Genomic DNA, 57,671 nt, shown 5'->3' with positions numbered 1-57,671 from the left:
GGTTGTGCCCTACAAGGCTGTCATCGGATTATTCGGTTATGTATATGGAAGTTTTGCAGGTGCGCTTATCTGCTGGTTAGCGACGAACCTGGCCGCAGCCCTGATGTTTATTGGTGTAAAGTACTGGTTCCAGGGCAGGGCCAGAGCCTATCTGGCCTCTATTCCCTCACTTGAAAAGTTCACAACTACTGTGGAACGTCGTCCCTTCGCCTCTGTCGTATTGGCCCGGCTGCTACCAATCATCCCGCAGACTGCGGTTAATGCTTACGCCGGAGCGGCAGGCCTGCCCTTCTGGAGCTTTCTGCTGGCATCGGCCTTAGGCAAAATCCCTGGTATCGCCCTGTTTGCGTATCTTGGCGGGACTGGGCTGAGCAATCCGGGCAACGCCATTGTCGCTATCCTGCTGTATGTAGTTGTGATTGGCCTAGCAGGACTGTCATTACGCAAGCGTCCAAATGGGATTTGATGGAGGCAACTGCTGGCAGGCGGCCCATATTTGTTTTATAATTAAATTGTGATCTATTTAATTGCATTATCTGAATGGAGGGATATTAATGAGTGAAGTTCACAACAATCATATAGAATCCAAGACGGAACAAGCCACTTTCGCAGGTGGATGCTTCTGGTGCATGGTATCCCCTTTTGAGGAGCTGCCGGGCATTATCAAAGTAGTCTCCGGCTACACCGGCGGCCATACAGAAAATCCTACGTATGAGCAAGTATGCTCCGAAACCACGGGTCATGTGGAAGCGGTGCAGATTACGTTCAATCCTGATATTTTCCCGTATCGCAAGCTTCTGGAGCTGTTCTGGCAGCAAATCGACCCTACCGATGAAGGTGGGCAATTCTACGACCGGGGAACTTCCTACGGCACAGCGATCTTCACCCATTCCGAGGAGCAGCGGGCCGAAGCCGAAGCTTCCAAAACCGAGCTTCAGGAAAGCGGTCGCTTCTCCAAGCCGATCGTTACGCCGATCCTCCCAGCGTCCAAGTTCTACCCGGCCGAAGAATACCATCAAGGCTATCACCACAAGAATCCGGGGCATTACATACGCTATCGTAAGGGCTCTGGCCGGGATGCTTTTATCGAACAACATTGGTCTCATAAAGAGGACGAGGAAAGCCTGAGAGCACGTTTGACTCCGCTTCAATATGAAGTGACACAAAATAATGCTACAGAGTCTCCTTTCCGCAACGAGTTTTGGGATCACCACGGGGATGGCATTTACGTAGACATCGTGTCCGGCGAGCCGTTGTTCAGTTCTGAGGACAAATACGACTCCGGCTGCGGCTGGCCGAGCTTCACCCGTCCGATCCGTGATTATTCTGTCAAGGAAAAGACCGACCTCAGCCATCTGATGGTCCGTACGGAAGTCCGCAGTAAAGAAGCCGATTCTCACCTCGGCCATGTATTCAACGACGGCCCAGGCCCTAACGGCCTGCGCTACTGCATCAACTCCGCAGCACTGCGCTTCGTGCCCAAAGAAGATCTTGAGGAAGAGGGCTACGGGGAATATCGCGTACTTTTTCCGCAAGCTTAACGTAGGGAGTAGGAGTAGGGCTTGAGCATGGTCAGGGCTTGAGTTTGAGTTTGGGCTTGAGCTTCAGTATGGGTCAGTGCTTCAGTATGGAGCCGAGCTTCAGTATGGTCTGAGCTTCAGTACGGTCTGAGCTTCAGTACGGTCTGAGCTTCAGTATGGGTCTGAGCTTCAGTATGGTCTGAGCTTGAGCATGGTCTGAGCTTAAGCATGGTCTGAGCTTAAGCATGGTCTGAAGCTTCAGTTTGAGTCTGTGCTTGAGCATGGGGCCGAGCTTCAGTATGGTCTGAGCTTGAGCATTATTCTAAGCATGAGCACAACTAAAATTTTCGACATATAAGTTCAGGAGCTATTAAGCTGTTCACAACCACCATCTAGTACGATTAGCTGATCGACCTTTATGTCTTAACAGTAGTACCAAAACAAAGCCGCCAAGCCTCACGAAACACGTGAGACTTGGCGGCTTTTTAGTCTAAATGCGCGAACCTAGGAAATCTGTGACTTTATATATGCGTATATGGATGTATAGTAATATAGATTTTCGTATTTTATTGTAGGATTGGTTAAGTGTTTGGCGAATTCATTGAGCAGGCATGAAAATGGTGAAGTGATACAGATTCAAGCTCGGGTTCGGGATACGAAATTTAGGATTCTGTATTCCGAAAACAACCTCTACTGAAGATCAGCCCCGTGCTGATGAGCTAACTGGAAATTTTCAGACTGTTGAGAAAGTTGTTGTTTTAAGAAAATCCATAATTAAACCCTTGATTAATGAACCTATCTCGAAATCAGGACTGGTTCTTGTTCCAGCTGGTAACGGACCTCAGATCCGTTATTTCCTAACAACTGACCGTCCCAGAAAATAACGGACTCCAGAGACGCTATGAGCAGAAATCGGGTGTAAAATCCACGTTTTGGGAGGAAATAGCGGCACCTGAGTCCGTTACATGTTCCAGAAGCTGCTTGATGTGTAAATAACGGCGCTGGGGTCCGTTAGCCCCCATGCATACGTCTCCAACCTTCTGAAGCAGTGGTTTTGACATGCATTGATGATGAAGCTGAGCCTGATTTATAAGGCTATTTCGCATCAACAATCGTAGAGAATGGTGTTTCTCGACAGTCTGAGTTTTTCCAGTTATTTTTCAAGTGAGCATGGTCTGATCTTTGTCGGCTAATTCTTCGTTACTGTTTTATCCCTCAGCCTGCTCTCCGTTCGGCACAACACTCAACAATGTAGCGTCTTATATTCCAACTTAGCTTCCGCAACATAAATAGCAGGTCCACGTCCCAGGTACAAATTTCTCACCCTCATACTTTACTTTTTATCCTGGTTGTCATTATCACGACTGTCAGTAGGATCAGCACCGCCCTGTGTCGATTGCGGATCTTCCGATTGCGCATGCTCTACCTTTGGCTGCGCTTGCTCCGCTGTTGATGAGGTCTGCTGAGCCTTGGGTAGTGCTTGCTCCACCTTAGGCTGTGTCTGATCCACCTTCGCTTGAGCCTGTGGAATCTCCGGTGACGGTTGCCGGATTTCCGGCGCATTCGGTTGCTTTCCTCCCAGCTGCCGATTGGCGTCTCGAATCAACTGGGATTGCTCGTCGTGGCCACGCTGTCTTCTTTTACGGAAGGCGAAGACGATTATCAGAATAATGGCTGCAGCTATCAATATGGGCAGGGCACCAGCTAGGATCACCACAATCCACTGAAAGGTGACGGACAATGCATTCAGACTGCCACTCAGCGCCTGTGATGCGCGTGTGCCAAGTGGATCCTGACCCTTTTTCTTCATCACATCTAAACTTGCGTCCGTTTGGTACAAGCGCAGCTCTACAGTTGAAAACGAAACATTCTGATCAATATAACGCATTCTCCCTTTTATCCGTTCAATCTCCTCCTGGATGGAACCCAGTTCGTTGGCAAACGCGACAAGGTCGGCGGGCTTGGTCGCTTTTTTCATAAATTCGGTGTATTGAGCTTCCATCATCTGCTTAGCCTTCAGTCGGGATTCAAGATCTACGTATTCTTCAGACACGTCCTGCCCCTGGATACTACGCTGGAGTTTCACATGCTTCACTTTCTCAAGATTACTCAGAAAAGACGAGAAGCCGGATGCCGGTACTTTCATAATGAAATTCCCACCTTGCTCGTATTCAGACATATTCTCATCAAATCCAATGATATAGCCTTGAGCAAGAGTAACCATATTTCGTACTTCTGTCTGAGCCTTGGCGTAGTTGTCCACTTCCATGTTCAGGTTGGCTTTATAGATCAGCTTCTTGTTCAATCCAGCTACAACATCGCTGCCAGTAAACCCGGCACCCGTTTTCCCGGTATCCACTGCCGAAGAATCTTCTGCGGAATCCGTACTACCAGCTCCTGATTCTCCCCCGGCTTTGACAGCCGAATCAGCATCGACACTCGATTTCTCTGCTACCGGAGATGTATCACTAAGTGTCTGACTTTCAAACTTACTCACTGAGTTAGCCGTACCCGAATCCGCAGCCACATTGTTACTCTTGTGATCAGCCGAGCCGCAGCCCGTGACGACAATAACCAGAATCAATAACCATACTCCATACAACCCCCATTTTCGCATCATCAAACCCCCATAATTTAGTAGAATACTTCTATGTATCCCTGACGATTCCAGAAGATGGAATGTTGCATGACTATTAAATGTTTTGCATATATTGATCCAGAGTACCGGGTAAAAACAAAAAAAGCAGTACCCGGATCTGGATACTGCTGTTTGCGAACAATCAGTTTGTTTGGTACAATTACGGTGTCTTAACAGACAAATAACACCAAAAACCCTCACATCCATTCAGATGAGGGCATGGTTCTGTTCGGACAAGCTCCACCTTGCCGAGCAGGGCATTCCATTTAGCGATGAAGTCATTTTACTAAAGGGGAGGTGAACCCTTATGGCAAAAGACGTAATCTGTGAAGTCAACTCCTGCACGCACTGGGCAGCGGAGAACAAATGTCAGGCCGATTCCATCTTCGTTGCTTTCCACAGCTCCAAGGAACCAACACGTGCGGAAGAAACTGATTGTAAAACATTCGAGAGCAAGTAAGCTATTCAGAAGGAACCCTCCACGGTTCCTTCTTTTCTCATTTATTCTATCAAGAATGAGAATTATTATCAAGTGTATCATTAAAAAAAGAATCCCTAATAATGAAGGTGTCCCAAACGCCAGGAGGTGTATGGTACCCCTTTTACAATCTATACAACCTTGCTTACTACTGTAGGCTCTTGCTTGTCTGCTAACTCTTGCCCACCTGATGCATTCTCTCGCTCCCCTGTTGTATGTACTCGATTGTATCTGTTCCTCGCCCACTCCATGCTCTGACTCTTCTGCTGTGCCCATACTCGCCTTCCCCTACGCCCTTACTCACCTGCTGGATGCTCTTACTCCCCTTTTTCACTCCCTGCTCACCTACTGGTGTTCTGCGAAAATAAAGTCGTAGACTGCCTCTTTTGTTGTTCAATTATCGTTTCCCGTTAGCTTAATTGGAAAAAAATAAAATTATAACGCTAAGCATGCGCTAGTACAGGTACACAGAACTTTGAATTTTTATCTATGGCAAAGTTAGCCTTAATAAATAGCATATCGTCATTATTATCCATCGGCTCATACTGAGCTTTCTCAGTGAATTGATCTGGTGTGAAATGAAATTGAATACTCTCTGTCTGTTCATTAGCAATTCGGTTAAGTAAACTATTTATATGAACATCATCTTGACTAACTATATCGTATAGATGAAGCGTATGACCTTCTTGCTGATAGACGATAATAGCTTCGTCCTCTTGCGAGTAATAAATTGATTCGGGAAACACATTTAAAGCGTAAAACATAAAAAGTCCTTGGTTATTGCTAACACCAAATTGTCCTGAAATAGGTTTGCGGGACAAAACCATTCGTTTGATAAATTCCAAGTCTTCTTCATTGGAACAATTCAGCTTGCATATGGTGGAATCCTCATTTGGAACGGGATTAAATTTCAATTTGAATTGCGATTCACCAAAGGATTCAAATCCGAATTTCGGATAAAAGTTAATCGCAGTACTATTAGCGAATAAGAAGAAGATATCACATTCTTGCTCGTAAATATTAAGAACATGATTCATCAATGCTCTAGAAAGCCCTTTTCCCCTGAAATCAGGGTGAGTAATAACTGTTCCAATTTGAATCGCTTTCTTGTTTAACCCATTAATCACTACGTCCATTTTGCTGACAGAAACATTAGCGATGACTTTACTATCTCTAAGAAATGAATAGCAGATATAACGATCATCCCAGAAACCTTTCTGATACCAAACTTCAAAGTTAATATCAAAAGCTAAAGTCGTTAGTTGATTAAAACTATCTCTGTAAGCCTTATTATCTTTGTAAGCGGAAACTAGGTCTATTCCAACTTCTATATTTTCATTTAAAAACACAAATATACCCCCTATCGTATTTATGATAAGTAGCTTCAATTTTACCACATCAAAGCACTATCGGTTACAGTAAATAACAATTATAACCAAACTCCCTATTGGCTTAATGAAGCATCGTCAGTATAATACTTTATTTCCTCCTTACAACCGGATGCTCATACTTATCCACCCAACGCCCTTACTCTCCTGCTATATGCTCTTGCTCACTTCCCGTTTGGCTAGACTCAACCAGCTAAAATGGTCTAAGCGAACCGAGCCAGTTCTAGTTCCCCAATAAAAGAAACCAGCAGGCCTCCCCACGAAGAGAGAGCTGCTGGTTTCTTTTATAGTTCTATATTGTAGCCTACAGCGCTACATTTAAGCTTTGCTTACGCTAGTCTTTGTTCTTGCGATCGAAGCAGCCTCAACCATGTTGCGCAGGGCGCTTTCGGTTTCTGCCCAGCCGCGAGTCTTGAGTCCGCAGTCCGGATTGATCCAGAACAGTTCTGGGTCCAGTACACGCAGAGCGCGGTCGATGTTGACAGTCATTTCTTCTACAGCCGGTACGCGCGGGCTGTGGATGTCGTATACGCCAAGGCCGATGCCTTTGTCGTAGTCTTGCTCCTCGAAGCTTACGATCAGTTCGCCGTGGCTACGGGAAGTTTCGATGGAGATAACGTCCGCATCCATATCGGAAATGGAATCGATCATGTTGTTGAATTCGCTATAGCACATATGCGTATGGATTTGCGTCGTATCTTTGACATCGTAAGTGGAGATACGGAACGCTTTAACCGACCAATCCAGGTAATGCTGACGGTCTTCTGGCTTCAGCGGCAGACCTTCACGAATCGCAGGCTCATCCACTTGAATCATTTCAACACCAGCGTCTTCCAGTGCCTTCACTTCATGACGCAATGCAATCGCGATTTGGTTCGCCACTTCTTCACGGCTCAGGTCATCGCGGACGAACGACCAGTTCAGGATCGTTACCGGTCCAGTCAACATGCCTTTTACCGGAAGCTTGGTGCGGGATTGTGCATAAACGCTCTCTTTAACTGTCATTGGCTCGATGAAAGCAACGTCAGCATAGATTACCGGTGGCTTCACGCAGCGGGAGCCATAGGATTGCACCCAGCCATTGCGAGTGAACAGATATCCAGCCAGCTTCTCACCGAAGAATTCAACCATGTCTGTACGTTCAAATTCGCCGTGTACGAGTACATCAAGTCCCAGCTTCTCTTGGAATGTGATGACTTCGTCGATTTGATCGCGGATATATTGATCATAACGCTCTTGGTTCCATACACCTTTACGCCATTTGAGACGTGCTTGACGAACTTCCGGTGTTTGCGGGAAGCTTCCAATCGTTGTTGTTGGCAGCAGTGGCAGGTTCCATTTCTCTTGTTGTACTTTCACGCGCTCTGCGAATGGCAGGTTACGGTTTGCAGGAAGTACAGCCAGCTTACGCACCTCTGCAGCGATATCTTCACGGCCACGCTCAGGCAGCGCACGGAAGGTAGCAAGCGCATCGCGGCTAGCTTGCAGCTCAGCAGCAACTGCATCACGGTTTTCCAGTGCAGAGCTAATCAGCTTCAGTTCAACCAGCTTCTCGTTTGCGAATGCCAGTGCGTTCTTGATTACCGATTTTACTTTATCTTCGCCTTCTACGGTTACCGGTACATGCAGCAAGCTGGAGGACGGTTGCAGGAATACACGATCCAGGCTAACATGAGTCGCCAGTTTGTCGAGCAATGCCAGCTTGGCATCCAGGTCGGAGCGCCAAATGTTACGGCCGTCGATGATACCAACGCCAAGAATCTTGTCTTCCGGCCAGCCAAGACGCTCGATCGACTCGAGGTTTGTACCGCCATCGTGCACGAAGTCCAGACCCAGACCTTGTACAGGCAGCTTGAGCAACGCTTCAAGCGGTTCAGCAGCTTCGAAGTAGGTTTGCAGGATGATGTTCAATCCAGGCACAGCTGCAGCGATTTCTGCATAAATCGACTCAAGCAAGCTGATGTCTTCATTGGTAAGCCCAGTTACAACCGCAGGCTCGTCCACTTGAACCCACTTCACGCCTTCTTGCTGAAGCTCTTGAAGCAGTTGTACATATACAGGCAGGAAACGCTTAGCGATTTCAGCTGTTTCAGAAGACTGGAAGCCTTTGGAGAGCTTCAGGAAAGTGTACAGACCGATGACAACCGGCTTTCCTTCGATTCCTGCTTTCTCTTTGGCAAAACGATATGCTGCAAGTGGCTTGTTTTCGGTCAAACGCGGCGTTTGATTGCCGATCTCCGGAACGATATAGTGATAGTTCGTGTTGAACCATTTTGTCATTTCGCAAGCAGTGGCTGTAGCATTACCACGAGCCATTGCGAAGTAAAGATCCAAGCCGATATCTCCGCCGTCGTAATCATAACGTGGAGGCACAACGCCGAACATTACGGCTGCATCCAGGACGTGGTCGTAGAATGTGAAATCATTGACCGGAATCAGATCAATGCCAGCTTCCTTTTGAGTTTGCAAATGCTCAAGCTGGATTCTCTCCATTTCGGAGCGGAATTCCGCTTCATCTTTTTGACCAGACCAGAAGGTCTCCAGGTTCTTTTTCCATTCGCGGTTCTTCCCGATTCTCGGGTACCCGAGGTTGCTCACTTTTACTGTTTGCGTCATTCCTAGGTTCCTCCCCTATCTCACTAATAATCTATATACGTCATGTTTTATACCCAAAAAAGGCGTCTCTCCCTGTAAGAAGTCAGAGGGAAAGACGCCCTAGTATTATACATACTTGTAGCTGGTCTAACACCATCCTATCTTCCGTAGGTAAAGCTGTGCTGTCGAAACAGGCAGGTCTCCTGGCTGCGGCGTCTACATCTTCAGCCGTCTTCCCGAACAGCATATGCTGCCAGTGACGAGGGTTGCTGAAGACTCTTCCGTTACAGTGGCGGGACCGCGTCGGTCTTGCACCGAACTTCCCTATTAAGCCATCCGGTATGTCTATCATCCGGCAGGCACCTGTATCCGTTATTCAGTTTCGGGAATGAATATAACGTCATGATACTGGAATACCAAGTAAACCGCAATAGATTATGAGTGTAACAGTTATACGGAATCCTTATAGCCAGTTAGAAGAAAATAATATACACCACTGCTGCTAGCACAATTCGGTAGATAGCGAAGGGCAGCAACTTAACCCGATTGATCAGTTTCAGGAAGAAACGCATCGACAATAGGGCGAAGACAAAGGCGCTGATGAAGCCAGCGATGAAGAACGGCAGCGACTCCATCGTGAAGTATTGCCAGTTCTTCATTAAAGAAATCAGTGTAGCTCCGGCCATGACCGGCACGGCCATAATGAACGTGAAGTCGGCTGCTGCCCGGTAGCTCATCCCGAGCAGTACGCCCCCGGAGATGGTTGAACCGGAGCGGGAAAAGCCCGGCCACAAGGCGAAGCACTGCATCAGTCCAACGCCTAGCGCTTGTTTGTAAGTCACTTGATCGACCGTTTCAGTCTGCACCTTCTTCGGCGCAAAACGGTCGGCACAAATCATGAATACAGCACCTATGACGAGTCCAATCAATACAGTTGCCGTCGAGAACAGATGGTCATCAATATAATTCTCTGTAAGTAAACCTAGGACCGCGGCAGGAATCAGGCCGATCAGCACCATACGAAGCTTCAGATGCCCTCCTTCACCGGAAGACTGCTGTGGCTGTCCATCCTGTATAGGCTGCATTTCTTTGCGGCTGAACCGCTTCAGACCCAGCAGATCAATGAATCTTTTCCAGAAAATAACGACAACCGCCAGGATAGAACCCAATTGAATAACTACTTTAAACGTATTCGCCGTATGTTGGCCCAGAAACGCCTGTGACTGCAGCCACATATCATCCACAATAATCATATGACCTGTAGAGGATACGGGAGCAAACTCGGTTATACCTTCGACGATGCCTAGAATAATTGCTTTAATAATCATGAGCAGGTCCATGTTACATCCTCCTTAAATTTTTATGCAGATTGCGCAGATAGCGACTTCGGATGAAGAAGAAGTAGAGTACCTGTGCGACAAAATAAACCGCCAACACCGCTCCTGTCTCCGTCACAATCGACAGGTAGAACAAACGCTGCAGCGCAATAAAAGCAAACAGACTATGCAGTATAGCCAGTCCAATTGGCACAAAGAACATCAGGGACATCTGAAATGTCACAATTCGGTCCAGTTCCCGGTCCGTTAATCCCATCTTAGCCAAGGTGGAATATTGCAGACGATCATAATCCAGATCCATGTACAGACGGAAATAAAGAAAACTGCCAGCTGCAATGAAGAATACTGTGCCCACAAGCAAAGAAGCGAACAGCATTGTACTGTACAGTGTCTTGTGGATCTCAAACAATGTGCCGCTGACCGCAATCGCATAAGGGTAATCGGCCTCGTACGCCTTCTTGCCCTTGACGGAAAGATCAGTCGCGATTCCAACTGTCTGCAGCAAATCTGCGACATAGAATCCTGTGTACTTATCTGTCTGCACGGGGTGGATAGTGTCATATAGCTCATCACTAACCACAATGCCGCTAAAGTCACCCCCGTCAACGCCGTTCAGCATCGGGAGCAGATGGTTCGCAATCGGTAATTCCTCCGTGTAGCCGATCTCCCGAATTATGCTCCCCTGCCGCAGTGTATACGTAGCCTTGACTCGTTCACTCGTCAGACTACGATCCCGCTGGGAACCGATCATAACCAGTCCGTCATGCCCTTCAAGCGGACCTTCGAACGAACGGAAGCCAGCCTTCAGCAGCGCCTGCTTATAAAGGCTGTAAGAGATCAGCGGTAGCAGCCGGGTCCGATCCGGGCCAGTCTGCGATATCACTTCTGCATATTTAATCGGAATGCTAAGTGTATCAAAGGGCAGACCACGGCCTTGGAGCTCTCTGCGAATGCTATCCAGGTGCTGTTCTGTTTCTGCCGCGCTTTCCGTACTTTTAGCCACATAGCCCACAGCCGCCGGATAATTAAGCTTCAGTTCCCGGGTCAATGTCTGAATCGAAGCAAATACACCTACAGAAGTGAAGGACACAGCCGAAATAATCGTGATGATAAAGAACATGCGTCCGTTCTCTCTCCAGCGGGATGACAGACCTGAGAGTGCGATCAGATTAATCCGATGCCAATAGAACCGCCGAGTTCTCTTCAGCAGCTTCACAATGTAAAGACTCAGTTGGGTATAGAACAGATAAGTTCCAACTACCGTAATAGCCACAACAGGCAACATAATGACATCCACCAAAGCCGCGCGCACTGTAGCAGCCATTACATACCCAACGATTAGGCAAACTGCTGACAAAAGCGCAAGCACTATAGAAGCCTTAGGTTCTTCTTCATTCTTGCCTTCACCCTGGAACAGCGGCATCGGGTCTTCAGGACCCGTTAGAGCAAACGTACACAGCGAGATCAGTCCAAACAACAGCACAAAGCTGCAAATGGTCAGCACTGGGGCCTGCCAGGGCAGATGAAAGGGAAGCGGTTGAATGCCAAGGAAGCCGGAGCCGATCATCAAAAACAGCTTGCCAAGCAGCAGGCCCAGTCCGGTACCGGTGACAATTGCCGTGCTGCCGATCATCATATTTTCCAAAAAAACCATCAGGTGCAGCTGCCGCTTCGTCATCCCGTGCATCAGCAGAATACCAAATTCCTTCTTGCGGGACTGCAGAAAAGAGCCCACCGATACAAGTACAAACACAGAACAAAATACAAAAATGGACCCTTCGGCTACCATCATTGTCCGCGTGGCGGTACTGAAAATCAGATCCTTAGACAAATCCGGGTGATAAATAAACAGAGCGCACAGAAAGAAGATCATCACCGAGAACGAGCTGCTGACAAAATAGGCGGCGTACTTCCGCTTGTTACGAATTACATTTCTATAAGCGAATTGCCGAAAGGTCATGGCCCGCGCCTCCCAGCAGCGACAGCATATCAATGATATTCTGAAAGAAGGCGGCCCGGCTGCTGCCCCGGTACATCTCGCTGTGGAATCGCCCGTCTTTGATAAAAATCACCCTGTGACAGAAGCTCGCGGCCACGGCATCATGTGTAGCCATCAGCACCGTCGCCCCCTCCGAAGCATTGATCTGCTCCAGCATACCCATCACTTCAGTCGATGTTTTGGAGTCCAGATTGCCTGTAGGCTCGTCGGCCAAAATCAGCGCAGGTCGGTGGATCATCGCGCGGGCGATGGCCGTCCGCTGCATTTGCCCGCCGGAAATCTCGTACGTCCGCTTCTTAAGCAGATGCCCGATGCCAAGTGTTTCCGATACCTGTAGCAGCCGGCTTTCCATCTCCTGGATAGAGGCTCCAGCCAGTGTCAACGGCAAGATGATGTTCTCTTCCACGGTGAGCGTGTCGAGCAGATTGAACTGTTGAAATACAAAACCCAGCTCATGACGGCGGAACAAGGCCTTCTCTTGTCTGCTGAGCAGATTAGGGTCTCGTCCACCAATCGAAATCTCACCGGAGGTAGGCTGATCGATGGTGGCGATAACGTTCAGCAAAGTCGTTTTCCCGCTTCCTGAGGGTCCCATAATACCGACAAATTCGCCCTTTTCCACAGCAAACCGGATATGATTCAGCGCATGCGTGGACACTTGGCCCTCATAAATTTTGGATAAATTATTGACTTCAAGTATGGGCAAGTGTCGTCGCTCCTTCCGTGGCCTGGAATGGTTTTATTATACAAACACGTCACAGGCGCTAGCTATTTCTGAAACTTACAGTTACCTTACACAATTGTAAGGTGGTTAGAATACAATCCGTACTGTGGTGCCTTTTCCTACTTCTGAAATGATGCTTACCTCATAACCGAGCTTGGTACAGATCTGCTTGACCAGGTACAACCCCATTCCGGTGGATTCCTGAAAATTCCGGCCATTTACGCCAGTAAAATAAGGGTCAAACACCCGCGGCAGATCGCTCGGCGGAATGCCTACCCCCTCATCACGTATATCCAGCACTACCCTGTTATTCTGCAGGTAGCCTGCAAAATGAATGACTGCTCCCTCTTTTACCGTGTATCGGACCGCATTTGTAATGATTTGGGTCAGCACAAAAGATAGCCATTTCTCGTCCGAGGTCACAGCAATATTGTCTTCTACTGTAATAGACGGATATACACGACTACGGATGAACAGTCGCTTCTGCTCTGAGGTGATTCGCCGCAGGACGGTCTGCAGCTCCATCCGCTCCACGTAGAAATCATGCTCGAACGTATCCAGTCGTGCTGTATACAGCACGGTCTCCAGTCCTTTCTTCAGACGGTCCAGCTCGTCTCCGATCGCCGTGAAGGGCGGGCCATCTTTATCTTGAATAATTAGATGAATGACAGACAACGGGGTCTTCATGCCATGAACCCATTGATTGATGAAATGAATATGCTCCTCTAACTTGTGGCGGTAGCTGTGCAGATCATTTTTATAGAGGCGAAATTGATGAGTTAGCAGCCCGCGCAGACTCTCAGCCAGCGGCGTATCCTGCGATGGCCCGCCCGTTTCATCCAGCGTGGAAGGCCGAGCAGTCATTCGTTCGTAAAAGGTCCGGTTGGAGATGTAACGGAAACCGAGGTAGACAAGCAGCAGACAAGTGCTAAGAATATCGGCATACAGACTGACACTGACGTCACTGCCACCATCCAGTCTGTACACCAGTGTAATGACTGCTAGCTGGGACAGATATACAAGGATTAACGTCTTTTGCTCCCGTAAAAATAGCTTCACTCCCCATTCCCCCAGTTCGGTGTCAGCCGGTAACCTTGGCCGCGCACGGTCTGCAAGCCGTCATGGATCTCCAGCACCGCTAGTTTTTTGCGGACACGGGTCACGTATACATTAAGCGTGTTGTCATCGACAAACACCTGATCATCCCATATCTTCTCCAGCAGGCGGTCACGGGTGACGATGGCTCCGGCTTTTTGCATCAGCTCGTCCAGAATCTTGACCTCTGTATGGCTGAGATCTATCCGGTCATCGCCCCGGGATAACACCAGCCGTTCCACATCCAGCGTCATTCCGGAGACTGTAAGACTCCGTTCATTAAGGTTTCCCGCGTAAGTGCCATAGGCGCGCCGGAGCTGACTTTTGATTTTGGCCATAGCGAGCTCGTAATCGAAGGGTTTCGTGATATAGTCGTCCGCACCGTTCTCCAGTGCCATCACCTGATCCATCTTGCCCGCTCTTGCCGAAATGAATAATATCGGACAGGTAGATACACCTCGAATCTGGCGGCACCAGTAATACCCGTCGAATTTAGGCAGATTGACATCCAGCAGCACCAGATGCGGAGCAAACGCCTCGAACTGCTCACGCACCGTCTCAAAATTGTCCACCGCCTGTGTCTCATAACCGAATTTATGTAAGTAGTCCTGGAGCAAAGATACCAGCCCCTGATCATCCTCAATAATGAATATTTTAAACATACTAATTTGCGCCTCCAATTGACCCAGACCTCTTTAGCCGGGGGTTTGCCAACTAATATATACAGCACCGGTGATGTACGTCAAATTACGCGCTATGAAATACGCAGCAATTACTTTCTATGGTATCCTATAATCACAAGTAAAATAATGGAATATCGTTGCAATTATAAATTGGATAGGAGCTTTAGAGATATGAACGCTATGAAACCAATTAAACTACTGTTCTTGGTATCACTGGTCATGTTGTTTGCAGGCTGTGAATTCAAATCGGTCCCCCAATCCGTTGATACACCCATGTACAGTGGCAAAGGCTTACGCCTGGCAGTTATAGGCGAACCGCCGATCGTGAGAGAAAGACATGTGACCTTCACTGAAATTACTTTTGATGATTTGAAAAGAGGGGCTGAGCTTGCGTCCCATTACGACGCTGTCTTTATTATGAAAGAGCATCTTCGCGAAGCCGCTGAAGGACAATATGCGAAAAAGTACGGGGAGACGAGGCTGCCCATCTTCTTCGTAGAATCCAAGCAGCCCGCCGCCTTTTTTACTGTCGAGGATCTGGAATACGGCACTTTTGACATAGATCCCGGTATGTATATTTCCGGGTTTCTTCTGCACCCTGAGGATCAACCCGGTGGAGATCCGCCAGTAATGGCGCGTCAGGATTGGGGGTTTGGACTTTACAATAACATTGTGAATGATACCAACATCAAAGATGTGTACTCGCGGGTATTCGAGACGATTGCATCCATTAAAAATCAGCAAGAGACCGGCCAGAAATTCTGACCGGTCTCTCTAATATGTCCATATCCATAGCTGACTGATGATGCAGCCCTGGTTCACATTTATCGCACATTCTGGGGATTACCCAGTGGTGTTGGCAATTTCGGCTTTGGCGCTTTCGCCAGCTTTCCTTTGCCCAGAGAGGTTGTAAAGGTAATTACATAACCTGCCACAACGACAGCCATAACCGTGTATAGCGTCTCTTTTAATGGCATGTAGAAGAGGGACAATGCTAGCACGATAACATCCAACAGGATGAAGACCGTACCGACCTTAATTCCTTTCCATTCACTGATCAGCAGCGACAAAATATCATCACCACCGCTCGCCCCGCCTGCGCGAAGCACCATTCCAGCTCCCAGACCTGTCAGTACCCCTGATAACAGAGCCGCAACCGGCAAATTATCATGCAGATTGATGACCCACCCGGAGTAATGTTCCATCAGTCCGTAGAAGAGCGTAAACGCTCCTACAGAAACACATGTATTCAAGACAAACGCTTTTCCTTTGAAGAACCAGGCAATCAGAAGTACTGGTATGTCTAGGATCAAAATAGAAAGTGAAGGCGAAATGCCCAATACATATTTACCAAGCAGCGATAATCCTACGAACCCGCCCTCGGTCAAATGGTTCTGATAATTAATGTGATAATACGTAAATGCAAGCAACAATGTTCCTAACAAAATGACTGTCAACCGCAGCAGAAGCTCTGCTCCGTGATTGTGTTTCCTCATACTGGTCTCCCCTTATCGTAAATGGCGGCTAGACGTCCCACCAACCTCTACGACGGGTTGAACCGGAGGTGTTCCTTCGCATAATGCACTCCCTTCCCTCGTACGTAGAGCGGCTTCGTCAATTAACGGTACGCGCATCTTCGACAGGGAAGCTAAGTATAAGACAGATCATAACGTTTCCAAATCGTCCTTTGGGGATTCGTCCTTCGGGGACACATGGTATCCTGATCCTTTCTTTAATTTGATAAGTTCTGTTGACATTATACCACGCGAAGAAGATACTCTAAACACCTTTGTGTAAAAATGATGATTTCGCCCTTTCTGTTTTTCTCCCATTATATTTAAAAAAACATTAAAAAATACATCGAAATGCGGTAACAATGGCTATATTTCGAGAAATACGCTACGGTTTGTTAAGCCAATGTAAAAAAGAGGGAATGCAGACATCTGCACTCCCTCTTCACCTTTTATGACTGTAGTCGGGTCAAAATAGCTACGCCAGCACGTGGCACCGACAACTCCAGCAGTCCTTCCCGCAGTTCCAGCGTCAGCTGTTTCGTGACTTGCCCACGGCAGTCCTTAATCACTGCCACATAAGCGGCAGGTTCAGACGTCCATTTGACGATCACATTGTCGGTATAGGTTCCGTTGACAATCGCCAGACGCTCAGGCGTTCCCTGTGGCGTGATGACCATTTCGGCATAGCAAGCGATTACCTGAACGTTGTCTTTGCTAGCCGTCACCAGCGGATACAGCAGTTCCGGGTGCTCCGGTAACAAGGTTCCGCTCAGGAGCACATCACTGTATTCCCGGCTGAAGCCGGTCCAGAACCGCAGCATCTCAGTCTTCTCTTCACCGATCTCTGCAAGCCTTACTGATATCTGCAGCACAGAGAACAGGCTGTTGATGAACTGCAAAGCCGAGCTGGCAGTTTCCTCATGTGGGTTGAACATGATCATATCGGAGTGCACGGCCGTATTGCCGGACAGCAGCCGAAGATCGAGTGTACGGACACGGTTCTGAATGGAATCATTCGGACAATCGCCTGCTCTGAAAATGTTACCGTACTTGCGCATTAACGGTCCGATATAGCTCTGACGGAACTCAATCAGAATATCCGGCTTGATGGCCTTAAGCGATTGCATGATGTCAGTGAACAACCGGTCTACAGCCTCCGGGATGGAACGGTAATCGCGGCCGCCCCCTTCCTGAGGAAGTTCACCTTCTCTTGGCTGAAAGCTGTCTACAAAATCCAGCTTTAGTCCATCGATGCCCCACTCTGTCACCGCCTGCTTATAGATGTGCAAGAGATACTCCCGCACCTCAGGAAAGCGCGGATCAAGCACGCCGGCATCGAGTCCCTCTTCTACCTTGATCACTTTGTCCTTGAAGGTGTTCCAGACCCTGCTCTTTCGGCCGACGAACGGTACCGAATACCAGAGCATATACTTCATGCCCAGGTCATGAACTCGATCCACATGTGCTTTCATATCCGGGATCTTGGTCTCACAAACCTCCCAGTCCCCGGTAAAAGCATAGCCGCGGTTATTATCATCCGTCTGCCAGCCATCGTCGACGATAATCGTGTCGCAGCCGATTTCACGGGCCAGACGACATTCGTCTTCAAGTGCGGAATCCGTCAGCTCCTGATGGTAAGAATACCAAGTGGAGTACATCGGACGCAGAGCAGCATCAGGAACGCTAGCGGGCTCAAGACCCGGCTGCTGCTCCCACCAACGGCTGACATCTGCTAATGCCTCATGATACGGGATATCTCGGGTATCAATCCGCAGTACCGCCTCATATACATCCAGGCTAGGCACAGGTTCTTCAAAGAGCTTCAGCGAGCACAGGAAAGAGGAATCCTCCTCATGAATCCCCGCCTTCACTTCAATCTTGTTCAAGACATCTGTAAAAGCAAATGTCATCCGGTTTTTCCCAGCAAGATTTAACAAGGCCGTCACAGGCGCCTGGGAAGAGATCCGGCTGTTAAAGCCGGAGCCCCAATCGATCTGGAATGCCCGATTCCGCTCGACGCCAGGGTGCCACATCGAATGAATATCTTGTGCGGGAATCGACCAGCTAATCGTACATACTGGCGGGGTACCGTTTCGTTTCGCCTTCAAGGTAATGCCAATGAACAACAGATGTTCCTCGGCCCGTTCAAAGGTCTTGGATATTTCAAAGAAATCTTCTTCGCTTACCACTCTCACGGTAGGGAGAAGAGCGTCAATCAAATTCGTCATAGTTCCTCCTGTTGGGTTCTCCTCTAGTGATAGCTGTATCAGCCCTTAACCGAACCAATCGTCAAGCCGCCGATAAAGTACTTCTGCAAGAACGGATAGATCAGCAAGATTGGAGCCGTTACTACAATGGTTGTAGCCGCACGTAGCGTTAGTGGCGACAAGCTGTTGAACTTCTGGTGCAGAAGCTGCTGGTCCATGATTTGCTGTGAAGCTTCTACTTCCAGTAGCAATCGGCGCAGATAAACCTGAAGCGTGTCATAATTTCCGCTGGAATTATACAGCACTACATCAAACCACGAATTCCAGTGTGCTACCGCGGAATAGATAAAGATCGCTGCGAACACCGGAAGCGACATTGGCAACACCAGGCGGATATAAATCTTAAGCTCGGTGGCACCGTCAATTCTCGCAGATTCAAACAGGGCTTCAGGAAGCTCCGAAATATAGGAAGACATCAGAAGCATATAGTACGCGCTGATCAAAGACGGAATCCAATACACATGGAAGGAGTCCGTTAAGCCCAGCTTCACCATGAGCAGGTACGTCGGAATCAATCCGCCGTTGAAGTACATCGTAACTAGAAACAACACACGGAGGAACTTACGCCCCGAGAAATGCCGGACGCTGACGATATAAGCCAGCAGACCTGTGACGAACAAACTGGTGCTCGTGCCAACCGCTACTCGAAGAGCGGACCAGCCAAAGCCCTCCAGTAGCTTGCTGTTCTCGAACAACAGCTTGTAAGCATCGAACGACAGCACCCGTGGGAAGATGTAGATACCACCACGCGCCGCGTCTGCACCGTCATTCAGCGACAGCGCCAGCAGATTGAAGAATGGATAGGCTACAGCAATACCGAATAATAACAGAACGAAGACATTTACAATATCAAATAAGCGTTGTGACCAAGGAACCGATCGTGAAGTCATCGAAGCATTCTCCTTTCTAGAAAATAGACGTTTGCATAAGTTTTCGGGACACGCGGTTGGCTGTTATAACCAAAGTTAATCCGATCAAGCTCTTCATCAAGCCGACCGCAGCACCATAGGAGTAGTTACCAAGTTGTACCCCGAACCGGTATACATACGTATCGATGACTTCATGATAATCCCTCGTGTTGGGACTTCCGAGGAGCAACTGCTGCTCAAAGCCCGCATTCAGGATACCGCCTAGCGCAAGAATGAATAATAGTACGATTGTGGCACGAATACCTGGCAGTGTAATATGCCATACCAGTCCAAAGCGCCCCAGACCGTCTACTCTGCCAGCCTCATACTGTTCCTTGTCGATCCCTGCAATAGCAGACAGGTAAATGATTGAGCTGAAACCGACGTCCTTCCACAGGTTGGCGGAAGTCAGAATCCCCCAGAAATATTTACCCTCACCGAGGAACAGAATCGGCTTGTCGATCCAGCCGAAGCGGACGAGCAAGTCATTGATAATACCGTCACTTCCCAGAAGGGTGAACAGAATGCTGGCCACCACGACCCATGAGATGAAGTAAGGTACATAAGACAGTGACTGAATGGTTTTCTTAAAAGCCTTGCTTTTCACTTCACTCAGCAGCAGTGCCAGCAGAATCGGCGCTGGAAAGCCAATTAGCAAATTCAGCATACTGATGACAAGCGTATTTCTTATAATCATCCAGAAGTCAGGTTCGTTAAAGAACCGAATGAAATTGTCAAAGCCGATCCAGTTTCCAAAAAGGGATTGCCCTGGAACATAATTTTGAAAGGCGATTACTAACCCATACATCGGATAATAGGCAAACACGAGTACCCATAGGATGATTGGCAAACTTAACAGCCACAGCTGCCGTTCGCGGGAAAATCGCTTGAGGTAATTCATAGTAGGTTTCCCTCCAAATCTCTCCTTGTTATTTCACGAGCGCGAGGTTCTTTTTATATTCCTCTGTGCGATACTGCTCGAGATCCTTCAGCCCCAGTTTGTTAGCCTTGTCACGCAGATCATCGAAGTTACGGGATGCCTCATCCTCGGACTGGGACATAATGACTTTAACAAATCCTGTTTTGATCAAATCTTCAATCTGCTGATTCTTGATCGTCAGCGGGTTGTCATTTGTGAAGCTAACACGCTGCTCTGTATTGTCATAGATCGTATCCTTGACATTATCGTTCATCAGCTTTTTCCACTTCTCATCCGCAATGAAGTTCTGATCGAACCAAGCGGTGCTCTTGTTGTCATCGCTCAACAAACCTTGCGGGTACGCGAGCCAGAAAGAGTTGCTGCCGTTAGCTGTCTCTGTTTTCTCAAAATCCAGCTTGCCGTCCAGAAGCGTTTGCTTCTGTTCCTCATTGAAGGACCATTTGCCATCACCTTCATAGTTCCAATAGGATTCCGGCAGGTTCGGAATACCCCAACCCATCAGACGAGTACCGATCGGTGAAACTGTGAAATCGAGGAACTTGATAATTTCTTCAGCATTTTTTGCTTTATCTGTGATTACCGTGTAATTCCAGCCATGTGTATTCTTGGCGGATAGATAAGCTTTCTCTGCGTCAGGAGCTTTGAATGCCATTTGTACGAAACGTTTGTCTTCTTTGTAATCCGGATCTGTTTTTTGCCAAATTTCATGGCCGGCATTCCAGGATTGCCACCATGGGCCGATATGACCGGCGATGCGCTCGTTGGAGAACTTGATTTTCCAGTCGTCGAACTTATTGATAAATGCATCTGGATCCATCAGACCATCGCGGAAGAAACGGTTGTAGTAGAGAAGACCTTCCTTGCCCTCTGTCGTGTTCAGCCAGTGAGTCAGGTTGTGATCTCCGTCCTCTTTAAAGCCATCTTTTAAGCCCCAGAAGCCGAGAGCGCTGTCAATTCTAACATCGCTATTCCAGGACAAAGCATAGTTCTTCTCACCCTTGTCATTGGTAGGATGCTTGGCTACGATCTGTTTCAGAACATTGTAATAATCATCAGGCGTTTTGATCTCTGGAGCACCAATCTCCTGATACCAGTCCCAACGGATGTGAGCGGTAAAATCAGGAATAGGCAGATATCCCCAACCACGAGGAAGTCCCCACAGCTTGCCATCTGCGTCAAGATAGGTCTCATAACGGGATCCCAGCTCTTTCTTGAGATTCGGTCCGTATTTATCTACCAGCGGGGCCAAGTCGATGATTTTGCCCTGTGCCTTCCACTGGGAAATCTGGGAATCATCCATGGCCGCAATGACCTCTGGGTAATCACCGGATACCAGCATCAGATTCAATTTTTCTTTAGGATCGACATCCAGAGATGATCGTTTGATATCTACATTGAAGTTCGTCAGCAAATAATCATGGAAAGCTGCTTGCTTCTTGTTAATCTTATCTGGATTTCCTTTCTCTGCTTGGAAAAAGTGAATCTGCGTTGTTTTCTGTGGCAGCTTCCAGCCGAACTCGTTAACCTTCTCCACCGCCGGTGTTGTGCTATCACCCTCGCTAGCAGAATTACTGCTATTGTTGCCGGATGAATTGCCACCACAAGCAGATAACAGCATTACGGATGCCAGCATGGCCGTGCCCAAGACACTACCTTTTCTGCTCATCAAAATTCCCCCTCTTAGTTGTATTTCTTGTCTACATCGTTATTGTAGAGAATTGTCTGGGGCAAAAAAATGGAGATTTCATTTCACTATGGTCTTTTCATCACTGAGTGTTAGCGGTTACATTATTGTTGCATCCGTTTTCTAAATTCTGAGGGCGAAAGGCCGATCATCCGCTTGAAACGCTTCGTGAAATGGGAATAATCGGGATAACCGCAGCGCTGTCCGACCTCATATGTTTTCAGCGAAGTGCCTGTCAGCAATGCTTTGGCATGCTCCATACGAACATGAGTCAGGTAGGCAATATAGGACATCCCTGTCTCTTCCATCAGCAAATGGTAAAAATAAGTCGTGGAAATATCCAGCGTTTCAAGCACTTTCTCCAGACTCAGCTCACTGTCGGAGAAATGCTGATTAATATAGTCCATCGCCTGCTGGGTGGCACTGCGTCTTCCCCAATTCCGCTTGTCCCGGGTCTCTGCCAGCTTCCGTTCCAGCCAGTCTCTGAATGATGACTCCAGTGTGGTGTACCCTGGTTCATCGTAGGGAATTTCCCATGGGCTAATCAAAAGCCGCTCCTCCAGCTGATTCTGGATCAATGAGGCTGCATTTTCCAAAAGCGTGCGCCGCTCCTCATAGGAAAGTTCCTGATGCCCCAGCAGCTTCAGCAGATTATCGATTTCCAGTGAAAGAACAGGTGCATTCGCTGCCCAGAGCGCCGTGGCAATTCGTTCTGCAGCTGATATAACCGGGGCTAAAAGCTGATTTTTTACCATTGCCTTCTGGCGCGTGCTGGCAAAACGCTGGAATAGTTGACCAACCAGCTCTACAACCAATTCCTCCTTCAGCGGTTTCAGCAGATAATCTACTACCCCATGGCGCAGGGCGGCCTGGGCATATTCAAACTCCCCATACCCCGACAAAATGATAATCTCACCATCATAGCCATCCTGCCGCATTCGCTGGATCAGCTCGATCCCATCCATTACAGGCATACTGATGTCTGTAATAATTAGATGAGGCTGTTGAAGCCGTATCAGCTCAAGAGCTTCAGCCCCATTAGCGGCTTCACCGGCAATTTGGTATTGAGAACTGGCCGAAGTGAGAATTTTATCCAAACTTTTTCTGCTCATGGATTCATCATCCACAAGGACGATTCTATACATCATGCATGCCTCCTTGTTGTTCCTGCTCTAATTCCGCGATGTGCGTAGGCAACAATATATCGATACAAGTCCCATCTGGACCAGAGGTCGAAATAAACAGACCATACGGCTCACCAAACAGCAGCCGCAATCTGGAATGGACATTCAGCAAGCCGATCCCTTTCTGCTTGTTCTCTGCTTCCAGTTCCAGTAATTCATCCTCGGATAGATCAAAGAGGCGATTATAGCGCTCCATAGTATCCGAAGACATGCCACCGCCCCCATCTTCAATCGATATTAAACAGCCGGCTGCGACCTGCATTTCCGAAATGCGAATGTAATTGGGGACGATTTTATATTTATCAAATCCATGCTTGAAGCAATTCTCGACGATCGGCTGCAGCATAGAGTTGATCGCTGAGGTCTGCGCTCCCGCCTTTTCAGAGATTTGAATAAAGCAGGAGAGACTTTCGTAGCGTTCGGCCTGGATCGAGAGATAGGCAGACACATGTCCAATCTCCGAGGCAAGCGTGACCCTTTCATTCGGGTTTCTTACGCTGTATCGAAACATATCCCCAAGGGAGACGATCATCCGGCTAATCTTCCGGTTGCCCTCTACAATTGCACTGGCGTTGATAAATTCCAACGTATTATAGAGAAAATGAGGGTGGATCTGAGCCTGCATGGCTAGAAGAAGTGCTTCCTTCTGCTTCACCTCCAGCTCTTTCTCCCTCAGCTTAGCCCGGTGCACCGTATCGATGAGTATCTGGATTTCATCAACCATCTTATTGAAGCCTCTGTACAAGCTACCTATTTCTGCGGTTCGGTTCTCCGGTGCCCTAACGCCCAGCTCACCTAGCTGAGTTCGCTTCATTACCCGCAATAGTGTCAGCAACGAATTACTAAGCATGTACATCACCCCGCTGACTATAATCATGATCAGCAGGAAGATCAGCAGCAAGACAATAGTAGAAATTCTGCTGATTTGCAGTAAAGGCCCATTCAATTCAGCAAGTGGTACCTCCGCGAACAGTGACAAGCCCGTGGCATTAGAATGAAAGAACATGACAAGCTTGTCTCCCGATTCACCAGGCATCGTCAGTGTTCCCTGACGCTTATCGCCCATAGCCTTGGCATAATCAGCAGACAATCCCTCATTGGGATGACTGCCAGGCCGATAAATCGCACTGCCCTTGCTATCCGCAATCCAGACGTACCCCGTTTTGCCAATCCGCACATTCCGGGCAATCTGGATAACCTCATCCAGTTTCAAATCTATAATCAACAGTCCGCTGTTGGTGCTATAATTCGTGCTGTTGAACTTCAGTGCAATCGATAGAAAAGGTGGGCTCCATTCATCCTGTTCCAAGCCCATGACTTCAAAGACACCGGTCTTCGCAATCTTAGCGTTATATTCCTTATATCTCCGCTCTGCGGAAGAGAAACTTGAAGATGATACCGCCCTCCCCTCCCCATTAACCAGAGAGATTCCCCGAATGCCTTCGCGGTTGCTTGTTAGCGGATTCAAAAGCTCTCGCTCGATTCGGTTGGAACGCAGAAAACGATCATAGGAACCGCTTACAGAATCATTTAAAAATTGCAGTGTTAGCTCATTCACCAGGATCGGATACATTTGATGCTCAATGTCCTGAAAATACGTGTCAACATATCTATTGACCTGTTCAACCAGCTGATAGCTTGATTCAATGGTATTTTGCCGAATGACCTTATGACTTTTTTCGTACCAGAATTGACCTAGCAGCGGAAGCGGGAGGTACAAAATCAGCATTAACAGTATTATTTTTTTCTGAAGAGAGAGGTTGGCTATCAATTTCATGGTGTTATTCTCCTTCTAAACTAGGTAAATTAAGGATCACAGCCCAGAGCTCACTCCATGATTACCCTTCATCTATTTTCTAAGTATAATCTTTTTTGCAGTTACGCAATGGTTTCTTCAAGATGCAGTGAATAAATCCCCATATTTGTGATGATTCTGACATATCCTTTACACTGTTCTTCTCGTCAGATTCCGCGCTATAACCATACCGCTTCAAGAGTATCTCTTGTCAAGCCTTGATAATATGTTACAATACTTTTTATAGTTAAACATTTACTTAGTAGTTAAAGTACCGTGCACGTGAAGTGTAATTCTAATGAGACAGGTGAACTAAATGAAGCCACAATCGGAATATGCAATTCTGCTTTACTATAAATTCGTAAAATTGCCGGACGCTGAACAATTTGCACAAGAACATCTGGCATACTGCAAAGAGCTGGACGTAAAAGGACGGATTCTTATCTCTGAGGAGGGCATTAACGGAACATTATCCGGTACGATTGCCCAAACCGAACAATATATGAAGGATTTGCGCGCGAACCCACTGTTCAGCGACATCGTCTTCAAGATTGATGAGGCTGATGAGCATGCCTTTAAGAAGATCTTCGTGCGTTATAAAAAAGAGCTTGTAACCTTCCGCGTCGAGGAAGAACTGGACCCTAACGTAATCACTGGCGAGCATCTGGCTCCAAAGGACTTCCACGAAATGCTACAGCGCGACGATGTTATCGTTCTGGACGGTCGTACTGGTTACGAATACGACCTCGGTCATTTCCGCGGCGCGATCCGGCCAGAGGTGGACAGCTTCAAGGAATTCCCGGATTGGATTCGCGAGAATATGAGCGATATGAAGGATAAGCACATCCTCACTTACTGTACAGGCGGGATTCGCTGCGAGAAGCTGAGCGGCTTCATGATGAAGGAAGGCTTCCAGAATGTATATCAATTGGATGGCGGGATTGTCACCTATGGTAAAGACTCTGAGGTACAAGGCCGACTGTTCGATGGAAAATGCTATGTGTTCGATGAACGGATCTCCGTTCAGATCAATCATACCGACGAGGATATCGTGGTTGGTCGTTGCCACCACTGCGGCAAGCCGGCTGACCGTTTCATCAACTGCGCCAACGATGCCTGCCATCTCCAGCATATTTGCTGTGAGGACTGTGAAGCAGAGCACAGCGGTCATTGCTCGGACGAATGCGCCGCGGTTACGAGTGCAGCGCGCTAAATAAAGGTATAGACAAGGGCGGTGAGCTAACCGTGCAACCCAAAGAGGATTTGTCCACTCGTGAGACGATATTGCATCTGCTAAAGACCAATGATGAGCTGACAGCCAAAGAGCTGACTGATCGACTTAACATCACTTCCATGGCGGTGCGTCGCCATATTGATGTCCTGGAACGCGATGGATTTATTGAAGCGCGGACCATCCGGCAGCCCATGGGCAGGCCAACAGCGACCTATCATTTGACAGAGCGCTCCAGTGTGCTTTTTCCCAATAAATATCACGCCGTAGCCCTGGATCTGCTCGATGAGTTGGTACAGGAGACCGGTGAGGATATGGTAGAACGGCTGTTTGAACGCCGGAAAGAGAAATTGTTCAAGAAATATAACGGTGCTATGCAGAATAAAAGCTTTCATGAGAAGGTAGAGCTGCTCGCCAGCCTTCAAAATGAGAATGGATACATGGTGGAATGGGATCAAACCAGTGAGGACGAGTATACGTTAATAGAATACAACTGTCCGATCTCCCAAATCGCCAACCAATACAATCACGCCTGCCGATGCGAGTTACAGCTATTCGAATCATTGCTGGAAGCAGAGGTATCCCGGCCGGATTGTCTGGCTGAAGGCGGACGCAAATGCCTCTACAAGATTCAACGACGGGTACAAGAATCATAGGTTAAATAAAAGGTGGCGCACAGGGTATTCTCTGTGCGCCACCTTTTATTATAGACGAGGCGTTCTGGGGGCTTCATCTGAATTATGATGGATACGCCGGATGCCTTCACTTGTTTAAAATTACGTCCAAATCGCCTATTTCCCTATCGCACCTCACGACATATTTTATAGTACATTAGAGAAAGCGGGTGAACGAGAATGCCCACGAATAGTAATGGAAATAGCTCCAATAATTCCGGAGGTGAAGGTGTAGAGGCTAACGAGCTAAGCGCCGAAGATTATGCCATCATCGGGGCCGGACTTACTGCCTTGGGCGACTTCTTCGCCTTTTTGTCACTTGTCAAAGCCAAGGAGATCACCAAGGAGACCGGAGGTCAGACCGGTGTTACCCCGCTTGCGATCATCAGATCTTATGAAAAAGTCCTATCCAGAAAAAAAAATCAACCTCGGAGAAGAAGATAAAACGACTCGTTCTGCTTTTATCTGGAGTAACAACAAATTAGGCTATCTCCTTGTGCAAGAGCAACACTAAATGTCCTTCTTCGGCATGTATAGTATATGACATCCACCCTCTACATGGTGAGCTCAAATTCCCCTTATAAATAAATCGTGATTCCTTTCGTCACGGCATCCCCGCGCTGCTTCAGCTCAGTATGGTCTGGCCGTTAGCACCTGTTGGGTGCAGGGCAATAGCGGTATTTAGGTAATAAAAATCAAGCCGTTATGTGTGTACAAGCAATGAGGGAATATATTTATACAAATATACATGGGGTATACTTGCTATTACTTAAATGGTGAGATCATTCGGCACTGGGTAGCCCCTCTCAAAAGAAAAAACCTTGAAAAGGCATATTGCCAATCAAGGTTTCTGCACTATATTACTTCATTCTAAAATAAGGGTCTTCGACATGTCCATCTAGTTCAGCAACAGTTTCTTGAATAACGATTCTAACTTCATTTTTCACATTATCATTATTTAATAAATTTTCCAGATGCTTATAAACTTTTACTAAACCTAGTCTACCGATAATTGATGCGATCAACTCAATTTCATTTATTGATTCTTTATTACAAATACCAATTATCCATGTTTCAATTTCACTTTTCACATCAGAGTCCAATAACTCATACGTATGCCATTGCCTGTCCGATAATTCAAACAATGACTCTAAGGCAATTTCTACATCAATAGTTCGTGAACTAATTGAAAATAAAAATTCTTCAAACAGTTCTATTAGTTGAATTGTAGAAATGTAATCAGGTAACGATTTATAATAATCCAACAACATTTTTTTACCTCCCAAAATCAACAGGAATGTGGGTAATATTGCTTGGATTTCTATAGAATTCACCGTCTTGCCCAAGCACTTTGTTTCCGATTTTTATTTGTGCAGTCCAGTCACTTACAGAATTGATAATTCCCAACCAAAAATTGTAAGTATACGAATTTATCACAGAACCTTTTATTCTACATTTTACAAACTGGTATTTATATTATCCCCCATGCGTTACCCCTACCATTTCTGTTTATAAATATAGAATCGGGTCAAGTATAGGAATAGAACGTAATCGGGGGGTGCTGCCATGCAGCAAAGCAAGTATTTTCGGACAAGCGTGGCTATTATTGCTTTTTTGCTAATCTTGTATTTGGGCTCCAAGGTCTTCTTCCTGTTCACTCCACTGTTCGCGATTCTCAAACTACTATTGGTGCCAATGATGCTGTCAGGCTTTATGTATTATTTGCTCCGGCCACTGGTGAACCTTCTGGAGCGGCGAAAATTGAACCGGATGATCTCTATCCTGCTGATTTATCTTGTTTTTATTGGCCTGTTCGTGCTCTTCTCGGTACTCGTCTGGCCTACGTTGCAGGAGCAGATTCAGACCTTCATCGACAACACACCGCAGCTTGTGAGTGGCCTGCAGGATCAATTCAACGACTTGCGGCAGAATCCAATGTGGTCCCGCTTTTTCACAGGAGAATCGGATCTGGCGGCACGTTTGTCCGCTTATCTGAACGATGCAATTAATTGGGTATCGAATTCCGTTAGTAATCTCATCGGGGTCATTTCCAATATTGTCGTTATCATTGCCACGCTGCCCATTATTCTCTACTATATGCTCAAAGACGGACACAAGCTGGCGCCGATTCTACTACGTCTAGTTCCGCGAAGATTTCGTAAGCCTGGTCAAGAAATGCTACGCGAGATCGACAGTGCCCTCAGCAGCTTCATCGTAACTCGTGTCCTGCTGAACGTCGTTTTGGGGATCATGCTGTACATAGGATTTCTGATTATCGGCCTGCCTTACTCACTGCTGCTGGCTGTTATTGCGATTCCGCTCAATTTCATCCCTTATGTCGGGTCTCTGCTCTCGGCTGTGCCGGTCATCATCGTCGGTTTTATCGAATCGCCTACGATGGCGATCTGGGCCACAGTTGTGATTGTGATTGCCCAGCAGATTCAAGATAACCTGCTCTCGCCAATTGTGTATGGGAAGTCGCTGGATGTGCATCCGCTAACCACAGTGCTGCTGGTGCTGATCGGCGGGGATTTTTACGGGATCATCGGTGTGCTGATTGCACTCCCGGTGTATATGATCCTCAAGATTATTGTACGGCGGCTATACGGGATTATTATTGCGGAGCGAACCGGCGACTCTAACTCTGCCAAGGAACCACAGATTAAAGAAGAACAGATGTAAGGTGCTGTCCATGAAAAAATCGCTCCCGGCTGGATTAAAGGACCTGTCCTCTTATCCGCCAGGAGCGATTCTATAGTTACATATTGAGCCTGAGGATAGCCTCGTCTCAGCCCCGCAAGGAGCGCACTACAAAGATGTGATTGCCCTTCATCAGACTTTGGCCATCCTCCAGCATCACAGAGCCTTTCGTATGTGACACTATGGTGGTATTGAGAGCAATCAGCTTATCGCCCTTCCAGACGGTCACCGCCGACTTGAAATAGACCGCGTTATCGAACTGTTGTCGTTCCCGCATGACATATCCGACGGCATGAAGGGCAGGGGGCAGCGCTCTCTCCTTGGGCGCCAAGGCTTTGATATATACAATATCCTGAAAAGGCACCGTAATCTCCTGATGGCCGATTACAGCAATCCGCAGGGAAAGGTCCCATTTGCGGAGAATCCCCTTCATGATCGTGTACGGCTTCTCACCGCAATACATTATGACTGGTCTGCCCACCCAATGGCGCATGGCTCCACCCCCTTCGCTGTGTCCGAATCCCTACAGATTCGGTATGGTCCAATCAATCCCCTGCAACCCGTGGGATTCCAGGTACCGGTTCGCCTGCGTGAACGGGCGGCTGCCCAGGAACCCGCGATGCGCCGAAAGCGGACTCGGATGCGGCGACTGGATCACCAAATGCCGGTTCTTATCGATAAAGGCCCCTTTCTTCTGAGCATGACTACCCCAAAGAATAAAGACCATCGGTACAGTTCTCTCATTTAGCTTTGCCATAATAGCATCTGTGAAACGCTCCCAGCCCAGACCTTTATGAGAATTGGGCTGACTCTCACGGACAGTCAATACCGCATTCAGCATCAGCACACCTTCCTCCGCCCAATGCTTCAAGTAACCGTGGTTTGGAATTTGCATCCCAAAATCCTCATTGAGCTCAGCATAGATATTTCGCAGCGAAGGCGGAATCCGTACGCCAGGCATCACCGAAAAGCTAAGTCCATGGGCTTGTCCCTCTCCATGATAAGGATCCTGTCCAAGAATAACTACACGAGTCCCTTCATAAGGTGTAAGCTTCAGTGCAGAGAACAGGTCCTCCTTGGGCGGATAGACAGTGTGAGTCTTATACTCCCGTGCCAAGGCATAACGCAGTTCATCAAAATACGGTTTTTCTACTTCCTCTTGCAATACTTTATCCCAATCGTTGCCGAACATGAGTTGTTCCTCCTGCTACCATGAATGATACTTTGCTAACTTCTTTATAATCCTATTATAAAGCCGTGGCCGAGCCGATGATAGAAGAATCATCATTTAAGGTAGACCTACTCCGCTACTTCCGACCGTAATCCGCCTTAATCTCGCCCCATTCGCGGGTCTGCCACTTCAGCAGCTTGTTATCATAGGTATTACTCTGGAGCCAGTGCACTGCCCGATCAATCAGTTGCCAGATTTCTTCCGTTGAAGCATCGCGCGGCAGAGTCGTTGCTACCTTCTTCTGCTTCACCCATTTGATGGCATTAACAGAATCACTGTAAACCGTTCGATTGCTACCTTGCTTCTTCAAGTAGGCAAGGGCATGTACAATCGCTAAAAATTCACCAAGATTATTCGTTCCCTTCCGAATCGGCCCACAGGAGAAAATAACATCGCCGGTCTGCGTATCGACACCCTTATATTCCACTGGACCGGGATTGCCTCTGGTCCCGACATCCACCGAGATACTATCGTAGTCGATCTCCTCCGAGGTCTCCACAGCGGCGCTGCGTTTGAATGGATTACTTGCTTTAGGCTTGGCTCCGCCTGCTGTAGCACCTGTACCCCAATTGCCTTTCCAGCCCGCCTTGTAGGCGGCGTCCGCAGCCGCTTTGGATTCATAAGATTTATATTTCGCTCCGGTGTAATGATCTGTCTGGGCTTGGCATTCCGCCCAGGTACCATAGACTCCAGGCTGCTTGCCTTCCCATACTACATAAAATTTCTGCTTAGCCACTTGGGTGAATCTCCTTTCAACGTTGCTCAAAGCCTTATTGTAATTCATTCGCTTCCGTTGTTGAAGCCATTAAATTGCAGGATACATTTTTTTGCCAAAGATCAGGATAATAACTCTCCTGTGCATCCATACTAATTCAAGTGACAGGCAGGCTCGCTCAATCCAAAGCAGTCAACGTAATATCCACGATTTGCTCCAGTCTAGAGAGGTCCAGCTCCGTTTTGACCATCACTCGCAGTCCTACCAGCGCATTATGCAGATAAGCTGCTAGGGCTGGGGCCTCCAGCCGCCGGGAGATTTCCCCGCTCTCCTGCCCGTTTGACACCAACTTTTCCAATAGTCGTTCAGAAGTAAGAAAGCTCTCCTGTACAAGGGAATCAACCTCGGGATCATGCAGCGACAGTTCCACCGCCGTATTAACCATCAAGCAGCCTTTGGGCTTCCCTGTGTCGTTCCGGATCACCATCTCAAACAAGCTACGAATCGCCCTCTTCGCTGTAGGCTGTGCCCCAGCCTGCTCCTTCATTCGCTCGGCAACGTTTCTTTCATACCGTTCCACGGCTTTCATATATAAGGAATGCTTGTCTCCAAAAGTATCATACATACTTCTCTTATGAATCCCCATCCCAGTCACAAGGTCCTGCATGGAGGTCTTCTCATAACCTTGCTGCCAAAAGAGGTTCATCGCTTTTTCGAGAACATCGTCAATCTCAAACTCTTTGCTCCGAGCCATAATCATGCTCCTTTCCAAGACTATTTTAGCATTTGTAGAACGAACGGTAAATATTCATCACTTTCTTAGTACTCACCGTATGTGGGTAATTTTTATAACCTGCTATCCCACAAGAATCCATATTATGGTATATTTAAGATTACAAACTATAGAATTAGGAGATACATATGCTAAATTATACAAACACAACGGCTGAGATAGCCAGCAGTGGGATTGACACCGTAATTATACCTATAGGAGCTACCGAACAGTTCGGTCCTTTTCTTCCAATGCATTTGGATACGCTTATAGCAGATTTATAAGCCGAGGCATACGGTAAAGCATTAAACGCATACGTGTTACCGACACTCCCCTTCAACACTTCCGAAGAACATGCTAACTATAAAGGTACAGTGACCGTAAGTCCAAATATCTTAACAGCAATGATAGAAGAAATAATAGTCAATTTGGCAAAACAAAATTTCAGCAAATTTGTGGTTTGTACCGGGCACGGTGGTGCCTACTGGGAAGCGGCTTTTATCAAGCATATTAATTATAAATACCCACATATTCTTGTAATTGCTCCAAATCATAATACTCATAACGCTTGGGAAGAAGCTATACATACGGCCGGATTTCAAGGCTTAAATGAGATGCATGGTGGGCTATTGTCTGTATGCACGGCGATGTGGCTCTGTCCTGATCTTGTTAAAAAAAGTTCTATGGGCTCAGACGTTCCTCAGGAGAATCGTATTTATGCTGATTACATGGGTTGGGATAAACTTACGGAAGATGGCTGTTGGGGCAAATTTGAAGAAGGAAGCTATACGGATGAGGAATTGAGCCAGCGAGGTCAGACATTCTGGGAAACGTTTATTCAGAAGAGATCCGAAGGGTTAAAACAAGTGCTTGACGAGGCTTACGATAGAAAAATGTCTTCATCATAACAAAAAGAGGGGTTCTTTGCCCCTCTTTATTCTTTCCTATATAATAGCTGCGATTTATTCCGTATTAAAAAGCAAACTGCACTCCGAATGTTCAGCTTATGCTACACCTTCTCATGCCAGCTGCCAGCTTATTTCCCAGCTTTCACAGCTAATTTGGTCAGCTTACCATCCGCTGAGGAGGCATATACAGCATTGTCCCCGTAGGTTGTCATCAACGGATTAAGGTTGTCATTGTTGAAGGAGAGAATCACATCCAGCGAAGCCGGATTCAGCAGATACGTATTGTCTTTCAAGTTCAGACTTAGCTTACCGTCACCTGTTTGAGCAATTACTGTATACTTGCTTTCTTCCTCGTCAAAAGTACGAGTGGCTGTGTTACGCTCCAAATCATACAGGGTCAATGTACCGCCGGCAAATACTACATAACCGTTGCCTGTCGATTGAGTAAGCGCACTGCCCGGGATGCTGCGCTCCCACAGCAGGCTACCCTGCGAATTGAACGCCACGAGCTTGTTCCCTGTTCCATTGACGTTAGTCCGTAGAATCACCGTACCGTCATTCAATACCATCTGTCCGGGACTGCCGTCTCCGTAAATATTGGAGCCAGCTGGCACCTGATAGCTATACAGCGACTTGAAAGACAGATCATAAACTTCCAGACGCGGGTTCAGCTTGTCCAGCCAGATGCCAGCACTGTTCTTGACAAGTGGGCTGGTGGACATAATAATCCGGTCGCCTTGGGCGGTGAGCAAATTCCCTGGCAGTTGCTGACGTTTGGCCACTTTACCACTGCCGTCAAATTGAGTGAACGTGGTCTTGATGATCCCTTTGCTGTCCACTGCACCAGGAGATGCCACCAGAATGGAGCCATCCTTCAGCAGAGAAATCGAGGATGGTCCGGTCAGAGACTGCACCCAATTCAGCTTGCCAGAGCTGTTCACCGAGTACAACCGATAGGTCTTGTCCGAGAAGGCCTGATAGACATAGGCCGTTCCGTTGCTGTTAAAGACCGAGCTGCCAGCAGTTGTATAAGGTCCTTTGGAATCATGGAATACATATTCCCAGTTTTGCTTACCGGTATCAGCGTCGAGTGCTTTCAACGTATCCACATACCAGAGCTGCTTCGTCTTGCTGGTAGTATTCGGTACATTCTGTCCCATATGTACGTACACCTGCTTCTTCGCAGGAATGGCCTTAACGTCATGAATTACGGATTCGGCATCCTTCGGAACCAGAACCGAGGACGTGAATAGAGACGCTGAAGTCCAGCTTGGCTTCAGTCCGGCTTGAAGCGGCGCGCCGAAGGCCTGCGCGGTCAGGGTCAGGCTGAGTGCGCTGGTCAACAGCACCGCGGCTAATTTACTGTATTGAGTTGTTTTCTTCACTGCAATTCCACCTTTGTTCATTTATACTAAACTACTATCTAACCATTGTATAATAGGAAGAGTGTGGAAAAGGTCACAAAAGTGTATTCTTTTTCAGCTATAAAATGTAACCCAATTGAAAGAAACCTCTCCAGAAGGGGGTTTCCCTACTGTAAAGGCTTCTTTCAGGTAACGCTATCGTAATGGCAGGTTGCTAATGGACAGCCGGATTATACTCGTCATAAGAGCGCGAGACATGCTGCCAGCACAGCGGGAGGCCTGCGATAATCGCTTTACGCTTGGCTTTCAGAATAATCTGCTCGATATCGGCAAAGCTGCAACCAGTCAACCGCTGACAAGCGAGCTCAGCCAACCCCTCCTCCTGTCCAAATTCACCGATCAGCAGCTTGATATACTGCTCTCTACTCTCGTTATCGGGGAGAGAATAAGTCATTTTGGTGTCAAAGCGCCGCCAAATAGCGCGGTCGAGCTCTTTTTCCAGATTGGTGGCTGCTACAAAGATACTGTTATCTCCAAAGTCATCCAGACATTGCAGTAGCGTATTTACTGCCCGCGCCATCTCCTTAACTTCATCCCCACTCTCCCGGGTCCGGGCAATGGCATCAAATTCATCAAGGAAGAGGACGCAGGGTGACAACTTGGCATACTCAAAAATTTTGCGGATATTGCTGCCGGTCTCACCCAAATGGCTGTGAATAAGCGCATCGAGCCGGACCAGAATGAGCGGAAGCTCTAGCATTTTCGCAAGATGAAAGGCGGTCAGCGTCTTCCCGGTACCCGGGGGACCGTACATTACTATCTTGTTCGGAATAGGAACACCGTGTTCCTCGAAAGTCTCACGCATGCCAAGGATCGTAATAAACTCCTCCACAATCTTCTGGTTCACCTCAGGCAAGACGAGGTGCCGAACTTTTCTAGCACATTCCTTGGGCATGTAGCAGGTTGCCATGTCTATTCCTTTGGCCCTCGGAAGCCGTCCGGCAGAATTGCTTTTGTTCATTATATAAGAATGCTCCTTTAACTGATAAATTCGTTAGGTCTGTTGCCACCAAGATTATTTCTCCGCGCACACCATGAAAACCGGGGTGGAACGGGTCAGGAGCTGTTCCTTCTCATCCATCACCCTGGATGACAGGTTCTCCTTACTGTACACCTTGGCGAAGCCTTCCTTCTCCAGCGTCAGCACATCCCATGCTGGTCGCCATTCCGAGGTCAGCGGCAGAAGTCTGCTGAGCCTGTCGGACTCCTCCCAGTCTATGTGACGTGATGGGCTGCCCCAGCCTTTCGCTTCATAGTCTCGATGATCCGCTTCACGCTTCTCCTTCATCTTGTCATCCACTAGATGACGATTCCAGTTAGCGTCGAAGACCAGCAGGCGCCCACCCGGCTTCAGCACTCTTTTCCACTCCTTATACGCCGCCTCAGGATCAGCCAGACTCCAGGTGACGTTCCGACATACCAGAAGATCGAAGCTGTCATCTGCAAAATCCAATACATGTGAGTCCATCTTCCGGAATGTAACCGTAACGCCTTCACGATCGGAATGGCTGCGCGCCTCCTCCAGCATATTGTCCGTACAGTCTATCCCAGTGACAAGATGACCCGCGCTCGACAGGATCACGGAGAAGAAGCCTGGACCACAGCCGATATCCAGCACCTTCAGGGTCTCTTTCCGCGGGGCATGCTCCAGAATAAGATCCAGCCAGGCCTGTCTTTGAAAACCATTCAATTCCTTACGAATGCCTTCACTATATAACTCGGCCTCGCCTTCCCAATAGGTCTTTACTTCTTGCTGTATACTCATAGACTTCTACTCCTTTGTGGCAGTTATCATGAAACGCTGTACGTTCTGAACTCCATATTTCAAATGATGCAGCGGCTGCCGCCGGGCGGGAATGAAGTTGCGGCGAATGCCGATACGCTTGAATCCAGCTAGTCGAAGAGCCGCTTCATCCGCTTCAGGCCGGAGGACATTGACGAACGGCAGTTCACGAAGCAAATCTGTGTCGTCACTACTGCGACGTCGAACTCTTTTTTCCGTGAGTAGAATCAACGTCCAGGACAAGGCATACCACAGCTTATGGAACAGAGAATGCTTCTCCTGATACAAATAATTTCCGTCAAAAACAATCAGCACTCCGCCCGGCTTCAGAATCCGATGCCATTCCGCATACGCCTGCTGCGGCTCCGGTAATGTCCACACCACATCCCGACAGACTACCGCGTCAAAACTGTTGTCGGCGATCCGCTCCAGGTTAGCTGCATCCCCGACAAAGGCTGGCACCTTGTATCCGAAGCGGTCAAAATTGGCCATAGCCCGTTCAATCATCCCTGGCGAAGCATCCACTGCGGTCGGCTGATGCCCCATCTGCGACAGCAGCAGGGAGAAGAAACCGGGGCCTGTACCCACATCAAGCACCCGCTGTTTCTGCCTGCCTTGCAACCCTTCAATCAGAAGTTCCTTCCAGATGGTCACCGCTTTGGGACTACGGAATTGGGCACGGATGACCTTGTCATACCCCTCGGAGCTGACGGTCCAGTACTTGGAAATCTCTTTAAGCATTGATTATTCACCCACGTTCAGCAGATTCCAGAAGACCGGAGTAAAGGTGGTGTAGCCCAGCTTGAAGTTCTTCACTCTGTTATTGACGACAAAAATATCATCCGGGAAGTACACCGCGGCGAACATCGCCTCCTGGTACAACTTATTGAAAATGTCATCGTAAGCGGACTGCCGCTCCGTCAAGTCTGTCGCACCTACGGCCTTGTCAATCAGCGCTTCCAGCCCGGCATCGGACCAGACAACAGCAGGAGCATCCCCTGTCTTATGGAATAGCGACAAAAGGAAGGCATGCGGATTGTACGCATCGTCATACGTACGGTAGATGATCAGGTCATAATCTTTTGTTTTCCACAGCGCATCGTAATAGGCATTCGGTTCCAGCACATGAAGCTTCACATCAATGCCGATGTCCTTAAGCTCCGACTGAATCAACTCCCCGATGGATTTCCATTCTGGGAATTCGGACTCCTGCAGCACAAAATTCAGGGTCATCGGAATTCCAGCTTTGTCTACAATTCCATCACCGTCAGTGTCGCTATACCCCGCTTTAGCTAACAGCGCCTTGGCCTGCTCCGGATCGAAGCCGTACCAGGTGCTATTATCTTCTGTCACATAAGGAACGGTCTGCGGGAACAACCCTTTGGCTTCCTTACCTATTCCACCCATAAGATCCTGAACGATACTTTTCTTGTTGATCGCCAAATTGATTGCTTGACGTACTTTCACATCCTGAAGGACAGGATTGTTGCCGTTGAAGGCGAGGAAGTGGGAGTTCGTACCCGGCGCCTCTTGTACGCTCAGCGTAGAATCGTTTTGCAGGACGGGCAGGCTCTCCACCGGGATTTTACCTAGCTGACCGCCAGCGAGATCCACGCTACCGTTCTGCAGCGCAAGCACTCTGGACTGTGGATCAGGAATCACCTTCAAAATAATCTTGGACAGCTTCGACTTCTCCCCCCAGTAGTAAGGGTTTCTGACGAGCACCGCTTCTTGATCGGTTTTATAACTCTCCGTCATCCATGCCCCGGTTCCAATTGCCTTCACAAACTTGCCACTCGGATCTCCGGCAGGCTCGACTGCGGAAGGACTGATGATTCGAACGGGTCTTGCAAAGGACAGCTCCGTCAGGAACGGATAGTAAGCTTTATTGAAAGTCATTCTGATTGTCAGGTCATCCACGGCTTCAAGTGACTTCATGGCCGTTGCGATATTCAGGGAATTCGCAGGGTCCTTGATCCAGCGCTCGAAGGAGAATTTGACCGCCGCTGCATTCAAATCCGTACCATCCGAGAACTTGACGCCCTTACGCAAATGGAAGGTGTAGACCTTCCCATCCTCCGAAATCTCCCATGATTCCGCTAGTGCCGGCAAAATCTCACCTTTCTCTCCGTATTCCACCAGCCCATCATAAATCATGGCATGTACATTCATTGAACCTTTATAGGCACCGGCGTCCAGCTGATCCATACCAGCATCCGCGGCTATTGCCACAGTAATCGATTTGTTGTCATCACCGGTGTGATTGACAGGTTGTGTTGCTTCATTCGCCGCTGTTCCATTAGCAGCATTGCTGCTATTATCCTTGTTGGCAATGCTGTTGTTGCTGTTACAGCCGGCTATAACCAGAACTGCCGTCGTCACCGCGGCCAGAAATACTTTGCTCCATCGTGCATCTTTTCTCTTTGCCATCTTGCTCATATCATTTGTTCCTCTTCTCTATTCAAAATAAGGCTACTTATTCTCCGCTCCCTCGACTCTACAGCTCCTCGTCTTAACCTAGGATCCTGAATTGGAACGGACTCCAGCAGAGAGCGTGTATAGGGATGAACAGCATTCTGCAGGATGAAGTCTCTACGCTGCTGCTCAACAATCTGCCCACGGTTCATCACCGCCACATGGTCACAGAAACGATCAACCAGTGACAGGTCGTGTGTAATGAACACATAGGATAAGTCCAGCTGTGATTTCAGATCCAGCAACAGATTCAGCATTTGTCTCCGCAAGGTCGCATCCAGACTGGAAAAAGGTTCATCACAGATCAGCAGCTCCGGCTTGAGCACAATGGCTCTGGCAATCCCAACCCGCTGCTGCTGGCCGCCGCTCAGTTCATGCGGATATCTTCGCATATACTGGCTGGATAGGCTCACCCGTTCCAGGCTGTCCAGCACCTTCTCCCTACGTGCTTCAGCAACTCCCTCTCTGTAATTTCTCAGCGGCTCACCAATAATCTCTTCCACGGTGAACCGCGGGTTGAAGGCGGACAGACTATTCTGGAACACCATCTGCATCCGGTGTCGGACACTCCGCATCTGCTTTAAGCTAAGACCCGTAATATCCTGTCCCCGGTAGAGCACCTTGCCTGAGGTGGGCTTGTCCAGACCGAGCAACAGACGGCCGAGCGTGCTTTTGCCAGAGCCACTCTCTCCAACCAACCCGAGGGTTTCGCCTTCTGCCAGATTTAGCGATACATTATGTACAGCCTGCATCGCAGGGGCCTGCGTGGTGAACCACCCCCGCTCTTTACTGTAGGTTTTGCTAAGTCCTACAGCCTCTAGCAGTTTCATTGTGCAATGTCCTCCTCTGTCTCGCAGTTTCAGTTACAATTCGCAGAACCACGTATAGTGTATAAATGCGAGGAGCGTTCGAGCATTCGAGCATTCAAAGCCTTCGGACGTTCGCATTCAACCGATCTTTTTCCCGGTCTTTCCCGTCGTTTCGCTCCTAACTCTCCTACCGCTCCAAGCCTTGCATGTCTCTCCTCTATAAATTCAAAAAACATTTTAAACGTTGTTATCTGCTATTTATTAGCTCTCGGGTGTAGGGATGCTGTGGATTCTCGAAAATATCAAATACATTCCCGGACTCCACAATCTGCCCCGACCTCATCACATACACTTCATCTGCTAATTCGGCGACAACGCCCCAATCATGGGTAATCAAGAGAATTCCAATATCCTCCTCCACCCTGATCCGGTCCAATTCCTTCAGGATTCCGGCCTGCACTCTTACATCAAGCGCCGTCGTTGGCTCGTCGGCAATAAGTAGACGAGGCCGGGACACCAGCGCCAGCGCGATCATCACCCGCTGGCACATTCCACCGCTGATCTGGAACGCATATTGCGTCATCAGCGTATCCGGGTCTCGCAGGCCGACCCGGGTTAGCTGAGCCCGGGCCAGGCCCTTCGCCTCGGCCCGGGACACCCGGCGGTGCAGCCTGATCGTCTCGATCATCTGCGCACCAATGGTCAGCACCGGGTTCAAGGCGTTCATGGGGTCCTGAAAGATGACCCCCATCTCGCTGCCCCGGAGCGCGCGGAGCCTGCGCGGCGTGCATTCCCGGAGATTGACGCCGCCGAGCCAAATCTCGCCCTGCTCCACCACGCCCGGCGGGTCGACCAGACCAAGAATCGACATGGCCGTGACGCTTTTGCCACTGCCGCTTTCACCGACCAGGGCAACAACCTGCCCCCGCTTCACCTCCAGGCTGACGCCATCAACAGCGGTAACGACCCTGTCCGGTGTATAAAACCGGGTAGTAAGCGCCGTGACTCGCATTACGGGGGACGTCTCTTTTGTCACCTGTCATCCCCCTCTCCCGGAATTTATTAATGTATTCGACCATTTGTTTTGCGCAGCCCTTCGCCCAGTAGATTAAAGCCTAGAACGACGAGCAAAATAACGAGACCGGGAAAGAGCATCAACCGCGGCGCAGTCTGAATATAGGTTCGGCTGTCATTCAGCATCACGCCCCATTCCGGTGTTGGCGGCTGAGCGCCAAGTCCGAGAAAGGACATTCCGGCCAGCGACAGAATAATCGTGCCCACCTCCATCGATGCCAGAACAAGAATAGGGCGAGCAGCATTGCTCAGAATATGCCTCACCATAATCTGTAGATGCGATGAACCTGCTGCTCTGGCGGCCATTATGAAATCGCGCTCCTTGATCTGTAGCACCATGCTCCGGATAATCCGCGCATAACCTGTCCACCAGACAGCTGCAAATGCAATCAGTAAGTTCACGGGACCCGGGCCCAACATTCCTGTCACCGCTAGTGCAAGAATAAGACTGGGGAAAGCGAGCAGCACATCAATAATCCGCATAATCAGCTGGTCCAGCTTTCCTCCGACATAACCGACGATCAGGCCGACAGGAATACTGATGGCAAATACGACACCCAATACAAGCAGGGCATAGTATAGAGAAGTACGCGTGCCATAGATCAGACGGGACAAGACACACCGGCCCAGATGATCGGTGCCGAGCGGATGCTGCCAGGAGGGCAGGCTCAGTCTGTGATCCATATGAATCTGCAGTGGATCGGCTGGAGCCAGATAAGGAGCGAAGATTCCAATCACTATAAATATCAATACAATGCTGCCTCCGACCAGGGCCGCACGGCTTCCCCTAGGCAAGTGCAGATGAATCATTTGCAACTTCTCCTCTCACCGGCTTTATCGCAGCCTGATCCTTGGGTCTAGCAGCAGACAGCTTACATCCACCACCAGATTCACCAGAACCACGACAACAGCCATTAATAATACGTACCCTTGAATAACGATATAATCCTTGGCAAAAATCGCCTCAACGGCATACCGGCCAATACCCGGCCAGGCGAATACGGTCTCCACAATCACCGATCCACCCAGCAATCCGCCAATCTGGACACCCAGCAGGGTAAGACTGGGCAGTAGAGCATTGCGCAGTGCATGTCTGCCAATCACGGACCATTCCTGCACACCTCTGCCCCTAGCCGCTTTAATATACAACTGATCCAGCGCTTCCAGCATGCTGGTGCGGATCAGCCGAATGTAGATGCCAGCCATTCCAAAGCCCAGTGCCAGCGAGGGTAGAACCAGACTGGAGCCTCCTTCCATTCCCAGCACCGGGAAAAGTCTCAGCTTAACCGCGCCATAGTATATTAGCAGCAGGCTAAGCCAGTAACCCGGCATGGATACGCTAAGCAGCGCGAAAACTCGACCCAACCGGTCGATCAAGCTGCTCGGATAGAGTGCCGAGAGAATCCCTAACGGCAGCGCCAGTAGTAAAGCGACGGCGAGACCGCATAAAGCCAACAGCGCGGTAGCCGGAAAGCGGCCCAGCAGCTCCGTCAGGACAGGTCGTCCACTGCTATAGGACGAGCCCAAATCCAGATGCAGCACACGGCTAAGCCAATGCCCATACTGTATGTATACCGGACCGTCGAGACCCAGTGTATGACGGGTAATCTCGATCGCTTCTTTCGTGGGCTTGATGCCGTCTGCCCGCAGCATAATCTCTGCGGGATCGCCCGGCGTCAAGTGCATCAGAGTAAAGGTAATGCAAGAGATGCCGAGCAGCACCGGAAGGATATGCAGAAGCCGCTGAAGCAGATAGCGTATCAATGTGCTCACATCCCATTTCGTTAATCGTAATGTTTACGATTATAACACAATCTTTTAAAATTAATAGTCTCAAATATAAATATTTTGTCGAAATATGAGTGACCATAATAAAGAGGCTCCCCCAGCCATTACCGGCATTCGGGGGAACCTCTCACTTCAGAGCTATTTAATTAAGGGCCTACCTCAAAATCAGTCCGTTGCTTTGTTGCTTCGTCAAGCAACAAAGCAACGGACTCCAGAGGCGCTATTGCCAATAGATCCAACCGTTCAGAAGGGTAAAGGACTCCAGTGACCTTATCAGTAAGGCAGCTGGTCAAAATCCACGGTTTGGATGAAAATAGCGTCATCTGAGTCCGCTTCATGCTCCAGAAGTAGCATTATGCGCAAATAGCGGCTATACGGTCCGTTAGCCCACTGCATGGAGCTTCACCCTCCTGTCCTTGCTGTTTTAAACAGACAGAAGGGTGGATTAACGACGTTGCTTGGATAACGTTGTTTTGATGACGTTGTGCTAGCCAGGTTGTTTTAGAGAAATTGCTTTGGCAGGCACAGATCATGACATTGAGCCATAGTTGGAGTAATAATTGATTCAGGACTCATAACAAACAGAGGAGCCCGTATCGATTACACTTCCGATATACTTAACTACCTCTACATGAACGGGATGCACCGAATAAGCATCTAAACCAGCCATTGAATCGTACTGAGTTACAAACATCAGATCATAAGAAGACTGCTCGTGACGAATATTTACGTACACTTTCACGTCGCGTAGAGTCTCGATCTGCCCCCTCATGCTGAGGAGAACCTCTCTTGTCTTCGCAATATTCTCGGGACTCCGGTCTTTCAGCTTAATCATCATGTTATTCGTAATCATCTATACTCCTCCTTCTACTTTTTCGGGTAATTCCAGCTTAATTTGGGTGGTGGCAGCTTCGCGTCCATTCACCAAGAGCGTAATTAGATGCTCGCCCGGATAATGACGGCGGGTCGTCAAGTCAGCCCAGCGGTGGGTGCGCGTACCAGCCAGCCTTGTCCCGCCAGGAACAGTCTTGTCGGACAGCAGGAACAGCTTGCGGGACGTCTTCCCGCTCGCTTTTACAAAGTCGATCCCGTATTCGATGCGAATACGTACAGGATCTCCTTCACGGACCCGCAGCTCGTAGTTCAGCTCGCTGCTGTCCCCAATCGCCAGCGCTTCTGGCGCAGCGGTCAGGGAAGCGCCAATCACAAGCGGCGCCGAATCCTCCGATTCGGCGTAGCCGAACAAGGCCATCACCCCGGGATCAGCCTTGCGGATCAGCGAGCGGCAAGCATGCCTCACGATCCAGTCCGTGTCGGGATGCTGACCCTTCCAGCGCTGAGCAATCTCCAGCACCAGCGCCGGGTGGTCCTTGGCGATGTCGTTCAGATTGTTAGCGACGCTTTTGCGCACATAAAGGGATGGATCAGCCTTCAGCTCCTCTAGCACTGGCAGCACAGGTGCCGGATCGCGCTTGAACATCGGAAGCGCCTGCCCCCATGGCAGACGTGGCCGACAGCCCTCGCTGGCGAGCCGCCGAACATGCTCGCTCTCATGCCTGGACCAGATCAGCATTTGCGCCATCATCCGCTCCGGCTCGCGCAGCAGAAATGGCCTTACGGCGAACTCTGCCGATGATTTTGACGTGAACCGCTCCAGCGCTGCCATGGACAACTCCCAATGCTCCGGGGCTTGTCCATACACTTCGATAAAATCGGGAAAGATCAGGTACGGGAACCCGACACACTCCTTGTCGATCTCATATAAAATCCGCAGTGCATCTTCGTAGCCCGAAGGTAGATGTTCTCCCAGCGACTGTGTAATACGCCTCATCCGTGCCTTCAGCTCCAATTCCACCCACGGCTCCGCCATCGCCGCAGCGATGAAGCTCTCCGTGTCAAACGACGAATAGGCGCGCTGCACTTTCTCGCCGAAGCTGCTTAGAAATTCCTTATTGTACATGGCTTTTAAAGGCTCGGCCATTCTTTTGCCCCCCACAGAATTTATAACTTGTCCGCACTCCGGCATGAACGTCTAGTCCATCCATTATGCCCATTGGAGACATTGTAGCATACGTAACTGGACAGCCTTATGTCAGGTTAATCACCGCACCACTATAGCAACGAACGGGATCACTTCTACTTCGCCAAGAGGATCTTTCAGGCATGACAAGCAGTGCCTCCATGCAACTCCTCTTACAAGTTCTGTGAGCCTATCCGATAAAATAGTTTCGACAACCCTATAAATAAAATGAACGATTGCATTCTATTATCTGTCTTATTGATGAGAACAACATAAAAAGGGGGTGCAGCAGAATGACTGACCGGGAAATTTTCGAACTCTATAAAGAACAAGTCTATTATTTTTGTTACTATTTGATGAAAAATCAGGCAGATGCTGAGGATGTATGCCAAGAAGTATTTGTCAAAGTGATCTTGGCGGATCGGTCAAAGGTGAGGGATCTAAAATCGTGGATCTTACGCATTGCTTCGAATGAGTGCAACAGCATTCTTAAAAGGCGCAAAACAGGATTCATGAAAGAGGTACGCAATTATTTGCTCTCCAGGTCTCAAGATTCCAACCCTGTAGAAGAGAGCTTATCTCAACGTGAAACTAAAGAAGAACTACAAGGCTTATATAGTAAACTCCCCGACAAAATCAGAATGGTAGTAGTCCTCCGTTATATTAATGAATTGACTGTACCTGAAATCTCTAAAGTTATGAACATCCCTGAGGGTACTGCCAAATCCAGACTAAACAAGGGGCTTAAACTGCTTAATGGTATGGCTAAACCTCAACTAAAGGAGATGAGTAATAATGAGTCAGTATATTCAAAAGGATAAGCATGTTCCTCAGCCGAATTATGATTCCATGTGGACAGCCATTGAAAAAGAAGCACACAAACGCCAAGTAAATCTGCAGCCGCCACAAAATACGCCTAGAAATCGTATGAAGCTTGTTCCCATCAGTATCGCATTCTCCTGTTTCTTGCTTGTCGGTATCCCTGTATTCGCGGGTGTGACGATAAATTGGAATAAAATTGGCGGCCTTGGTGTGACCACTGCATTGAATAACGGTATCGGCCAGCAGTATGATCTGAAAGCTTCCAGCTCAGGAGTTACCATGAATTTGAACGGTGTGGTGTCTGACGGAGAAAAAATGAAGATGCTCCTCTCTCTGGATACCAATACGGACCTAAGCCATTATATTGGATTTGCTACAGAGAAAAATACCATAACTAGTGAATCTGGTGCCAAAGCAAAGGTATGCGGTTATCTAGAATACGATTCTGATAGCCATAAACTCATTGGTATTTATGAAACACCTGATACATTAAAGGATGCTAAAAAGGATTACAAGTTTGAAGCACAGAATCTTATTTTTTACCGTAATCGAGATATTCCCTTAAAATCAAATCTGCAAGCTGGAGATACGATTGTTACCGGTGCTACCCAGTATCCCACCATTCATATCGTGTCCGTCCGACAAGCTGCAAATCAAACCATTATCCGTTATAGAGTCGCTGCATCACCATCTGATTCGGGACGGGGTAACCCCCATTTGGTAATTAGTATTGGTGGTCAAGAGAAAGACGCCATTCCAACCCTTATGCCTAGCGAAGGTCCAGACTTGTTGCTTGAACAGGTATTTGATATGACCGAACCGGACTGGAAGGATGCTGGTCTGCATTTAAGCTATATTGAAGAAGCTAGGCGGATTTCGGGTACTTGGGCGTTCGATTTTCAAGCCGACGGGAAAAAAGCAAGTGAATCTATTTACACTAAGGCACTGCATACCAGTCCTGAATTTCAAGAAAAAACAGGGGTAACTTTAGATCAGTTGGTGGTTACTCCGCTAGAGATCCAAATTCTTATAGATGAAGAGGAGTCGCTACCAAAAGGAATTGTCCACTATAAAACTGCGCAGTTAGTTATAGGTGATACTACAATCACCGGGGGGTGGAATTTGAGAGGCGACAATCCCGAGAGCTATCAGCATTTATTTCAATTTGAATCTCCAGAGTGGTATAAGAACTGGTCAGATGTTCCGATGAAACTTTTATTAAAAGATGCCGTGATTGAGAAACGTGATCCCTCTAAAAATTGGATTACCCTTAATAAACCTGCGAAGGAAAAGCAGTTCACCAAACTTGATGTAGACGGTTTTGAAATTCAATTCGCGTACTATACTGAAGGCGGAAAATTGATTGTCGAATCAAGTTCCAAGTCTCCTGGCTTCAAGGGCGTTAATCAAACTACGTTACGTATTAATGGCAAAGAAGTGGTGCCTGAAATTACACCTAAGGGAATGATATCTACAGGAACTAATATTGATAGCTACACAGATATCCCTTTTGACAGAAAAATTGAACTGAACCCTGGTATCTATAAATACAGCGATCCAAGCCGGGACGTAGAAATTAAACTCTAACACATGGAGCTCGTCTTTAATCATGTTTACCCGCCCCTTTAGCCAGTTCTGAGGGCGGGTTTTTCGATTGGATATTCGTTGAAAATACTATAGCTACGGGTAACCTATTCCAGAAAAACAGCCGGATACCTCAGCTCGCCCTTCACGGCAGCCAATCGGCCCTCTATGCACTCATGAACCATGAACACATCATCAGGTACTTCGAATTGCTTCAGTTCCAATCCATAAGGTCTGGCCGGCTTGAAGCCCAGTTTGGGGTAATAGCTCGGGTGTCCGATCAGCAGCACCAATCCGTAATCCAGTGCCTGGCATCTGCGGAGGCCTTCCCTAATCAGCGCCTGACCTACTCCTTGCCGCTGTGAATCGGGATGAACCGCCACCGGGGCCAGCACAATGACAGGATGCTCTATGTCCCTATCGATCACACTAGCTTTGCTGAACAGCACATGACCGATAACATTTGCACTCTCCCCCTCATCCTGAATCGCCACAATGGACAGCTCCGGGATACTACCCTCCGAGCTCCTGATCCGTTCCACCAGCCTGGCTTCGTCTTCCCTGTTCTCGAATGCAACAACATTCAAATCGTATACCTGGCGATAATCCTGTACAGTCTCCGTTTTAATCTGCATCATTCATACCCTCCCGTCAGTATCATTTAATTCATAATCTCTTCGATTGAATCCAGATTCTGCTTGGCCCTTTGGTTCAGCCGCCCCGGTGCATATCAGGCAAGCTGCCACAGTATTCCATGAACAACGCTTTCACGCGCTCCAGTTGATCGTTCATTTCACATTCCTCATCTCTTGCTGACATTTGGCTTCCAATATATCCTACCATATCACAAAAGTGGCGCTACTCATGCTATTATATTAGAACGAGCAACACCACACGGTTTAGCCGAATTACCATTTCAACGGAGGAAGAACGTTATGCCACACACTTTGGTTAAAAATATTGATTTTTTCGTAGCCGCCCTGTCCCAGACCTTTGTCTCCGCCTTACAGCTCGATCCTGACGGAATGTATGCCCGGGTAGGCTTTGGCCGGATTGACAAGTTCTCCGAAGGTTATGTCCGCCTTGTTGGGTTCGATGGTTCGATCTCACATTATGACCGGGAAACAACCAAGTTCCAGCGGGACAAAGGATAACAAAGGCCTAATATTTTCTTTTTTTAAAAAGAATACCTGTTAACAGCAAGGTGCGGTTCCCGTGCCTCTTTGCCGTACAATAAACAACGGGCACTTTCTACTATAGCAAGATACCCGTTGTTCTCGTTGTATACAAAGAAAGACCAGCCAGAAGCGTCTGGCTGATCTATTCATCCGAAATACGGCCTTTGCGGACCGTATCGGTTACTTGCATAAAATATTTTTAATTGATCGATTTATCGTACTGCAGATACACTACTTGCGTCTGCAAATATTCGTTCAAGCCGTGTTTGCCATCCGCTCCACCGATGCCGGATTTCCGCCAGCCCGCATGGAAGCCTTGCATCGCTTCAAAGTTCTCCCGGTTAATATAAGTTTCACCGTATTTGAGACGCTTGATCACTTTCATCGCAACGTTTAAATTTTGAGTATATAGAGATGAGGTCAATCCAAACTCACTGTCATTGGCAAGTGCAATGGCTTCATCTAAGTTAGCAAAAGAAATGATAGGAATGACCGGTCCGAAAATCTCCTCCTGCACGATTTCCATCTCATTCGTAGCATCGGTAATGACCGTTGGCTCAAAAAAGCTGCCGGTTCCCTCGACCTTTTTACCACCGAAAGCGATCTTGGCGCCTTCTTGTACTGCACGGTCAACCTTTTGCTGCACGGATTCCTGAGCCGCCTTGTTAATCAACGGCCCCATATGAATATCCTTATCTTTCAACGGATCACCATACTTCACCGCTCCCATTGCCTCAACCAGACGGGTGGTGAATTCATCCTTGATCTTCTCATGGACATAGACCCGCTCCGCACAGTTACAGACCTGCCCTGTATTAATCACCCGGGAATCCACAATCGCTTTGACGGCCAAGTCCAGATCGGCGTCATCCATAACAATAGCAGGGGCCTTGCCGCCAAGCTCAAGACTGACCTTGATAATATTTTCAGCTGCCGCCTCCATCACCTTTTGACCTGCCGGCACACTGCCGGTTAGACTGACCATGCCAACCTTAGGGTTGCTGGCCAATTCATTGCCAACCTCTCCGCCTTTACCAGTCACAAGGTTGAATACTCCTTTAGGGAGACCCACGTTGTCAACAATTTTGGCAAAAGCCACCGCATTGTTAGGAGATTCGGCGCTAGGCTTGACTACAATCGTATTTCCGGTGATCAACGCCGGAGCCATTTTTCTAGCGATCAGAAAGAACGGGAAGTTCCATGGCAGAATGCCTGTTGTCACCCCGATTGCTCGTTTAAATACAAAGATATTCTCATTATCACGATCACTCTGAACGATTTCCCCTTCATAGCGTCGTGCCCATTCTGCCATATAATCCATATAATCTGCTGTAAAGTTAACCTCTACTGTGGATAATTCCAAGGTCTTACCTACTTCTTCGGAGATCAGCCTAGCAAGAATATCAACCTCAGCCCGAATTCCGTCGGCAATGGCATGAAGGTACTTTCCTCTTTCAACCGCAGGTGTTTCTTCCCAGGCTGACTGGGCTGCTTCCGCTGCGTTAATAGCACGTAACACATCATTCCTTGTAGCTTTGGGAACCTGTGAAATCACTTCATCTGTTGATGGGTTGGTTACATTCATCCACTCTTTGCCTTCTGATTCTGTAAACTGGCCGTCGATATACATTAAATGCTTTTCCACTGCCTCTCCCCCTCAAGGTTGATTATCCATTTCTCCTCATTGATTGTAAACGCTGTCAACTTTTCTTGTCAACAACATTCAACAACATTCCACTGTTTTTAATTCATTTTGTGTTGTTTTTCATTGACTTTTTGAGTTAAGCTATACACATCAAGGTTGCCATTGGAGGGATCGGATTGAAAGTCAGTATATTCTCAACTTGTTTAGTTGACCTTATGACTCCGAATGTCGGAATAGCTATGGTTGAGGTTCTCGAAAGGCTGGGCTGTAACGTCGATTATCCTGCTTCTCAGGTGTGCTGCGGTCAGCCTACTTATAATAGCGGCTATCTGGAAGATTCAAAGCTTGCCATGAAGAATATGATACTTGCCTTCGAGAGCTCCGATTATGTCGTGGGTCCTTCCGGCTCCTGTATCGCTATGTTTCATGAATACCCTAAGGTTTTTAAAGGCGATCCAGAATGGGAATTGAAAGCGGTTGCTTTAAAAAATAAATCTTATGAACTTACCCAATTCATTGTTAAAGTGCTAGGCATTACCGATGTCGGTGCAACCCTTGAGGGAACCGCCACCTACCACCGTTCCTGTCATATGACAAGACTTCTGGGAGAAAAGGAAACCCCCTACCTGTTGCTTGAGCAGGTGCAGGGACTCCAATTGGAGCCGCTCAAGAATAGCGATAATTGCTGCGGCTTTGGCGGAACCTTTTCCGTGAAAATGCCTGAAATCTCCGAGCAGATGGTGGATGAAAAGTGCGGCTGTGTCCTGGACACGGGGGCGGACATTCTGATCAGTGCGGATATGGGATGTCTGCTCAATATCGGTGGCCGCCTGTCACGCAAGGGAGAACCCATTAAAATAATGCATATTGCAGAAGTGCTGAACCATCGCCATGCTACCGCTGCCAAAGGAGGAACATACACATGAGCCTGCAAACGGATAAACGGAATTTTAGCGAACGGACTACAGAAGGCCTCGGGGATCTCTTCATGAGAAGCGCGGTAAGTTCAGCCCAGGACAGCTTGAAGACCAGACGTCTGTCAGCGGCGACCGCTCTTGGGGATTGGGAACAGTGGCGCTCAATCGGCCAGCAAATCCGTCAGCATACGCTGAAGAACCTGGATTATTACTTAGAGCAGTTGGCGGATAACGTAGAGAACAAGGGCGGTCATGTCTATTTTGCCAAAACAAAAGAGGAAGCCAGCAATTATATTCGGGACATCGTCATACAAAAAAAAGCTAAAAAAATCGTCAAATCCAAATCCATGGTTACCGAGGAAATTGAAATGAACCGTGTCCTGATGGATGCCGGCTGTGAACTGATCGAGAGCGACCTTGGCGAATATATCCTGCAGATTGATGATTGGGACCCGCCTTCACATATTGTGGCACCTGCGCTGCATAAAGACCGTACACAAATACAAAGAGTGTTCGAAGAGAAGCTTGGGTACTCGGGAGATGAACGTCCAGAGAGCCTGGCCTCCTTTGCAAGAACGGTGCTGCGGCAAAAGTTTCTCGAAGCGGATGTCGGGATTACAGGCTGCAACTTTGCCATTGCCAATCTAGGTGCCATTAATCTGGTTACCAATGAAGGCAACGGTGATCTTACCGCCGCCATACCGAAAACGCATATTGCTGTGATGGGGATGGAACGCATTGTGCCTACGCTTGAAGAGATGGAAGTGCTGGATAACCTGCTCTGCCGAAGTGCTGTAGGGCAGAAATTGACCAGCTATATTACCGTGATGGGCCCCTCAGCGGCCGGGGAAAGTGATGGACCTGAAGAGTTTCATTTAGTTGTAGTGGACAACGGCCGCTCCGATATTCTTGGAAGCGAATTTAACGAAGCCCTGCAGTGCATCCGCTGCGGCGCCTGTCTTAATGTGTGCCCGGTCTACCGTCATATTGGCGGTCATGCCTACGGATCAATCTATCCAGGTCCGATTGGAGCTGTAATTACGCCGCTACTGGGCGGATATGATGACTATAAAGAGCTTCCTTTTGCCTCTAGCTTGTGTGCAGCTTGTACGGATGTTTGTCCGGTTAAAATCCCGCTGCACGAGCAGTTGATCTTGCATCGTCAAAAAATCGTGAGCGAAAAAAGAACGGGGAGCGTGGAAAGAATCCAGATGAAGGCGGCAAGCCGTCTCCTCTCTTCCCCGATTTTGTTTGGCAAAGCACTGAGGTTTGCGAATCCGGCAAGCCGCTTGCTCAGCAAGCATGGACGAATTGTCAGAGGACCGGGAATTATACACGGCTGGACCAATGTTCGTGATCTTAAACAGCCGGTCAAGCAGCAGGACAGCTTCCGGACCTGGCTTGATCAACGCAAAGGAGGGACTGACCAATGACGGTATCAGGCAAGGAAGCTTTTCTAAATACAATCGCCGCCAAGCTTGGGCGGGAACGTGTCTATGACGTACAGCGACCCGACTTGCGAGCGCAGTTCCCTAACAGCTATGGCAATCCATCCACCGACGAGTTGGTAGAGATCCTTAAAGAGCAGTGCTTCTTTATCCACACACAGTTGATTGAATCGAATCCAGAGCTTTTGCAGGCAACATTAGATGATCTGATCCATGCGAATGGTGGGGGAATTACAATCACTTCGGGGGATAGCCGATTTAGCGATTACGGGCTGACATTCCCTAATTCGTTCGTATGGAATGAAGCGGCGGGAAGAGAAAAGAATCTGCTGCAAGCGCAATCCGCCAATACGGCTATCGTCTTCGCTGATTACGCACTGGCCGAATCAGGCACAATTGTTGTAGAGAGTCGCCCGGATCAAGGCCGCTCCCTCCACTTTCTGCCTACCCACTACATTGCGATTATTGAAAAAAAGCGGCTTGTGCTTCGTTCCACTCAGGCAGCAGCAGATCTCAACCTGCGAATTGAAGCAGGCGAGCCTATCGGCTCAGCCATCAATTTCATCTCTGGACCTTCCAATTCAGCCGATATTGAGATGCAGCTCGTTGTCGGAGTACATGGTCCCTTGAGTGCATCTTATGTACTTATTTAGAGGCTGAAAAGCAAACTTAAAAGATGAATCCTCATGCGTGAAGATGCTACGGGTTCGAAGGATTCTTACGATCGCTGTTAAAGTCTGATTTCTGAATTGGAAAAGAATTAGCGGTTGAAATCTGGCTTTAAAGGAGACCACTGTGTTTCTTCAGCATCCCGTAGGCCCTCCGCTACCCACAGTGGCGCTACTCCCACACAAAAAGAAACGGGTACCATCCTCTTCAGGAAGATACCCGTTATTCTAATAATCCTCTTCCACTATATTTATGACTGGCTCCTACTGTAGGGCAAATGATTTGGGCACGCCATACGTATGTAGCCATTGCGTCACTTCTTGGTTCCTCTGGTCTTGATACTTGTCCGCTAACCCATGCCGACCATCTGGGTACAAAACAAGCTTCACAGTTTTACCTGCCTCTTCCAAATCATCTGCAAAATCTTGAACGGTTTGCCAAATGAGGCTCTCATCGGCAGTCCCTTGCAACAGAAGTACCGGGGCCTTAATGTCGGGAATTCGATCCAGTATCCAATAATCCCCTTTTGATTCAGGATTGGCATTAATCAGGCCAAATCTTACATATTCAGCCGTCTTTCTATTCTCCTCTACAATTTTAGGTGAAGTCGCATCTGGGTGATCATATAGCCAGCGTAAATTTACATCCCAGCCCACAAAAGGACTCACACCGACAACAGCTTTTACGTCCTGCCGCTCAGAAGCTAATCTTAAAGCCACGCCGCCACCCATCGATGCACCTAGCAGGTATACCGAATTCGGTTTTACGCTTCCGGTGGACATTGCCACTTTAATTGCATTCTCTGTATCCCGTGTATTCTCCGCAATGCCTTGCACATGGCCATCGCTCTCCAAATATCCACGATAGAGGGGATACAAGTACACCACTTCGTCACTCATATATTTAAAGCCGAACGTAAAGCCAAAATCGTAATGAGAAAGTTCCTTCCGTTCAAGAGCGTATCCCCCATGAAGATGAACAACCAGTGGATACTTTCCGGTAGCCTTGGGAATCGTCAGGTAGGCTAGAACTTTGATATCATCACTTTTATAAAATACCTTGTATATATCAATATTCGGATTTTGACCAGGCACTTCTATTAGTTCTTTAGAGATGATCTCTATATCGCTATCTGGTGGATCAGTTGCTTGACAGCCGGATAACGTGACTGTATTCAATATAATTATAACTAGAATCAAAAAAAATGCTCTGTTTCCCCGATAACGATAATATTCCAATTCCTCACACCCTCCTAAATAATCCTAGTACCGATCCCGATCCCATCCTTTACCAACTCGTTGAATTTCGAGAAATTTACTCTTCAGATTGAGCATCTAAAAATGAACTCGGTTCATCCACAATATAAATAACATATTATCAAAATAAAACCAATTATAGAAATCAACTCTTCAATGCTGCCGCGTTATATATTAAACTGTTGACTCATTGGCAGTTAGCATACTGTCTGTGATTGTTAGATTGCTAGCTAGGCACTTCGTATTTACAAATATGTATAAAAAGTTCACGCACAGACGATACAACAATCTGCGCTACTCCCTACATAATAAGAAACGGGTATCTTCCACTTCAGGAAGGTACCCGTTGTTATTGCAACCATCGTTCTACAACCCTTATTCCAGCACCAATTCTCCAAAGCTCGCACTTAGATGAAAATTGGGCGTCACAGAATCCACCTTGTTCCAAGAGCCATAATGAGGAAGCTCTGTCTCATCCCCGCACTTGTAGAAGTTTCCGCGCAGAATTTGCCCCGAACTGGCCGTAAAATCCGGGAACAATTCCGTCAGCCAATCGAAGGGAATAGAGAATTCCAGCTCCCAACCGCCCCCTTCAGGATGTGAATCTTCTTTTGCATAAGAGGTTTGAATCTCAAAAAGCGCCGGCGATGCATCCTCCAAATACTTCCGATCCCGCCCCTCACCAAGCTGAAGCAGCAGTGTCCCTGCCGCGTTCAGTTCAAAATTCAGATACCGGGCATCGCTGCCGGGCAGCGGCTGCACGAAAAACTCAACACAACTATCCGTATATACCGGATCATTCGGCTGATGGTAGCGAACCAACGGCTGACCCTCATCCACCTGAAACTGTACATGCAAACGCTCGGAGGTGTAATATGCTCTAACTTCTACCTTAGGTGCATAGCCGTTGTCCAGCCAAAGGTATTGATCTACTTGGAGTGCGGGAACTTCAGACCAGTTCGTTCGTGTTGCGCTTGCGTTAATCTGATAAGAACGATCGCTTGCCATGTAAGAATCTCCTCTTTTCACATGTGATATGGAGCTTTAAAACTCTCATTTCCGGGTTTCATTTATTGTTATGTATGCAGCAAACTGTTCAGCCCTGGCAATATTGAATTCTACTTTCCCATTACCTTGCTGATATGTTTATATAGAACACATTAATAATTATCGAAAGTGCAATTAGCGGCATTTTTGTACCTTAATTATTCTGCAGTTACAGGTTAGTAGCAATTAACGGCAATATTGCACCTTAAATCTTCGATAATAGGCATTTCAGCGTATTTTTTCGAAAATAAGATACAAAAATGCCCTTAATTGAACTATTTACCCATATTCGAGCAAAATAAGGTACGAAAATGCTCTTAGTTGGGGAGTGAATCTATTTTTTATCATTTATAAGACGAGGACTTTTATTAAATTATAGGGAACGAAAAATTCACCTTCTAGAGCGTTATTTTCAATAGAATTCATCAGAATAACTCTATCAGTATAATACCATATTTTACTTGTTCCTCTCAGCTCAATAAATTGTGATGCTAAACGAATTTCCCATTAACTTTTCCAAAAACAAAAAACCAGCAAGCCCCCTCAAGGAGACTTGCTGGTTTATATGAATTCTCCCGCCACGCGCTCATAGGAACACTGGTGGCTTGCGGATGTAAGTCTTAACCTTCTAGCACTTTGTTCAGGAACGCCAGGCTCAATCCGGTCGTATCCGGAAGCACTACATCGGCTCCAGCCGCTTCAAGGCTTTCACGTTCGCCGATACCGACAGCCTTCATGCCAGCAGCTTTAATGGCTTCAACGCCTGCTGTAGCATCTTCGACGCCGATACAAAACTCAGGATTAGCACCAACCTTCTCTGCCCCAGCCAGGAACAGATCCGGTGCAGGCTTACCGTGTTGTACGGAATCTGGTGGTACCACGTACTGGAAGAAGCTATCCAGTTCCAGGGAACGAAGGATTTGCGGCGCGTTTTTGCTCGCAGAGGCGATAACAGCCGGAATGCCTTGTTCTTTCAGCTCTTTCAGCAGCTCAGCAATGCCAGGATAAGTATCCGCCGGCGTAAGATCTACCAGCAAGGAGACGTAATGTTCGTTCTTTTGATGAGCCAGCTCAGCCTTTTGTTCAGGCGTAAAGTCGTTTTCTTTACCGCCCAGACGCAGAATCCGCTCCAGGGATTCGCCGCGGCTGATGCCCTTAAGAGTCTCGTTGAATTCGCGCTCGAATGGGATTCCGATGGACTCCCCAAGCTTTTTCCAAGCTACGTAATGGTATTCTGCCGTGTCAGTAATGACACCATCTAGGTCAAAAATAACAGCTTCCAGTTTCATTATTCTCCATCTCCCAGCTCTATGTTCTTGTCTCTTTATATAGGTTATAGGTTAGTTTGCGGATAGTTCCAGTTCAATATATTTCTCACTGCTAGTTACCGTCTTACCGTTCCAATCTAGGGTTACTTTCCAACCCGCTTCATTATGGATGACCGCCTTCAGCGTACCATCAGTTTGTGTCAGCGTAAGATCGAATTCTGCATCAGCAACTACCAAACGCTCTAGCGAGCAAGCTTTGCCGTTCCAAGCAGTAGGCAGTTGTGGTTTGATTCTCAATTCTTGATTAGCAGCAAAAGGCTCTGCGCCGAAGAAATGACGTATAAACGGTACCGCGATCGCATAAATCGTCCAAGCCTGCACTACACAACCGTAATCCGGTGACATCTCGGAAAAAGAACCCGGCATTACGCGTGAGAAACTCCGTTTCATCCGGTTCAACAGATCAAGCGCTGCGTCCGGATTGCCGTTCGCAACTTCCGCTACAGCGTGCACACCTGTTGAAATCGTCATCGTTCCTTGCTTATACATACCAGACAAGTACGTACCGTATTCTCCGATGAAGGTATCATTCCGCATGTTGTCCAGCGCCCGGCGAGCTTTATCAGGCTCAGCGATGCCAGCTTCCATTGGGGTCACTATAACCCAGTTCTTGTTCAGCAACCAACCGCGGTCAGCAGATGCATCCTCACCGGAAGCAGCCAGGAGTCCGTCTACGTATTCACGGTAGTCGTTAATCCCTTGTCCTTCTGCCAAGGAGACCATGTAGTCTACTTTTGGCGCAACATCAGAGGCTGGAGCGACTGCATCGGCATATAAGCCCTCTTCTTCCTGCCAGAAGTACTTGTTCACGGCATCTGCACAACGCTGAGCCAGCTCACTGTATCTTTGCTGTGCTTCACGATCCTGCAAATATCCGCTCATCTCGGTCATAGCCTTCAGTGCTTGTGCTGTGTACACTGCGCTATCGATCAGTTCCATATTCAATCCGGCAATTTCAATAATGCCATAACCAGAAGGGAACAGATCGCCATCCGGGTCCATTTCACCCAGTAGCCAGTCGATGCCTTTAACACAATATTCGTAGTGGCGGCGCAGCAGTTCTTCGTCCCCGGTCCAACGGAACAGATCCCATACGAAAGCAATGTAATGAGCTGTTTCTTGTGTATTCCCCTTGTTCGATACGGCTCCAAGCGTCGTCACTTCATGAATGAAACGACCGTTACCGTTAACTTCTTCCGACTTTTGCAGCAACAGATTCAGTGTGTCCTTGGCCAGCTGTGGATCACCAATCGCCAGTACCCCTTGCAAGGAATACGTATTGTCACAGCCGAACCACCATGGATACGTCGGTCCACCCGCTGTCAGCGCACGTCCGATACCATCCACCTTTTGGATCAGCCATTGGTTGTTCCATTTTGCCCAGGTAAAGGCTTCGTTCCACTCGGTTTCGCCTTCAATTGTCA

Annotated in this window: 53 protein-coding genes, 1 pseudogene and 1 riboswitch (2 of these 55 only partly in view); of the genes and pseudogenes, 15 read left to right on the top strand and 39 right to left on the bottom strand. The window is 48.0% G+C overall.

Translation table 11 applies throughout. From position 1 onward, the window contains the following. A protein-coding gene (locus AC3Y23_RS02835) for a TVP38/TMEM64 family protein (RefSeq protein WP_379195384.1) crosses the window boundary here: on the top strand, positions 1 to 466 show its 3' portion. Its footprint begins 143 nt before the window's first position; the window shows 466 of its 609 coding nt (coding positions 144–609); the start codon falls outside the window, past its left edge; the stop codon is at positions 464 to 466. A gap of 88 nt (positions 467 to 554) precedes the next feature. Beyond that, positions 555 to 1,541 (top strand): peptide-methionine (S)-S-oxide reductase MsrA, encoded by a 987-nt coding sequence (msrA, locus tag AC3Y23_RS02830; protein ID WP_379195382.1) that lies wholly within the window; start codon positions 555 to 557, stop codon positions 1,539 to 1,541. Positions 1,542 to 2,853: 1,312 nt separating this feature from the next. Here the strand turns inward: msrA and AC3Y23_RS02825 are convergent. Further along, positions 2,854 to 4,137 (bottom strand): DUF4349 domain-containing protein, encoded by a 1,284-nt coding sequence (locus AC3Y23_RS02825; RefSeq protein ID WP_379195380.1) that lies wholly within the window; start codon positions 4,135 to 4,137, stop codon positions 2,854 to 2,856. A 328-nt stretch (positions 4,138 to 4,465) separates the two neighbouring features. Between AC3Y23_RS02825 and AC3Y23_RS02820 the strand changes: the two genes are divergently transcribed. Beyond that, a complete protein-coding gene (locus AC3Y23_RS02820) occupies positions 4,466 to 4,618 on the top strand; it encodes a DUF1540 domain-containing protein (protein ID WP_379195378.1) in 153 nt (50 codons plus the stop codon). 190 nt (positions 4,619 to 4,808) lie between these two features. Here the strand turns inward: AC3Y23_RS02820 and AC3Y23_RS02815 are convergent, their stop codons facing one another. The 8 genes from AC3Y23_RS02815 to AC3Y23_RS02780 all read right to left on the bottom strand — a co-directional run bounded on the left by AC3Y23_RS02815 (position 4,809) and on the right by AC3Y23_RS02780 (position 14,436). Next, on the bottom strand, positions 4,809 to 5,033 hold the full coding sequence (locus AC3Y23_RS02815; protein ID WP_379195376.1) for a hypothetical protein: 225 nt from the start codon (positions 5,031 to 5,033) through the stop codon (positions 4,809 to 4,811). Between the two features lie 46 nt (positions 5,034 to 5,079). Then, positions 5,080 to 5,985: a GNAT family N-acetyltransferase gene (locus AC3Y23_RS02810; RefSeq protein ID WP_379195374.1), complete on the bottom strand. Its 906-nt coding sequence runs from the start codon at positions 5,983 to 5,985 to the stop codon at positions 5,080 to 5,082. Positions 5,986 to 6,342: 357 nt separating this feature from the next. Continuing rightward, positions 6,343 to 8,640 (bottom strand): 5-methyltetrahydropteroyltriglutamate--homocysteine S-methyltransferase, encoded by a 2,298-nt coding sequence (gene metE / locus AC3Y23_RS02805; protein ID WP_379195372.1) that lies wholly within the window; start codon positions 8,638 to 8,640, stop codon positions 6,343 to 6,345. Between the two features lie 155 nt (positions 8,641 to 8,795). Then, positions 8,796 to 9,001, bottom strand: a riboswitch (cobalamin riboswitch). A gap of 91 nt (positions 9,002 to 9,092) precedes the next feature. Further along, a complete protein-coding gene (locus AC3Y23_RS02800; protein ID WP_379195370.1) occupies positions 9,093 to 9,959 on the bottom strand; it encodes an undecaprenyl-diphosphate phosphatase in 867 nt (288 codons plus the stop codon). Position 9,960: 1 nt separating this feature from the next. After that, positions 9,961 to 11,916 carry an FtsX-like permease family protein gene (locus AC3Y23_RS02795; protein ID WP_379195368.1) on the bottom strand — a complete coding sequence of 652 codons (1,956 nt, stop codon included), beginning with the start codon at positions 11,914 to 11,916 and terminating at the stop codon, positions 9,961 to 9,963. Next, positions 11,891 to 12,661, bottom strand: a complete 771-nt coding sequence (locus tag AC3Y23_RS02790; protein ID WP_379195366.1) for an ABC transporter ATP-binding protein — start codon at positions 12,659 to 12,661, stop codon at positions 11,891 to 11,893. The genes AC3Y23_RS02795 and AC3Y23_RS02790 overlap by 26 nt, the downstream gene beginning before the upstream one ends. A gap of 105 nt (positions 12,662 to 12,766) precedes the next feature. Further along, the gene (locus AC3Y23_RS02785; RefSeq protein WP_379195364.1) at positions 12,767 to 13,738 is read right to left on the bottom strand and encodes a sensor histidine kinase; all 972 of its coding nucleotides are present in this window, start codon (positions 13,736 to 13,738) and stop codon (positions 12,767 to 12,769) included. Next, positions 13,735 to 14,436, bottom strand: coding sequence for a response regulator transcription factor (locus AC3Y23_RS02780; protein ID WP_379195362.1), 702 nt, complete (start codon positions 14,434 to 14,436; stop codon positions 13,735 to 13,737). The genes AC3Y23_RS02785 and AC3Y23_RS02780 overlap by 4 nt, the downstream gene beginning before the upstream one ends. A 192-nt stretch (positions 14,437 to 14,628) precedes the next feature. On the opposite strand from AC3Y23_RS02780, the gene AC3Y23_RS02775 reads away from it, so the two are divergent. After that, the gene (locus tag AC3Y23_RS02775) at positions 14,629 to 15,222 is read left to right on the top strand and encodes a hypothetical protein (RefSeq protein WP_379195360.1); all 594 of its coding nucleotides are present in this window, start codon (positions 14,629 to 14,631) and stop codon (positions 15,220 to 15,222) included. 59 nt (positions 15,223 to 15,281) lie between these two features. Here the strand turns inward: AC3Y23_RS02775 and AC3Y23_RS02770 are convergent, their stop codons facing one another. From AC3Y23_RS02770 to AC3Y23_RS02740, 7 genes are all read right to left on the bottom strand, one after another. Then, positions 15,282 to 15,953, bottom strand: a complete 672-nt coding sequence (locus tag AC3Y23_RS02770; RefSeq protein ID WP_379195358.1) for a YitT family protein — start codon at positions 15,951 to 15,953, stop codon at positions 15,282 to 15,284. Between the two features lie 467 nt (positions 15,954 to 16,420). Beyond that, entirely contained in the window at positions 16,421 to 18,199 is a 1,779-nt protein-coding gene (locus AC3Y23_RS02765; protein ID WP_379195356.1) for a glycoside hydrolase family 36 protein, read from the bottom strand. 38 nt (positions 18,200 to 18,237) lie between these two features. Beyond that, positions 18,238 to 19,128 (bottom strand): carbohydrate ABC transporter permease, encoded by an 891-nt coding sequence (locus AC3Y23_RS02760; protein ID WP_379195354.1) that lies wholly within the window; start codon positions 19,126 to 19,128, stop codon positions 18,238 to 18,240. 16 nt (positions 19,129 to 19,144) lie between these two features. Then, positions 19,145 to 20,047, bottom strand: a complete 903-nt coding sequence (locus AC3Y23_RS02755) for an ABC transporter permease (protein ID WP_379195352.1) — start codon at positions 20,045 to 20,047, stop codon at positions 19,145 to 19,147. A 28-nt stretch (positions 20,048 to 20,075) separates the two neighbouring features. Beyond that, on the bottom strand, positions 20,076 to 21,752 hold the full coding sequence (locus AC3Y23_RS02750) for a type 2 periplasmic-binding domain-containing protein (protein ID WP_379195350.1): 1,677 nt from the start codon (positions 21,750 to 21,752) through the stop codon (positions 20,076 to 20,078). A gap of 122 nt (positions 21,753 to 21,874) precedes the next feature. After that, on the bottom strand, positions 21,875 to 22,915 hold the full coding sequence (locus tag AC3Y23_RS02745) for a response regulator transcription factor (protein WP_379195348.1): 1,041 nt from the start codon (positions 22,913 to 22,915) through the stop codon (positions 21,875 to 21,877). Continuing rightward, positions 22,908 to 24,731: a sensor histidine kinase gene (locus tag AC3Y23_RS02740; RefSeq protein ID WP_379195346.1), complete on the bottom strand. Its 1,824-nt coding sequence runs from the start codon at positions 24,729 to 24,731 to the stop codon at positions 22,908 to 22,910. Before AC3Y23_RS02740 ends, AC3Y23_RS02745 begins: the two co-directional genes overlap by 8 nt. 334 nt (positions 24,732 to 25,065) lie before the next feature. On the opposite strand from AC3Y23_RS02740, the gene trhO reads away from it, so the two are divergent. The 3 genes from trhO to AC3Y23_RS02725 all read left to right on the top strand — a co-directional run bounded on the left by trhO (position 25,066) and on the right by AC3Y23_RS02725 (position 27,098). Beyond that, positions 25,066 to 25,962, top strand: coding sequence for an oxygen-dependent tRNA uridine(34) hydroxylase TrhO (trhO, locus tag AC3Y23_RS02735; protein WP_379195344.1), 897 nt, complete (start codon positions 25,066 to 25,068; stop codon positions 25,960 to 25,962). After that, a complete protein-coding gene (locus AC3Y23_RS02730; protein ID WP_379195342.1) occupies positions 25,920 to 26,636 on the top strand; it encodes a helix-turn-helix transcriptional regulator in 717 nt (238 codons plus the stop codon). The genes trhO and AC3Y23_RS02730 overlap by 43 nt, the downstream gene beginning before the upstream one ends. Positions 26,637 to 26,834: 198 nt before the next feature. Further along, positions 26,835 to 27,098: a hypothetical protein gene (locus AC3Y23_RS02725; RefSeq protein ID WP_379195340.1), complete on the top strand. Its 264-nt coding sequence runs from the start codon at positions 26,835 to 26,837 to the stop codon at positions 27,096 to 27,098. Positions 27,099 to 27,514: 416 nt separating this feature from the next. Here the strand turns inward: AC3Y23_RS02725 and AC3Y23_RS02720 are convergent, their stop codons facing one another. After that, entirely contained in the window at positions 27,515 to 27,925 is a 411-nt protein-coding gene (locus AC3Y23_RS02720; protein ID WP_379195338.1) for a hypothetical protein, read from the bottom strand. Between the two features lie 295 nt (positions 27,926 to 28,220). Here AC3Y23_RS02720 and AC3Y23_RS02715 point away from each other — a divergent pair, with 295 nt between their 5' ends. Next, positions 28,221 to 29,336, top strand: a complete 1,116-nt coding sequence (locus tag AC3Y23_RS02715) for an AI-2E family transporter (protein WP_379195336.1) — start codon at positions 28,221 to 28,223, stop codon at positions 29,334 to 29,336. A 106-nt stretch (positions 29,337 to 29,442) separates the two neighbouring features. Here AC3Y23_RS02715 and AC3Y23_RS02710 read toward each other — a convergent pair whose 3' ends face one another. The 4 genes from AC3Y23_RS02710 to AC3Y23_RS02695 form a co-directional block, all read right to left on the bottom strand. Beyond that, on the bottom strand, positions 29,443 to 29,847 hold the full coding sequence (locus AC3Y23_RS02710; RefSeq protein WP_379195334.1) for a hypothetical protein: 405 nt from the start codon (positions 29,845 to 29,847) through the stop codon (positions 29,443 to 29,445). 30 nt (positions 29,848 to 29,877) lie between these two features. Further along, a complete protein-coding gene (ung, locus tag AC3Y23_RS02705) occupies positions 29,878 to 30,546 on the bottom strand; it encodes a uracil-DNA glycosylase (protein WP_379195332.1) in 669 nt (222 codons plus the stop codon). Positions 30,547 to 30,661: 115 nt separating this feature from the next. Continuing rightward, entirely contained in the window at positions 30,662 to 31,321 is a 660-nt protein-coding gene (gene rnhA, locus AC3Y23_RS02700) for a ribonuclease H (RefSeq protein WP_379195330.1), read from the bottom strand. Between the two features lie 157 nt (positions 31,322 to 31,478). After that, a complete protein-coding gene (locus AC3Y23_RS02695) occupies positions 31,479 to 32,054 on the bottom strand; it encodes a TetR/AcrR family transcriptional regulator (RefSeq protein ID WP_379195328.1) in 576 nt (191 codons plus the stop codon). A 167-nt stretch (positions 32,055 to 32,221) separates the two neighbouring features. Here AC3Y23_RS02695 and AC3Y23_RS02690 point away from each other — a divergent pair. Continuing rightward, positions 32,222 to 32,980 (top strand): annotated as a pseudogene (locus AC3Y23_RS02690) (creatininase family protein). Between the two features lie 128 nt (positions 32,981 to 33,108). Here AC3Y23_RS02690 and AC3Y23_RS02685 read toward each other — a convergent pair. The 12 genes from AC3Y23_RS02685 to AC3Y23_RS02630 form a co-directional block, all read right to left on the bottom strand. Continuing rightward, positions 33,109 to 34,365: an outer membrane protein assembly factor BamB family protein gene (locus AC3Y23_RS02685; RefSeq protein ID WP_379195326.1), complete on the bottom strand. Its 1,257-nt coding sequence runs from the start codon at positions 34,363 to 34,365 to the stop codon at positions 33,109 to 33,111. Positions 34,366 to 34,558: 193 nt separating this feature from the next. Then, on the bottom strand, positions 34,559 to 35,365 hold the full coding sequence (locus AC3Y23_RS02680; protein WP_379195324.1) for an AAA family ATPase: 807 nt from the start codon (positions 35,363 to 35,365) through the stop codon (positions 34,559 to 34,561). A gap of 54 nt (positions 35,366 to 35,419) precedes the next feature. Next, positions 35,420 to 36,169 carry a class I SAM-dependent methyltransferase gene (locus tag AC3Y23_RS02675; RefSeq protein WP_379195322.1) on the bottom strand — a complete coding sequence of 250 codons (750 nt, stop codon included), beginning with the start codon at positions 36,167 to 36,169 and terminating at the stop codon, positions 35,420 to 35,422. 6 nt (positions 36,170 to 36,175) lie between these two features. Further along, positions 36,176 to 36,928, bottom strand: a complete 753-nt coding sequence (locus AC3Y23_RS02670; RefSeq protein WP_379195320.1) for a class I SAM-dependent methyltransferase — start codon at positions 36,926 to 36,928, stop codon at positions 36,176 to 36,178. A gap of 3 nt (positions 36,929 to 36,931) precedes the next feature. Further along, positions 36,932 to 38,626, bottom strand: coding sequence for a nickel ABC transporter substrate-binding protein (locus AC3Y23_RS02665; RefSeq protein ID WP_379195318.1), 1,695 nt, complete (start codon positions 38,624 to 38,626; stop codon positions 36,932 to 36,934). Then, positions 38,623 to 39,492 (bottom strand): ATP-binding cassette domain-containing protein, encoded by an 870-nt coding sequence (locus AC3Y23_RS02660; RefSeq protein ID WP_379195316.1) that lies wholly within the window; start codon positions 39,490 to 39,492, stop codon positions 38,623 to 38,625. Before AC3Y23_RS02660 ends, AC3Y23_RS02665 begins: the two co-directional genes overlap by 4 nt. A 226-nt stretch (positions 39,493 to 39,718) precedes the next feature. Beyond that, positions 39,719 to 40,507 carry an ABC transporter ATP-binding protein gene (locus AC3Y23_RS02655; RefSeq protein ID WP_379195314.1) on the bottom strand — a complete coding sequence of 263 codons (789 nt, stop codon included), beginning with the start codon at positions 40,505 to 40,507 and terminating at the stop codon, positions 39,719 to 39,721. Between the two features lie 26 nt (positions 40,508 to 40,533). Continuing rightward, a complete protein-coding gene (nikC, locus tag AC3Y23_RS02650) occupies positions 40,534 to 41,355 on the bottom strand; it encodes a nickel transporter permease (protein WP_379195312.1) in 822 nt (273 codons plus the stop codon). Positions 41,356 to 41,379: 24 nt separating this feature from the next. Continuing rightward, positions 41,380 to 42,318 carry a nickel ABC transporter permease gene (gene nikB / locus AC3Y23_RS02645; RefSeq protein WP_379195310.1) on the bottom strand — a complete coding sequence of 313 codons (939 nt, stop codon included), beginning with the start codon at positions 42,316 to 42,318 and terminating at the stop codon, positions 41,380 to 41,382. A gap of 288 nt (positions 42,319 to 42,606) precedes the next feature. Then, positions 42,607 to 42,729, bottom strand: a complete 123-nt coding sequence (locus AC3Y23_RS02640; protein WP_379195308.1) for a hypothetical protein — start codon at positions 42,727 to 42,729, stop codon at positions 42,607 to 42,609. A gap of 169 nt (positions 42,730 to 42,898) precedes the next feature. Then, complete coding sequence (locus AC3Y23_RS02635; RefSeq protein WP_379195306.1) at positions 42,899 to 43,186, bottom strand: Dabb family protein; 288 nt, start codon at positions 43,184 to 43,186, stop codon at positions 42,899 to 42,901. Beyond that, positions 43,187 to 44,314, bottom strand: coding sequence for a DNA alkylation repair protein (locus tag AC3Y23_RS02630; protein WP_379195304.1), 1,128 nt, complete (start codon positions 44,312 to 44,314; stop codon positions 43,187 to 43,189). Between the two features lie 332 nt (positions 44,315 to 44,646). On the opposite strand from AC3Y23_RS02630, the gene AC3Y23_RS02625 reads away from it, so the two are divergent. Further along, entirely contained in the window at positions 44,647 to 45,174 is a 528-nt protein-coding gene (locus AC3Y23_RS02625) for an RNA polymerase sigma factor (RefSeq protein ID WP_379195302.1), read from the top strand. Next, entirely contained in the window at positions 45,149 to 46,762 is a 1,614-nt protein-coding gene (locus tag AC3Y23_RS02620; protein ID WP_379195300.1) for a DUF4179 domain-containing protein, read from the top strand. Before AC3Y23_RS02625 ends, AC3Y23_RS02620 begins: the two co-directional genes overlap by 26 nt. Positions 46,763 to 46,866: 104 nt before the next feature. On the opposite strand, the gene AC3Y23_RS02615 is transcribed toward AC3Y23_RS02620, so the two are convergent. Then, a complete protein-coding gene (locus AC3Y23_RS02615; RefSeq protein WP_379195298.1) occupies positions 46,867 to 47,397 on the bottom strand; it encodes a GNAT family N-acetyltransferase in 531 nt (176 codons plus the stop codon). A 297-nt stretch (positions 47,398 to 47,694) separates the two neighbouring features. On the opposite strand from AC3Y23_RS02615, the gene AC3Y23_RS02610 reads away from it, so the two are divergent. Further along, positions 47,695 to 47,913, top strand: a complete 219-nt coding sequence (locus AC3Y23_RS02610) for a hypothetical protein (protein ID WP_175372965.1) — start codon at positions 47,695 to 47,697, stop codon at positions 47,911 to 47,913. 223 nt (positions 47,914 to 48,136) lie between these two features. Here AC3Y23_RS02610 and aldA read toward each other — a convergent pair whose 3' ends face one another. Next, positions 48,137 to 49,582 (bottom strand): aldehyde dehydrogenase, encoded by a 1,446-nt coding sequence (gene aldA / locus AC3Y23_RS02605; protein ID WP_379195295.1) that lies wholly within the window; start codon positions 49,580 to 49,582, stop codon positions 48,137 to 48,139. A 176-nt stretch (positions 49,583 to 49,758) separates the two neighbouring features. Here aldA and AC3Y23_RS02600 point away from each other — a divergent pair, with 176 nt between their 5' ends. Genes AC3Y23_RS02600 through AC3Y23_RS02590 form a run of 3 tightly spaced genes read left to right on the top strand, consistent with a single transcriptional unit; the run spans position 49,759 to position 52,600 of the window. Continuing rightward, complete coding sequence (locus tag AC3Y23_RS02600; RefSeq protein WP_379195293.1) at positions 49,759 to 50,508, top strand: (Fe-S)-binding protein; 750 nt, start codon at positions 49,759 to 49,761, stop codon at positions 50,506 to 50,508. Further along, entirely contained in the window at positions 50,505 to 51,932 is a 1,428-nt protein-coding gene (locus AC3Y23_RS02595) for a LutB/LldF family L-lactate oxidation iron-sulfur protein (protein WP_379195290.1), read from the top strand. The genes AC3Y23_RS02600 and AC3Y23_RS02595 overlap by 4 nt, the downstream gene beginning before the upstream one ends. Further along, positions 51,929 to 52,600 carry a LutC/YkgG family protein gene (locus AC3Y23_RS02590; RefSeq protein ID WP_379195287.1) on the top strand — a complete coding sequence of 224 codons (672 nt, stop codon included), beginning with the start codon at positions 51,929 to 51,931 and terminating at the stop codon, positions 52,598 to 52,600. The genes AC3Y23_RS02595 and AC3Y23_RS02590 overlap by 4 nt, the downstream gene beginning before the upstream one ends. Positions 52,601 to 52,879: 279 nt before the next feature. Here AC3Y23_RS02590 and AC3Y23_RS02585 read toward each other — a convergent pair whose 3' ends face one another. The 4 genes from AC3Y23_RS02585 to AC3Y23_RS02570 all read right to left on the bottom strand — a co-directional run. Continuing rightward, a complete protein-coding gene (locus AC3Y23_RS02585; protein ID WP_379195285.1) occupies positions 52,880 to 53,854 on the bottom strand; it encodes an alpha/beta hydrolase family protein in 975 nt (324 codons plus the stop codon). 393 nt (positions 53,855 to 54,247) lie between these two features. Next, positions 54,248 to 54,880, bottom strand: coding sequence for a carbohydrate-binding family 9-like protein (locus AC3Y23_RS02580; protein ID WP_379195283.1), 633 nt, complete (start codon positions 54,878 to 54,880; stop codon positions 54,248 to 54,250). A 659-nt stretch (positions 54,881 to 55,539) separates the two neighbouring features. After that, on the bottom strand, positions 55,540 to 56,208 hold the full coding sequence (gene pgmB, locus AC3Y23_RS02575; protein WP_379195281.1) for a beta-phosphoglucomutase: 669 nt from the start codon (positions 56,206 to 56,208) through the stop codon (positions 55,540 to 55,542). 51 nt (positions 56,209 to 56,259) lie between these two features. Continuing rightward, positions 56,260 to 57,671: the 3' portion of an alpha-L-rhamnosidase-related protein gene (locus AC3Y23_RS02570; protein ID WP_379195279.1), read on the bottom strand. 793 nt of this gene lie beyond the right edge of the window; the window shows 1,412 of its 2,205 coding nt (coding positions 794–2,205); its start codon lies off the right edge, out of view; the stop codon is at positions 56,260 to 56,262.

It is taken from the genome of Paenibacillus sp. MAHUQ-45 (assembly GCF_058133325.1).
Note: the sequence above shows the minus strand (reverse complement) of the source record. Positions and strands in the feature narration are given on the sequence as shown.

Bases quoted from the DNA above. Each gene is read 5' to 3' on its own strand.
- AC3Y23_RS02595 (WP_379195290.1), top strand. From the start codon at position 50,505: ATGAGCCTGCAAACGGATAAACGGAATTTTAGCGAACGGACTACAGAA.
- AC3Y23_RS02620 (WP_379195300.1), top strand. From the start codon at position 45,149: ATGAGTCAGTATATTCAAAAGGATAAGCATGTTCCTCAGCCGAATTAT.
- AC3Y23_RS02695 (WP_379195328.1), bottom strand. From the start codon at position 32,054: ATGGCTCGGAGCAAAGAGTTTGAGATTGACGATGTTCTCGAAAAAGCG.
- AC3Y23_RS02795 (WP_379195368.1), bottom strand. From the start codon at position 11,916: ATGACCTTTCGGCAATTCGCTTATAGAAATGTAATTCGTAACAAGCGG.
- AC3Y23_RS02825 (WP_379195380.1), bottom strand. From the start codon at position 4,137: ATGCGAAAATGGGGGTTGTATGGAGTATGGTTATTGATTCTGGTTATT.
- AC3Y23_RS02660 (WP_379195316.1), bottom strand. From the start codon at position 39,492: ATGAAACTGCTAGAGGCTGTAGGACTTAGCAAAACCTACAGTAAAGAG.
- AC3Y23_RS02715 (WP_379195336.1), top strand. From the start codon at position 28,221: ATGCAGCAAAGCAAGTATTTTCGGACAAGCGTGGCTATTATTGCTTTT.
- AC3Y23_RS02780 (WP_379195362.1), bottom strand. From the start codon at position 14,436: ATGTTTAAAATATTCATTATTGAGGATGATCAGGGGCTGGTATCTTTG.
- metE (WP_379195372.1), bottom strand. From the start codon at position 8,640: ATGACGCAAACAGTAAAAGTGAGCAACCTCGGGTACCCGAGAATCGGG.
- AC3Y23_RS02680 (WP_379195324.1), bottom strand. From the start codon at position 35,365: ATGAACAAAAGCAATTCTGCCGGACGGCTTCCGAGGGCCAAAGGAATA.
- AC3Y23_RS02615 (WP_379195298.1), bottom strand. From the start codon at position 47,397: ATGATGCAGATTAAAACGGAGACTGTACAGGATTATCGCCAGGTATAC.
- trhO (WP_379195344.1), top strand. From the start codon at position 25,066: ATGAAGCCACAATCGGAATATGCAATTCTGCTTTACTATAAATTCGTA.
- AC3Y23_RS02775 (WP_379195360.1), top strand. From the start codon at position 14,629: ATGAACGCTATGAAACCAATTAAACTACTGTTCTTGGTATCACTGGTC.
- AC3Y23_RS02630 (WP_379195304.1), bottom strand. From the start codon at position 44,314: ATGGCCGAGCCTTTAAAAGCCATGTACAATAAGGAATTTCTAAGCAGC.
- AC3Y23_RS02580 (WP_379195283.1), bottom strand. From the start codon at position 54,880: ATGGCAAGCGATCGTTCTTATCAGATTAACGCAAGCGCAACACGAACG.
- nikC (WP_379195312.1), bottom strand. From the start codon at position 41,355: ATGATTCATCTGCACTTGCCTAGGGGAAGCCGTGCGGCCCTGGTCGGA.
- ung (WP_379195332.1), bottom strand. From the start codon at position 30,546: ATGTTCGGCAACGATTGGGATAAAGTATTGCAAGAGGAAGTAGAAAAA.
- AC3Y23_RS02800 (WP_379195370.1), bottom strand. From the start codon at position 9,959: ATGGACCTGCTCATGATTATTAAAGCAATTATTCTAGGCATCGTCGAA.
- AC3Y23_RS02750 (WP_379195350.1), bottom strand. From the start codon at position 21,752: ATGAGCAGAAAAGGTAGTGTCTTGGGCACGGCCATGCTGGCATCCGTA.
- AC3Y23_RS02635 (WP_379195306.1), bottom strand. From the start codon at position 43,186: ATGATTACGAATAACATGATGATTAAGCTGAAAGACCGGAGTCCCGAG.
- AC3Y23_RS02755 (WP_379195352.1), bottom strand. From the start codon at position 20,047: ATGAATTACCTCAAGCGATTTTCCCGCGAACGGCAGCTGTGGCTGTTA.
- msrA (WP_379195382.1), top strand. From the start codon at position 555: ATGAGTGAAGTTCACAACAATCATATAGAATCCAAGACGGAACAAGCC.
- AC3Y23_RS02610 (WP_175372965.1), top strand. From the start codon at position 47,695: ATGCCACACACTTTGGTTAAAAATATTGATTTTTTCGTAGCCGCCCTG.
- AC3Y23_RS02720 (WP_379195338.1), bottom strand. From the start codon at position 27,925: ATGTTGTTGGATTATTATAAATCGTTACCTGATTACATTTCTACAATT.
- pgmB (WP_379195281.1), bottom strand. From the start codon at position 56,208: ATGAAACTGGAAGCTGTTATTTTTGACCTAGATGGTGTCATTACTGAC.
- AC3Y23_RS02590 (WP_379195287.1), top strand. From the start codon at position 51,929: ATGACGGTATCAGGCAAGGAAGCTTTTCTAAATACAATCGCCGCCAAG.
- AC3Y23_RS02710 (WP_379195334.1), bottom strand. From the start codon at position 29,847: ATGCGCCATTGGGTGGGCAGACCAGTCATAATGTATTGCGGTGAGAAG.
- AC3Y23_RS02670 (WP_379195320.1), bottom strand. From the start codon at position 36,928: ATGCTTAAAGAGATTTCCAAGTACTGGACCGTCAGCTCCGAGGGGTAT.
- AC3Y23_RS02640 (WP_379195308.1), bottom strand. From the start codon at position 42,729: ATGCAGTGGGCTAACGGACCGTATAGCCGCTATTTGCGCATAATGCTA.
- AC3Y23_RS02665 (WP_379195318.1), bottom strand. From the start codon at position 38,626: ATGAGCAAGATGGCAAAGAGAAAAGATGCACGATGGAGCAAAGTATTT.
- AC3Y23_RS02765 (WP_379195356.1), bottom strand. From the start codon at position 18,199: ATGACGAATTTGATTGACGCTCTTCTCCCTACCGTGAGAGTGGTAAGC.
- AC3Y23_RS02770 (WP_379195358.1), bottom strand. From the start codon at position 15,953: ATGAGGAAACACAATCACGGAGCAGAGCTTCTGCTGCGGTTGACAGTC.
- AC3Y23_RS02725 (WP_379195340.1), top strand. From the start codon at position 26,835: ATGCCCACGAATAGTAATGGAAATAGCTCCAATAATTCCGGAGGTGAA.
- AC3Y23_RS02820 (WP_379195378.1), top strand. From the start codon at position 4,466: ATGGCAAAAGACGTAATCTGTGAAGTCAACTCCTGCACGCACTGGGCA.
- AC3Y23_RS02760 (WP_379195354.1), bottom strand. From the start codon at position 19,128: ATGACTTCACGATCGGTTCCTTGGTCACAACGCTTATTTGATATTGTA.
- AC3Y23_RS02625 (WP_379195302.1), top strand. From the start codon at position 44,647: ATGACTGACCGGGAAATTTTCGAACTCTATAAAGAACAAGTCTATTAT.
- AC3Y23_RS02675 (WP_379195322.1), bottom strand. From the start codon at position 36,169: ATGAGTATACAGCAAGAAGTAAAGACCTATTGGGAAGGCGAGGCCGAG.
- AC3Y23_RS02745 (WP_379195348.1), bottom strand. From the start codon at position 22,915: ATGTATAGAATCGTCCTTGTGGATGATGAATCCATGAGCAGAAAAAGT.
- AC3Y23_RS02740 (WP_379195346.1), bottom strand. From the start codon at position 24,731: ATGAAATTGATAGCCAACCTCTCTCTTCAGAAAAAAATAATACTGTTA.